This is a genomic window from Pseudomonas sp. SWRI77 (assembly GCF_014269105.1).
Classification (GTDB): Bacteria; Pseudomonadota; Gammaproteobacteria; order Pseudomonadales; family Pseudomonadaceae; genus Aquipseudomonas; species Aquipseudomonas capeferrum.
The window spans coordinates 1-40924 of the sequence record NZ_JABWRV010000036.1; the positions used below are offsets into that span (position 1 = coordinate 1).

The following is a 40924-nucleotide window of genomic DNA, read 5'->3' on the forward strand; positions in this document are numbered from 1 at the left end:
CTGCAAGCGCACCGGCCCTTCCCAATATGCAAACCGTGTCCGCATCCAGGCACGCGGTTCCACGGCATCAGCCCGCACATCAACCCCATACTCCACCACCCGCACCCGCCAACGCGTCGGTACCGCCCTACCGTCTTCCTGCCGATTCCAGGCCAACGCCTCCAACTGAATCTGATCCCCCCGCAGCGCCACCACCTCCCCCTGCGGGCTGACCCACGTCCCCGCCCGGTACGGCAACCCCCCGGTGTCGCGCACCTGGAACAGCATCAGCTTCGCACCACTGTCCAGGTGCAGTGAAAACCAGTCCCACCCCGTCTGCCCGGCAGCCAGCGGCTGGCTGCTCCATTCCCGGTCAAGCCAGGCCTGGCCGGTCACCGCAATGCACTGCCCATCACGCTCTACCTCACCGCTGACCCGATAAAACGGCTGACTGTAGTAATACGAAGCTTGCCCCTTGCCCGACTTTTCGCTGTAGCCCTGGCTGCCGTGCAACACCAGCGGCCTGTCACTGCGCAGGCTCAGGTCGTAGCGAAAGCCTTCACCAACTGCCTTCATCTGCAACCCCGCGATACCCTCACGCCCCTGCAATGACCAGTCATTGATCCAGGCCCGGAACGGCTCTGCCACCACGCCTGCCTGGCCGACACCGCCGCGCGCCAAGGTCTCGCCAGAACGATGCCCGCCTGGCCCGGTCAGGGCCGCGTGCCCCATCCACAGGTTTGGGCTGTTCCAGTCGCGGGTCTCGGCCCCTGGGCGCAGCGCCGAACGGAACAGCGTCCACTGCGCCCCCCAGTCACGGCCCTGGCTATCCTTGAGGTTCGCGGTGACGTACCACCACTCGATGCGAAAACCATCGTGGGCCCCGTGATCACGCGGGAACACCAAGGGGTGATCACGCGTCACCTGGCTGAACCCGCTAACCTGCTGCCCCAGCCCGGCAAAGCTCTCGGGCGCAGGCTCATCACACCCGCACAGCAGCAGGCACAACAGCACAGACGCGCTACGTTTCATCGGCAAACTGCCTCAACAAATCGCTTGGCTGGCGCCGCGCCAGTTGCCACAACGGCCAGGCGCTGGCCAGCAGGCTGGTCAGGATGCCCAGCACGGCCAGTTGCATCAATTGCGCAGGGAAGACATACAACGGCAATCGCCAGCCGAACGCCTGCACGTTCACCACCGCCACCAGGCACCACGCCAGCAAAACCCCTACCGGGATCGCCAGCAGCACGGTGAGGCAGCTCAGCATCAGCGTCTGGCCCAAGCTCAGCCAGACCAATTGCCTGCGGCCCACCCCCAGTGCCCAAAGCGGCGCCAGCTGGCCCAAGCGGCTCTGGCCCAGGGTCAGCAGGTTGATGAACATGGCCACGCCAGCAACACCCAGCGTGAGGCTGTTGAGGGCAGCGGTGGCGGCGAAGGTGCGGTTGAACACGTCAGTCGACCAACCCTTCAAGCGCGACTGCTCGACCACGCGGCTGTCGTCCAGGGCAAAACGCTGCTGCAGCGCGGCCTTGAGGGCCGGCACGTTCGCGGGGGCGCTATCCAGGCTCAGGCCGGTCAGCGTTGCCTGCGGCCAATGCTTGCGCAGCCAGTCGGCATTGACCAGCACATGCCCCTTGGGGTTGCCGTAATCGGCATACACCCCCACCACCGTCATGGGCGGCGCGCCATCGGTTGCCAGTGCCAGGGTATCGCCCACGCCCAGGCCGAGGCGGCGGGCCAACTGCTCGCTGAGCATTACTCCCTTGCCCTGCGCCAATTGCTGCCAGGCCTGCGCGTGCTGCTCCAGCAAGGGCCAGCGGCTGCGGTAGGCCGGGTGGTCGACAACCCCCTGCACCTGCACCGGCCAACCCTGCAGGCGGGTTTCCACACGCCAGCCTGGCAGTACCACCTTGGCCGCAGGTTGCTGCTGGAGCCATTGGTACACCTGCTCACCTTGCGCAGTATCCCGGGGCGTCACGTAGAGATCGGCGGCCAAGCGCAGGTCAAGCCAGCCAACAAAGGTCTTGCGAAAGCCCTCGGTCATGCTGCCCACGCCAACACTGGCGGCCAGCGCAAGCAGCAAGGCCATCAACGCCAGGCTCAACGCAGGCAACTGTTGGCGGCTATCGGCGATGAACCACTGCGACAGGGGCCGACGGCGCCCGCGCGCGGCCCAGGCCAATACACCGTCGAGCAAGGCTGGCAACACCAGTGCCGAAGCCAGCAGCAGTGCCGCCACCGTGACAAATGCACTGACCAGGCCCTGGCCCAGTTGCCAACCGCCCAGCATCACCAGCAGCAAAAATACCGCCAGCCAGCGCTGGCGCCTCAACCAACGGCCTTGTGCCAGCCGCCAGGCCTGGGGTTGCGCAATCGCCAGCAAAGGCAGGCGGGCGGCCTGCAGCACACTGCCGACCCCGGCCAGCAGCGCCCCCAGCACACTCACCAGCACCCCCGCCAACCACCACCACGCCGGCAGGTGCAACGCTGCGCCAACTTGAGCGCCATACAGGCCACGCAAGCTGGCTGCGAAGTCCGGCAGCAGCAGCGCCGCCAGCCCATAGCCGCTGGCCACCCCGGCCAGACCGCCCAACACGGCGAACAGCCCCAGCTCCAAGGCCAACCCAAACAACAGGCTGTGCAAGCTGACGCCACAGGCACGCAGGCTTCTGATCAGCTTGCGGCGTTGCTCCAGTGCCAGGCCAATGGCGGCATGCGCGATAAACAGCCCGACCACGAACGCCAACAGGCCGAGGGCCGTCAGGTTCAGGTGAAAGCTTTCGGTCAGCCGCTGCAAGCCACCGTCGTCACTGGGGGGGTGCATTTCAAGCTGCGCGGCAATATCTGCAGGCAGTGGCTCGACAGGCCCCGTCAGCAACAGCCGCGACAGCCGCCCAGGCGCCTGCAGCAAGGCTTGGGCATGGCCGATGTCGACCACGATCACGCCTGGCGCCAGCTCCGGCTTGAGCACAAAAGGCGGCAGCACCTGCCCCTCACTGTTCACGGCCTGGTCGGTAACGACCTTGCCCAACTGGCGCAACGTATCCTGCCCTACCCAGGCTTGCCCGGGCGTACCAATAAAGGCCTGCAGATCGAAGTCTGCCGCCCGCACACCGGCAACGGCGGTGGTCGATGGCAGGCTCAGCGGCTCGATGCCCAGCAGCCGAACACTCACCGGCTGCTCCCCGGCAAACCGCAACCGCCCTTCCAGCACCGGGGCAACCGGCCAGCCCAGCTGGCGCAATTGCAGGTACAGCGCCTGATCGAACCGCTCCCCCTCACGCGGCACCAACTGCGCTTGCAGCGGCCCCGCCAACACCGCACTGGCGCGCGCATAGTCGCTGCGCGCCTGAGTGTTGAGCGCCTGGACACCGGTCCATAGCGCAGTGGCCAGCCACAAGCCGGTAAAAATGCTGAAGCACTGCACCCGATGACGCTGCCAATGGCTCAACAGCGCCCGCAAGGTGAGCATCAGCGGGTTCATGGGCCGTGCTCGTCGCGCACACGGCCAGCTTGCAAGTAGCAGCAATGCGCCAACCGCGCTGCCAGGCGCTGGCTGTGGGTCACCATCAAGACACTGCTGCCGGCCTCGGCCACCAGTTGCAGGAACAGGCCCAGCACCTCGTCGCTGCTGGCTTCGTCCAGGCTGCCGGTGGGCTCGTCGGCCAACACCCATGCGGGGCGAGCCGCCAGGGCGCGGCCGATGGCAACCCGCTGCTGCTGGCCGCCGGACAACTGCTCGGGGTAACGCGTCAACAGCTCGGCCAGGCCCAGACGCGCAGCCAGGTACGCCAGCCAAGGCCGATCATGCCGGCCGGCAAGCCGTGCTTGAAAAGCAAGGTTCGCCCCCACATCCAGGCTGCTGATCAGGTTGTACTGCTGAAACACCAGGCCGATACCTTCGCGTCGCCAGCGCGCCAGGGACGATTCCGAGCGACTATCGAGCGGTTCACCGTCAATCAGGATGTGCCCACTGTCGGCACGGTCCAGCCCGGCAATCAGGTGCAACAACGTACTCTTGCCACTGCCGGACTCGCCCATCAGCGCCAGGCTGCTGCCGCGCGCCAGGCACAGGTCGATGCCCTGCAGCACCGGCAGCGGACCTTGGGGCGTGATGAACGACTTGTGCAGTTGCTCGACCACCAGCATCGGGAGTGTTCCTCGTGGCGCCACCTCGCAAGCGGTGGCTGAGTGCCCCCTTAGGAATAGCACAGCCAGGCACTACAACCGCCAGGCAACGATTTAATGGATCCATAAAAAACAAGCCAAGCCCATCAGGGTTCGATAATCGCCCATAAATCGGCGAATTACAGGCTTATTAATTTGACCAAACCATCAGGCGCCCTATTTAATGGATCCATTAAATAAAAACAATCGCTACTCCGGAGAGCCCCATGTACCCGAGAAACACTTGGTATGTCGCCTGCACCCCTGACGAAATCGCCGACAAGCCGTTGGGCCGGCAAATCTGCGGGGAAAAGATCGTGTTCTACAGAGGCCACGAGCACCGGGTGGCGGCGGTGGAAGACTTTTGCCCGCACCGCGGCGCGCCCCTGTCGTTGGGCTATGTCGAAAACGGCAACCTGGTGTGTGGCTATCACGGCCTGGTAATGGGCTGCGACGGCAAGACTGTCGAGATGCCAGGCCAACGGGTCAGGGGCTTCCCCTGCAACAAGACTTTCGCCGTGGTCGAGCGCTATGGCTTCATCTGGGTCTGGCCGGGCGACCAGGCACAGGCGGACCCAAGCCTGATCCCCCATCTGGAATGGGCGGTAAACGATGACTGGGCCTATGGCGGCGGGCTGTTCCACATCGGCTGCGACTACCGTCTGATGATCGACAACCTCATGGACCTGACCCATGAAACCTACGTGCACGCCTCCAGCATCGGCCAGAAGGAAATCGATGAAGCACCGCCCGTGACCACCGTCACCGGTGATGAAGTGGTGACTGCACGGCACATGGAAAACATCATGGCACCGCCGTTCTGGCGCATGGCCCTGCGCGGCAACGGCCTGGCCGACGATGTACCGGTGGACCGCTGGCAGATCTGCCGCTTTACCCCGCCCAGCCATGTGCTGATCGAAGTCGGCGTGGCCCACGCGGGCAAAGGTGGCTATCACGCCGACGCGCAGCACAAGGCATCCAGCATCGTGGTCGACTTCATCACCCCCGAAACCGACACCTCGATCTGGTACTTCTGGGGCATGGCCCGCAACTTCGCTGCGCAGGACCAAGCGCTGACCGCAAACATCCGCGAGGGCCAGGGCAAGATCTTCAGTGAAGACCTGGAAATGCTCGAACGCCAGCAGCAGAACCTGCTCGCCTACCCCCAGCGCAACCTGCTCAAGCTCAACATCGATGCCGGTGGCGTGCAGTCGCGCAAAATCCTCGAGCGCCTGATCGCCAACGAGCGCAGGCCCCAAGCCGAACTGATCGCGACCAGCGCAAGCCCAGCCTGACGAGGAACGGACATGATCGATGCCGTAGTGGTTTCCCGAAACGACGAAGCACAAGACATCTGCAGCTTCGAACTGGCCGCCGTCGATGGCAGCCTGCTGCCGCCCTTCAGCGCCGGGGCACACATTGATGTGCACCTGCCCGAAGGGCAAGTTCGCCAGTACTCGCTGTGCAACCACCCCGAAGAACGCCACCGCTACCTGATCGGCGTGCTCAAAGACCCCGCCTCACGCGGCGGTTCGCGCAGCTTGCACGAGCAGATCCACAACGGCGCCCGCCTGCGTATCAGCGCACCGCGCAACCTGTTCCCACTGGCCCAGGGCGCCCGCCGCAGCCTGTTGTTCGCAGGCGGTATCGGCATCACCCCGATCCTGTGCATGGCTGAGCAGCTGGCCGCCAGCGGCGCGGATTTCGAACTGCATTACTGCGCCCGCTCCAGCGATCGCGCAGCCTTCGTCGAGCGTATGCGCGGCGCCGCCTTTGCCGATCGCCTGTTCGTGCATTTCGACGAACAACCCGAGACCGCGCTGGACATCGCCCAGGTGTTGGCCAACCCGCAAGCCGATGTGCACCTGTATGTGTGCGGCCCGGGCGGGTTCATGCAGCACGTGCTGGAAAGCGCCAAGGCGCAGGGCTGGCAGGAGGCGTGCCTGCACCGCGAGTACTTTGCCGCCGCGCCGGTCGATACCCAGGGCGATGGCAGCTTCTCGGTCCAGCTGAACAGCACCGGCCAGGTGTTCGAGGTGCCCGCCGACCAGAGCGTGGTGCACGTGCTTGAACAGCACGGCATCGCGATTGCCATGTCGTGCGAGCAAGGCATCTGTGGCACCTGCCTGACACGCGTCCTGTCCGGCACGCCCGAGCATCGCGACCTGTTCCTCACGGAGCAGGAGCAGGCCCTGAACGATCAGTTCACGCCCTGCTGCTCGCGGTCGAAAACCCCGCTGCTGGTGCTTGACCTCTGAGGGGCCTCACGTCGAGGGCAGGATGACCTTCATGCGCGCGTCTGCCGTTGCCGCGCCGAAGGTCTCGGCATAACGCAAAGTGGCATTGGCGTGCTCGCGCATGATGGCTTCGGCGCGGGCACCCTGCCTGCTGACCAGGGCATCGAACACCGAATGGTGCTGCATGTGCGCGTAGTTGAAGCGCCGGTATTCACGCGCCAGGTCATGGCGGTCCACTGCCAGGGCGGTGACCGAGGCGAACGGCAGGTGGTCATTGCGCGCCAGGGCATCGGCGATCGCCGGGTTGTGGCTGGCTTCGACAATCACCTGGTGGAAGCGCATGTTGAGGTCATGATAGGCCTGCAGGTCCTCTTCGGTGACGAAGCCTTTGCCGAACAGCTGGTCGCCTTCGACCAGGCAGCGCTGCAGCGCCTCTTGTGCTTCGGGCGACAGGCCACGCTCTGCCGCCTGGCGGGCGGCCAGGCCTTCGAGCACACCGCGAACCTCGACTGCGCCGGCGATGTCGTCTGCGCTGACCGAACGCACCTGAAACCCACGCCCGCCAAAGCGCACCAGCAAGCCTTCCTGCTCAAGGGTGCGGAATGCCATGCGCACCGGCATGCGCGAAACACCGAAGCGTTCGGCGGTGGGGATTTCCATCAGACGCTCGCCGGCGGCCAGCTCGCCGGAGGCGATCATCTTGCGTAGCGTAACCAGCACCAATTGACCGGGCTTGCTCATCCAGGCAGTTTCCAGAGACGTGGGCGGCCATCTTAGCGTACTGGGAAAGCTTGTGGATCGCCTGGCGTGTGGCTGAGGGCGCAGAGGTGCTCGCCTTGATGCAGTTGGGGAGTTGAAATCGAGCGCTGCCCGCGCGACGCAGAGTGCCTGTGGTACTGTGCTGCGACACCCTCAAGGAGCCCCCCCACATGGACGTACGCTGCACCTCGATCGAGGACGTTCGCTCGCGCATCGATCACATCGACCAGAACCTGGTCGCACTGCTTGCACAACGTGGCCAATTGGTCGCCCAGGCGGCGACTTTCAAGAAGACCCGCGACGATGTGCGCGCACCGGCGCGGGTCGAGCAGGTAATCGCCAAAGTGCGTGCCATTGCCGGCGATACCGGGGCATCGCCCGAGGTGGTGGAACGGGTGTACCGGGCGATGATTGCGGCGTTCATCGATGAAGAGCTGAGACTGCATGCCGCGTTAGATCGGGAGTGAGTTGGGGCCGCTTTGCGGCCCATCGCGACGCAAGGCCGCTCCTACAGGAATATACGATTTCTTGTAGGAGCGGCCTTGCGTCGCGATGGGCTGCGAAGCAGCCCCAATGTCAAGCCTGGAGGGCATCCCTTGCCCTCACCTTTGCGACTCACCCCGCCAGCACGAAGTCCGCTGCCGTCACAGTCGTGGCATCGGCAACCCCTACCAGGCGAATCGAGTCGGTAGCGCCAATGCTGACCAGCGTATCGGCACCGACATCGGCGATGGTGACGTTGCCCGCGAAGGTCGCCGCAGTGATGTTGAACGCGGAGATATCCAGCAAGTCCTGACCTCCCACCAGGTTGGCATCGAAGTTGATGATCAGGTCGGCTCCAGACCCCGCACCGAACTGGAAGGTATCGTTGCCATCGCTGGCGATCATCGTGTCATCACCCGCGCCGCCGTTGACCGTATCATCGCCAATCGCGCCGTTGATGAAGTCACTGCCGCTACCACCTGACAAGATGTCGTTGCCATCATCACCGAACAGCGTGTCGTTACCCGCCCCACCACTCAGGATGTCATTGCCCAGGCCACCATCGAGGCTGTCGTTGCCAGTGCCCCCGTTGATGGTGTTGGCCAGCGTGTTACCGCTACCGACGAAGTTGCCCACTCCGATATAGGTCAGGTTTTCGACGTTGGCACCCAGGGTGTAACTGTCTAGCGTGGTACGCACGCTATCGGTACCGGCCCCCGCGGCCTCGATTACCAGATCCCCGGTGTTATCCACCACGTAGGTATCGTTGCCAAGGCCACCCACCAGGCGATCAGCACCTGCACCGCCATTGAGCAAGTCGCTGCCAGCGCCTGCGCTGATGATGTTGTCGAGCGCGTTACCGCTAGCAGTGAAGTTGCCCACCCCGGTATAGATCAGGTTCTCGACATTGCTGCTCATGCTGTAGCTGGCTAGCGTGGTACGCACGGTATCCGTACCGGCCCCCGTGGCTTCGATCACCACATCCCCGGCATTATCCACCACGTAGTTATCGTTGCCGAGACCACCCACCAGGCGGTCGGCACCCGCACCGCCATTGAGCAGGTCGTTGCCAATACCGCCGACCATGATGTTGTCCAGCGCGTTACCGCCACCGACGAAGTTGCCTACCCCGGTATAGATCAGGTTCTCAAGATTGCTGGTCATGCCGTAGCTGGCCAGGGTGGTACGTACGGTATCCGTACCTACCCCTATAGCTTCGATCACCACATCTGCGGCGTTATCCACCACGTAGATGTCGTTGCCGAGACCACCCACCAGGCGGTCGGCACCTTCACCACCATTGAGCAGGTCGTTGCCAATACCGCCGACCATGATGTTGTCCAGCGCGTTACCGCCACCGACGAAGTTGCCTACCCCGGTATAAATCAGGTTCTCAAGATTGCTGGTCATGCCGTAGCTGGCCAGGGTGGTACGTACGGTATCCGTACCTGCCCCTGTAGCTTCGATCACCACATCTGCGGCGTTATCCACCACGTAGATGTCGTTGCCGAGACCACCCACCAGGCGGTCGGCACCGGTACCGCCATTGAGCAGGTCGTTACCGACACCGCCGACCATGATGTTGTCCACCGCGTTACCGCCACCGATGAAGTTGCCCACCCCGGTATAGGTCAGGTTCTCGACGTTGGCACCCAGGCTGTAGCTGGCTAACGTGGTACGCACAGTATCCGTACCGCCCGCCGCCGCCTCGATCACCACATCCCCAGCGTTATCCACCACATAGGTATCGTTGCCATCACCGCCGGTCATGGTATCCGCGCCAAGCCCGCCGTCGAGGCTGTCGTTGCCAAGCCCACCGTTGAGGATGTCGTTGCCAAGCCCGCCAAACAGCAGGTCGGCGCCGTCCAGGCCGGAGATCACGTCATCGCCCGTACTGCCGATCAGGATGTCGTTACCGTTGGTGCCGACCAGCGTCAACCCTGGCACTGCATCAGTCGCCGCCGAGGTGAGTGTCTCCAGGGTGCCGAAGCCGTCGGTATAGCGCACGATCACCCGCAGTTGCTGGTTCCCATGGTTGAGGCCCGGGGTAAAGGTGGCCGCAGTGGCGCCGATGATGTCGCTGAAGACGCCGCCAGTACCTTGCTGCCACTGGAAGCTGAACGCCCCCAGCCCGTCCAGGTCGGCAATGCTGCCGGTTAGGGCCGTCAGCGTCTGCCCTTGGACTGGCGTAGTGTCACTGATCAGGACCGCACCGGTCGGTGCATCATTGGCGTTGGCCACCGGGTCGAGGATGTCGGAGGCAATGCTTTCTTGCACGCCGAAGTCATCCACGTAGCTGACCACCACCCGCATGTTCTGCCCCACCTGCGCCTGGGTCAGGACGAAGGTGCTGCCGATGGCGCCCGCGATGTTGACCCAACCGACACCGCGGTTCGACTGCCACTGGAAGCTGAACTGCGGATTGCTCAGGCCGTCGGCGTCGACGATGGTCGCCGGGTCGGCCGTCAGTGTCTGGTTCTGCACCAGCAGCCCGGTCACGGCCGGCCCGGCGCTCGGCGCGCTGTTCGGCGCGGAGTCGACGATCTCCAGGGTGCCCTTGGCATCCTGATACACCGCCCGCACCCGAATGCTCAACCCCGCCACATCATCCGTCACCCGATAGGTACTGCCGATCGCCCGCGATGCTTCGCCTGCGGCGACGAAGGTGATGTCCTCATAGACACCCGAGCCCGGCAGTTGCTCGACCTGCCAGTAGTAGGCCACAGGCCCGTTGACCGCACCCGTCGGGTTGGCCGCACTGACGTTGTCGGCATCGTGCACCGCCAGGTCAGAGACACGCAGCAACTGGCCGGCAACCGGTGTGTCCTCACGCCCGCCCGTGGCATCGTCAAGGATCGCCAGGTGGCCCGATGGGTCGGCGTTGACGGCCGTGCCGACGCCAGAGGCAATGGCACGGTCAGAGAACTGCAGCCGCTCGATGCCGGTCAGCCGATCGACACCATCACGCCCCGCCACCAGGTCGGTGACGATGACCGCATTGCCATCGACCACGACGCTGTAGTCGGTCGCAACCCCCGAGAACAAGGCGGTGTCATAGTTGTCGGTACCGCTGACAATCTCCCGGGTGATCACCAGCTGGCCCGGGTTGTAAGTACCGTTGAGCATCAGCGGTACCATCGGCTCCATGCTGTCGAACGTGGCAATTTCCGGGCCGGTGCCATCACTGTTGGCGCGCACGCTGATGCGCACGTTGAGCCACTTGTCACCGTCGAGGATGTCATCGCCGCCGCGGCCTTCGAGCAGGTCGCTGCCGCTGCCGCCAAGGATGATGTTGCCGCCGTCGTAGAACGTCGCACCGGCAGCCAACAGGTCGGCCAGGCCATTGATCAGGCTGATATTGGTCAGCACGCTGCCGTTGGCACCTGAGGTGGGCAGCGAGGCGGCATCCTCATTGTCACCACGCAGGAAGTCACCGTGCGCCGAACCCGACAGGCCTTCCATGATGTCGAAGCGTACCTGCGCCGAAGCGCCCGAGCCCGGCACCGGCGGCACATCGAAGAAGCGGTCGGTGAAATCGATGCTCACGCCTTGGGCGAGGCCCTTGAAGGTCGCCCAGTCGTAGCCCGAGCCGCCGATATAGCGGTCACCGAAGCCGAGGCTGCCGACCATGATGTCGTCGCCCCCTTCGCCGTTGAACTTGTCGTTCTCGTTGCCGCCGACGAACACATCATTGCCGATCACCGGGTCGTTGCCGAGCGGGTCGAAGTTGTCGCCAGGCGCACCGTCCGAGGTGCCCTTCTCGATCCAGTCGTCGCCTTCGTTGCCCATGTCCTGTTCGTTGGCCTTGCTGCCCAGGATGAAGTCGTTGCCCTGGCCGCCAATGGCTTCGGAGGCGTCTTCACCAGTGACGATGAAGTCGTTGCCAAAACCACCGATGATCAGGTTGACGCCATTACCGCCGTGCAGCACGTCGTTGCCGTCGCCGCCCTGGATATTGTCGTCGCCGCCCACGTCGCTGATGATGTCGTCGCCGGCACCGCCGCGCAGCTGGTCGTTGCCGTTGCCGCCTTCGATGCGATCATTGCCGGCATCGCCCCAGACCGTGTCGTCGCCACCGCCAGAGACGAGTATGTCATCGCCGTTGCTGCCGCCCAGCACGATGTGCTCTTCACCGGCGTAGCGGATGTAGTTGGTGTCGGGCCCGGCAGTCAGCGGGTTGTCGCGGAACACCACCTGCTGGCCGTTATCGCCCAGCGGGTCGGCATTGCCCAGGCCATCGTTGTACTGCTTGCTGCGGTCCACTTCGAGGTAGAACGCCGGGTCCGAGAACACCAGGCCTGGCAAGTGGGTGGCCGACGTGTTGGCCATGATCAGCTTGGCGAACGAGTTGCTTTCCAGCTCGGCATTCATCGACAGGCCAGAGGTGCGCTCCAGGTAGTAGAAGCGGTCGCCGTCCTGGAGTTTTTCCATCTGGTTCTCGAACACGAAGTTGAAGGTCGAGCCGAGCATGCCACCGAAGGGTGCTTTCGCTTCGGCCAGGCCACCGATCCACAGGTCGATGGCATCGACCCCGGTCACTGTCACTGCCCTCAGGTCATCGGCGGTGCCCAGCACACCATCCTTGCCGGGCTGTGTCACGTTGGCCCAGGCTCCGGTGCCATTGAGGAAGTCCAGGCGGTCCGCCGGCGAACCGTCGCCACCGAACACCAGCGCCATGGCCGCCGCGCGCTTGTCCACCAGAGTGGTAGCACCGGTGATGGTGCTGTGTGTGCCGTAGGCGGCAATGAAGTTGATCAACGACTCCGCATGCTTGAGGTGTTGCACCAAATCGACCCAACTGGTGTACGGCTTGAGTTGGATATCGCCGGTTTGCTCGTAGATATCGCGGCGCACGGCGTTGAGCGAAGGAATACCCACATCGCGGCCACGGGCGATGTTGATCGCCGGCAGGTCGAGCGGCAGGCCCAGCAGGTTATTGCGCAGCGCCTCGGTGACGAACTCGTCGATTTCGTTACCCGCCTGGCGCGTCACCCCGCGCACGATGGCGCTGGTCGCGTCCTCTGGTGTGACCCCACTGGCGGCGTACGCCAGCGGGTTGAGGAACGCGGCGATCAGGCCGAGTTGCTGCTCGGGGTTGGCGCTGGCCGGGTCCTTGACCACGTTGAAGTCGATGTCGAAGCGGTCGACGGTCTCGGTCAGCATCGAGTGGCCGAAGCGGTACACGGTGTGCGCGAACTCGGCGACGATCGAGGCGTCGAGGTCGACGTCATACACCTGGGTCGGGGCGAAGAACAGGTCGACGCGCGGCTGGATGGTGCGTGCGAACTCCTCGAACACCAGGTGCTGATACTGCATCTCGGTGCCGAACTTGGCCGCCTGGAACAACCGCTCGCCATTCCACACCAGCGCATCGATCTCGGCCTGGCTGGCAGGCAGTGCGGTGACCGGGTTGAGCAGCCACTCGTTGAGGAAGGCCACGTCGCCGGCATCGAGCACGGTGTCCATGGTTTGCGCCACCAGCCGGTTGTGCTCGGCGTGGAAGATCGCGTGCACGGCGGTCAGGCCGATGTTTTCGTTGACCCGGCCATCGCCCGCGATGTAATGCGCATCCAGCAGCTCGTTGTCGTACGCCAGGTTGGCGCCTGTCTGCGGGTTGACCGGCACGGCGTTGCCCACCAGGGCATCGCCATCGGGCGCCAGCACGCCGGCATTGAACACCGGTACGGCATTGTGGGCGATGTCGGCGAGGAACTCGTGGCCCGTGCGCACGGCATTGGTCAAGTCGATCGGCGCCAGCGGGTTGCCTTCGACCAGCACGTCATCCGCCGTGCCGCCCAGCCCATCGGCGCCCTTCATCACCACCATCGGGTAGCCATTGGGCCCTTTGACGAAGTTGCCATAGGCATCAGTGGCCAACAGCGGAACATTCCCGACGTCGGCATCGGTGAGGTGAATGCCGAGCAGGTCGTTAGCCTGCGCCTTGACCACCTTCCAGGTCGCCATGCCGCCAATTTCGCTGTCGTCCGCACTGCCGAACTTGCCATCGGTACCGAGGTCACGGTTGGTGATCAGCCGGCCAGTGGCGACGGGGCCCTGGTCGGTCATCTGGTAGCCGCGCAGGAATACCTGATGCGAGGGATGCGAGCTGTAGGTCTGGTTCTGGTCAACGAACGGCGTGGTGGTGTTGGTGTGCTCGCGGATATCGTCGGCGGTGCCGAGAAGACCATCTGGCCCTGGCTGGTTGGTGGCGCGGGTCAGCACCATGAAATTGGTGTTGCCACCAGGCACGTAGAGCGGGTCATCCGGTTGCAATGGAATAAACACCGTGCCTGATCCCCCCTTGGTTAGCAGGTCCAGACCGTGGTCGAAGAACTGCCCGAAGAACGTCATCCAGGCATTGAACGGTGCAGACAGCCCAGCATCCGCCGTGGTGTTTTCGAACAGGTAGACATCGCGATCGTCAGTGGTACCGAACTGGCCATCCATGCCAGGGCTGGCGACCACCCGTACGCCATCCTTGAGCACGTCGTCGTTACCCGGCGTGCCGAAGTTGAGCACACCGTCCGCGCCTGGGTCGTAGGCCGTGGCATAAGCTGCCGGGTTGTTCGAGGTCTGGTCGACGATCAGGTTGCTGATGGTACGCGGCTGCGAGTCGAATACCGCTCCGCTGGTCTGCTGATAGGAAGACCCGGGAATGGCCGGCGAGCCGGGGCCGAAGAAGCCGGCCGGCGCACCTTCGGCCGGGTTGAACACCGGGTCTGTCAGCCGTGGGAAGACGTTGTCGGCAGCACCGAACTGGGTGTTGTTGATACCGTTGAGGTTCATCAGGTTGTTGTTCGAGCCGTCGACCGTCCGCAGACCCATGGCCGCCCGGATGTTAGGTATCAGCGAAAGGATATCCTGCCCGGCAGCATCGGCCTCGGCAATCTTGATCTGGGCCAGGATGAAGTTCAGGTCGGAGCGGACCATGTGCAGGCCCTCTCCCCCTTCGCTGGCATCGACCACCGGCGTTGGTGCAGTTGGTACCACGGGCGCGCCCGCTTCGACCACGGCAGTGGGCTGCGAGAACAGCACTTCGGTGGTGCCGTGGGCATCCTGGTAGATCGCCTTGACCCGCAGCGACAACCCGGCCAGGTCCGGCGAGACCTTGAACGCGGTGCCATCGGCGCTCTGGAACGCCAGGTCGCCGGCCGGCAACAGGATGATGTCTTCGAACACACCGCTGCCCGGCTCGGCCTCGAACTGCCAGTAGTAGGACACCGACGTATTGTCGAGCAGCCCTTGTGGGTTGGTCGGCGAAATGTTGTCGCCATCCAGCACCCCGGCCATACTCACGGTCAGCATGTCGCCGACGGTAATCGCGCCAGCGTTGCTGTCAGTGATGCTCGGGCTGCCGGTCGGCTGGGCGTTCACGCCCGCCACCAGCACGCGCTGGCCGTCGGAGAATTGCAGGCGCTCAATATGCAGCAGAGTGTCGGTGCCGTCATTGCCGACGGTATCGGTTACCGTCCACACATCGTCCGCCACATCGGCCGTGCCGCGGGTGTTCTGGGTGACCACGTAGTCGGCCTGAAGCCCGGAAAACACCGCGGTATCGAAGGCTGCACCACCGGTCGAACTGCCTGGCAGGATTTCCCGCACGGCCTTGAGCTGGCCGGGGTTGTAGGTGCGGTCGAGCATGAACGGGATCATGTCGACCATGCTGTCGAAGCTGGCGACTTCCGGCCCGGTATGGTTGACGTCGTCGGCGGCGTACACCGCAATCCGCACGTTGATCCACTTGTCACCGTCGATCAGGTCATCGCCTCCACGGCCCTCGATCAGGTCGCTGCCGTTGCCGCCCAGGATGATGTTGCCGGTGGCAAAGCCGGTGGTGGGTAAACCTGCATCGGCAAGGAACTGCTCCAGCCCGTGGATCAACGCCACGTTGGTCAGCGCACTGCCTGTGGTGCCGCCGTGATTGAGGATGGTGACCGCATCGACGTCGTCACCCCTGAGTACATCGCCGAACCTGGAACCGGACAACCCTTCGACTTCGGCAAAGCGGTCGAGAATCGAGGCCGGTGAAGCACCGACCGGGCTGAACACGCCATTGTTCTGGTTTGGCGCATTACCATGCGGCTGCGCCAATGCGGCCAGGCTCAGATCGACAGTCACACCGACCTTGTCATTCTTGTGGGTCACCCAGTCGAAGCCAGACATGCCTTCCATCTTGTCCTGGGCATCGCTGCCGACAAAGATGTCATCGCCACCTTCACCGATCATTTCGTCGAAGCCAGGGCCACCGACGAAGATGTCGTTGCCGATCACTTCGTCACCCAGCAGGGGCGCCAAGTTGTCGCCGGGCGCACCGTCCTGGGTACCCATCTCGATCCAATCATCACCCTCGTTGCCGGTCGGTGGCAGGTTGGTCTTGGCGCCTAGGATGAAGTCGTCGCCCTGGCCGCCGAAGGTGGTGCTGATGTCTTCAGTGGTGATGATGAAGTCCTGGCCATCGCCACCCAGTATCAGGTTGCCGGCTGCCCCCATGCTGCCGGCGACGATCACGTCGTTACCGGCGTTGCCTTCCAGGCGATTGTCGCCAAACGCATCGGTGATGATGTCATCGCCCGCGCCGCCCAGCACCGCATCGTTGCCCGCGCCGCCTTCGAGGCGGTCATTGCCGCCGTCGCCGTAGAGCGTGTCATCACCTTCGCTGGAAATGATGATGTCATTGCCTGCAGTCCCCCCCAGCACCACATGATCCAGGCCGGTGTAGTGCAGGTAGTTGCTGTCGGCGCCCACGGTATCGGGGTTGTCGCGGATCACCAGGGGCACGATTTCCTCGCCGTAGATCATGATGCCGCCAGTCGGGTCGGCCTTGCCGTCGGCACCCAGCCCGGTGAACTGGTTGGCCTGGTTCACTTCGAGGGTGAAGGTGGGCGTCAGGAACACGGTGTTGGACAGGTGGGTGACATCGGAGTTGAGCATGATCAGCTTGGCGAAGGAGTTGTTTTCAAGCTCCGTGCCGAAGTTGGTGCCCGCCATGCGCGACAGGTAGTAGAACCGGTCGCCGTTCTGCAGCGCCTCCATCTGGGTTTCGAAGATGAAGTTGAAGCTCGACCCGAGCATGCCGCCGAACGGCATCTTCTGCTCAGCCAGGCCACCGACCCAGAAGTCGATGGTGTCAACGCCGGTAACAGTCACCCCGGTCACGTCGTCTGCAGTGCCCAGCACCCCGTCCTTGCCGGCCAGGGTCACGTTGGCCCAGGCACCGGTGCCGTTGAGGAAGTCGAGGCGGTCGGCCGGCGCACCCTCGCCCCCGAACACCAGGGCCATGGCGGCGGCGCGTTTGTCTTCCATTGTGGTCGCCCCGGTGATCGAGGCATGGGTACCGTAGGCGGCGATGAAGTTGACCAGCGATGCGGGGTGCTTGAGGTGGTCGGCAAAGTCGACCCAGCTGATGTAGGCCTTGAGCTGGCTGTCGCCGGTCGCGGCCCAGAACTCACGGCGGGCCTCGTTCAGGGTGGGGATGCCGGTATCGCGCCCGCGTGCCAGGTTCAGCGCCGGCAGGTCGAGCGGCAGGCCCAGCAGGTTGTTGCGCAGCGCTTCGGTGACGAACTCGTCGATCTCGTTGCCGACTTGGCGCGTCACGCCACGAATTATCGCCCCTGCCGCTTCATCCGCAGTCGCCCCGCTGCCGGCGAACGCCAATGGGTTGAGGAAGGCGGCGATCAGGCCAAGCTGCTGATCGGGGTTGTTGGGGTCGGTGAGGATCGGGTTGAACTCAGGGTCCAGGCGGTCGACGGTTTCGGTCAGCATCGAGTGGCCGAACCGGTACACCACGTGGGCGAACTCGGCGAAGATGGCCGGGTTGATCGAGGTGTCATAGCCGTTGGGCGCCAGAAATTCGTCGATCTGCGGCTGAATGGTGCGTGCGAACTCCTCGAACACCAGGTGTTGGTACTGCATCTCGGTACCGACCTTGGCAGCCTGGAACAGGCGTTCGCCATCCCACACCAAGGCCGCGATAGCGCCGGGTGTGGTCGGTATCGCGGCAACGTCATCCACCAGCCACTCGTTGAGGAAGGCCAGGTCGCCTGCGGCAAGGATGGTGTCCTTGGACTGCTGGACCAGGCGGTTGTGCTCGGCGTGGAACACGTGGTGCACGGCGGTCAGGCCGATGTTCTCGTTCACCCGGCCGTCGCCGGCGATGTAGTGGGCGTCGAGCAGTTCGTTGTCATAGGTCAGGTTGTTGCCACCTGCGCCCACCGGCTGCGCATTGCCCACGTCGCTGTCGGCGTCGGCCTGCAGCACGCCGCCGACCACCACCGGCGCAGCGTTGTGGGCGATGTCGTCGAGGAAGGCATGCCCGGTGCTCACGGCGTTGGCCAGGCTGATGGGCGCGGCGCGATTGCCTTCGACCAGCTGGGTCACGTCATCGGCAGTCCCGGCAATACCGTCGGCGCCGTTGCTGATGCGCATCACCACCTGCGGCATGCCGTTGGGCCCCCGCAGGAAGTTGCCATAGGCATCGGTCGCCAGCAGCGGCACGTTATGCACGTCGGCGTCGGTCAGGTTGATACCGAGCACGTCGCGGGCCTGGGCCTTGACCACGGCCCAGGTGGCCATGCCGCCACTCTCGCCATTGCCATCATCGGCCGTGCCGAATGTGCCGTCGGCACCCAGGTCACGGTTGGTGATCAGGCGCCCGGTGGCAATCGGGTCGCCGGCGGCGTTGAGCATGTACTCGCGCAGGAACACCTGGTGCGAGGGGTGCGAGCTGTAGGTCTGGCTCTGGTCGACGAAGGGCGAGGTGGTATTGGGCTGGCTGTCGTCGGCCGTGCCGACCACGCCATCGGCGCCGGCCGTGCGTACGGCACGTGACAGCACCATGAAGTTGGTCGGGCTGTTGGGCACGAACAACGGGTCATCGGGCTGCAGCGGGATGAACACGATGTCGGTGGCGCTTTTGGTCACCAGGTCCAGGCCATGATCGAAGAACTGGCCAAAGAAGGTCATCCAGGCGTTGAAGCCCGCGGTCAGGCCCGCATCTGCCGACTGGTTGGGGATGAAGAACACAGGCTTGTCGTCGGCGGTGCCGAACACGCCATCCAGGCCGGGGCTGATCACCGGCGCGGCGCCACCGTTGGCCTCGACCGCTGCGGGGTTGTTCGCGGTCTGGTCGACGATCAGGTTGCTGATGGTGCGGGGCTGGCTGTCGACCACCGTGCCGGTGCCGGCGTAGGCCGCACGGTAGGCGGGGTCGAGCAGGCGCAGGAAGGCATTGTCGGCGGCACCGAACTCGCTTTGCCCGGTCACCAGGTTGTTGAAGCTGCCGTCCACGGTGCGCAAGCCGAACGGCACCTGGCTGTTGGGCAGCAGATCGATGAGGTTGGCGCCCTTGGCGTGGGCTTCGGCGATGAAGATCTGCTTGAGGATGAACTCCAGGTCCGACTTGCTGAAATTGGCCATTTCAATTGCCCTCGATGTATCGAAGAAACAAGCGGGGCAACAGGGTCCTTCCCGCGCCCAGTCGTTTGACGTGCGCAGCGCGTGGTTCGGTTTTCCGGGGATGTACAGGCGATGACTTCTGGTCAAACGCGATCCCTGTAGGTACGGCCTTGCCGGTAACCATTCAGGGCCCGAATAACCAAGACTAAAGTCGTAGAGTCAAACCTTGTCAATAAGCCGCCGTAAAAATGACTCTCGATGATAATGCGTTGCAACTCGCTGTTTTTACGTGACTTATGAAAAGTTCAATGCATTTATAGAGCAAAATGATATTACAAGACATTTCTCTGCAACCTACGCTGCTGCTTGTGGGAGCAACGCAGCGTTTTCGGACAACACGCCTATAGAGCGACCCGCCTGCGAGCCGATCAGAAGCCACAGCTAGAGCTGTCCGGGACGCCGCAACGGCCTCCGGTTTTGTGAAGAGGGAGGCCCCAGATGCACAAGCAGCCGCGCACCCGTTCCGAATTGGCCGAGGCGCTTTTTCGCCTGCGCCGCAGCTTCTACGCCCTGGCAGGCTTCAGCGGCGTAATAAACGTCATGATGTTGACGCCAGCGGTGTACATGCTCCAGGTCTATGACCGCGCCCTGGTCAGCCGCAATATCACCACGTTAACGATGCTGACCCTGCTGGTGGTGGGGCTGTTCCTGCTGATGTCCGCCCTGGAAATGATCCGCACCCGGGTGTTGATCCGGGTCGGCAATTGCCTGGACATGGACCTCAACCAACGCATCTTCAGCGCCGCCTTCGAGCGCAACCTGAACCGCGCCGGGGGCAATCCGGCCCAGGCCCTGCAAGACCTCGCGCAGGTCCGCCAGTTTCTGACCGGCAATGGCCTGTTCGCCTTCTTCGATGCACCGTGGACACCGATCTACCTGCTGGTCTGCTACCTGATCCACCCGCTGCTCGGGCTGATCACAATGATCGGCTCGATGATCCTCGCGGGCCTGGCGTACCTCACCGAAAAGGCCACGCACAAACCGCTGGCCGAGGCTAACCACGCGGCACTGTCCTCCGCCAACTACGCCAACAACAACCTGCGCAACGCCGAAGTCATCGAGGCCATGGGCATGCTGCCGTCGATCAGCAAGCGCTGGTACCAGAGCCACCTGCGCATCCTGCAGATGCAGACCCTGGCCTCCGACCGTGCAGCCCTGATCAGCAGTACCGGGCGCTTTGTGCGCATTACCCTGCAATCGCTGATTCTCGGCACCGGCGCGCTGTTGGCAATCGAAGGCAAGATCACCCCGGGCATGATGATCGCCTGTTCGATCCTCACCGGCCGCGCGCTGGGGCCGGTTGAACAGGTGATCGCCTCCTGGAAGCAATTGCTCGGCTGCCGCACGGCCTGGAACCGGCTCAACGAGTTGCTACAGGACTACCCACGCCGGCCACCGAGCATGTCGCTGCAACGGCCGGTGGGCATGCTCGCCGTAGAGAATGTGTTCGCCGGCGCCCCCGGCACCAACACCACCATTCTGCGTGGGGTCAGTTTCAGCCTGGCGCCGGGCGAAAGCCTGGGCGTCATCGGCCCCTCCGCTTCGGGCAAGTCCACCCTCGCCCGCCTGCTGGTTGGCGTCTGGCCGACCCAGGCCGGCAAGGTGCGCCTGGACGGCGCCGACATTTTCAACTGGAACAAAAGCGAACTCGGCCCCTGGCTCGGCTACCTGCCGCAGGACGTGGAGCTGTTCGAAGGCACCATCGCCGACAACATCGCGCGGTTTGCCGAGGTGGACAGCGAGGCGGCCATCCGCGCTGCCAAGAGCACCGGTGTGCACGAAATGATCCTGCGTTTCCCGCAGGGTTACGACACCCGCCTGAGTACCGATGGCAGCCCACTGTCCGGTGGCCAGAAGCAGCGTATTGCTTTGGCCCGTGCGTTGTACGGCGAACCCAACCTGGTGGTGCTGGATGAACCCAACGCCAACCTCGACGACGTCGGTGAAAAGGCCCTGGTCGATGCCCTGGCTGAACTCAAGGCGCGTGGCGCCACGGTGATACTGGTTTCCCATCGGCCCAACGTGCTGTGCGCCGTCGACAAAGTGCTGATGCTGCGTGACGGCGGCGTGCAGATGCTGGGCACGCGCGACGAAGTCTTCGCAGCGCTGCGTAAAGCCAGCGTGATACCGGCGGGCACAGCGGCGCCACTGGCGTCGGTAAAAGTACGGGAGTGACCGATCATGCACATGAGCCAACCTACCGAGTTGATCCCCGCCGAGGCGAAAAACCTGATCGACCTGGATGCCGGCAAACCGGCGCGCTGGGGCGTATGGCTGGTCGTTGCCGGCTTCGGCGGCTTCCTGCTGTGGTCGTGCCTGGCGCCGCTGGATGCCGGCGTGGTCGCCACCGGCACGGTCAAGGTCACCAGCAACCGCAAGGCGGTGCAGCACTTGAGTGGCGGCACCGTGGAGGCGATCCTGGTGCGCGAAGGCGACGTGGTGAAAAAGGGCCAGGAACTGGTGCGCCTCGATGCCCTGCGCGCCGTGGCCGAACAAGGCGCGGTCAGCGCCCAGTACATTGTCAGCAAGACCGTGGAAAACCGCCTGGAAGCCGAGCGCGACAGCCGCGACACGGTCAACTTCGACCCGGCCTTGCTCACGCGTTTCGGCACTGACCCGCGCCTGCTGGCCGCCATGGACTTGCAGCAACGCTTGCTCGATACCCGCCGCGCCGGCCTGGCTGGCGAGATCAGCATCCTCGAAGAGAACCTGGCGGCATCGGCCGTGCAGCTCAAGGGCCTGCAGCAGGTGTATGGCGCCCGCGCCTCGCAGATCAACTTCCTCGGCCAGGAACTGCAAGGCACCCGCGTGCTGGCGGCCGAAGGGTATGTGCCACGCAACCGCCTGCTGGAACTTGAACGCAGCAACGCCGACCTGTCCGCCGGCCAGGCCGAGAACCTCAACAATATCGCCCGGGTGCGCAGCCAGACCACCGAGATCAAGCTGCGCATTCTGCAGCGCCAGCACGATTACCTGAAAGAGGTCGAATCGCAACTGACCGACACCGCCAAGGAAAACACTACCCTGGCCGACCGCCTGCGGGCGCTGGACTACGAAGTGACCCACACGGTGATCCGCTCGCCCATCGACGGCATGGTCCAGGCGCTGGGCATCGCCACGGTCGGCGGGGTGATCCAGCCCGGCGCCAAGCTGATGGAAGTGGTCCCGCTGGACGAGCCGTTGCAGGTCGACGCGATGATCCCGGTACAGGCCATCGACAAGATGGTCCCAGGCCTTGCCGTGGACATCGCCTTCCCGGCCTTCAACCACGCCCAGACACCGAACATTCCTGGCCGGGTGAAGACCATCTCTGCCGACCGCCTGCTTGATGAAGAGAGCAAGCAACCCTTCTACCTGGCCCAGGTGGACGTCTCGCCCGCCGGCATGAGCCTGTTGGGCAGCAACCACATACGGCCCGGCATGCCCGCCACCGTCACCATCAAGACCGGTGAGCGCAACCTGCTCAGTTACCTGCTCAAGCCAATGCTCGAACGCGTGGACAGTGCTTTCAAGGAGCAATGAAATGAACCGACACTGCCTGTTGTTGTGCCTGTTGGGGTTGTCCTTGCCGGCCAGTGCCATGGACCTGAAACAAGCCTGGGACCTGTTGCAATACCAAGGCCCTGTCTACCGCGCCGCCGAGCATGAAAAACAAGCCGGCATGGAGAACCGGGCCATTGGCCAGGCCGGCCTGCTGCCGCAGATCAATGCCACGGCCTACTACAACAAGGTCAATGGCACCCAGCACCAGAACAGCCTCGAGAACGATCTGGACTACGACTCCAAGGGCGCCAGCGTGCGCCTGCGCCAGCCGCTGTTCAACAAGCAGAAAATGGCTGAGTACCGCCAGGGCGAGCAGCGTGCCGACTACAGCGTCGCGGTGTTCGACGCCAAGAGCCAGGATGCTGCGGTGCGCCTGGCCGACAGCTACTTCGATGTACTCCTGGCCAGCGAAACCATCACCCTGGCCAAGGCCAAGCTGAACGCCTTCGAAGAGCAACTTGCCTCGGCCAAGCGGCGGATGGAGCTGGGCGCCGGCACGGTGACCGACATCGACGAATCGGTCGCCCGTCGCGACCTGGCCGAGGCCGACCTGATCGAGGCGCAAGACAACCTGGTCAACGCCCGCCGCACGCTTGAGGAATACATCGGTGAAACCCCGGCATCGCTGACCACCCTGCAGCCGGGCTTCAGCACCCCGCCACTGCTACCGGGCAACCTGCAGGACTGGCTGGTCAAGGCCCAGGCCGACAGCCCGCTGATTCACGCACGCCGGCACAGCTATGAGCTTGCCGAAGAAGAGGTCAACCGGGCCAGGGCCGGGCATTGGCCGACGCTGGACTTTGTGGCGGGCTACACCGCAGGTAGCAGCCAGTCGATTTCAGAGCTGAATCAGCGCAACCAGTACAACTCGATCGGGCTGGAACTGAACATCCCGCTGTACAGCGGCGGCAGCACCAGCGCGCTGACCCGTCAGGCCAGCGCCAACAGTTCGAAAGCACTGGACGAACTCGACGCCACCCGTCAGGAAGTCATCTCGGGCACCACCCGTGAGTACCGCGGCGTGCAGAGTGGGGCCATGCGTATCCAGGCGCTGGAAAAGGCCGTGGCGTCCAACGAACGCTCGCTGATCTCGACGCGCAAAGGGTTCAAGGAGGGTGGTACCAGCACCAATTCGGATGTGCTCAACGCTGAAGAACTGCTGTTCGACGCGCGCCATGACCTGTTCGAGGCCAAGCTGAACTACCTGATGTCGCGCCTGCGCCTGGCGTCATCGGTGGGCAGCCTGGGGGATGATGATATCGAGCTGGTCAACGACTACCTGGGGCCGGAGCTGATGGTCAGTAAGTGATGGCGGCTAGGTGCCTGTCTTGGGTTTGGAGTTGGGGCGGAGATCGAGCGCCGCCCGCGCGGCGCATCGCGACGCAAGGCCGCTCCTACATTTGTTTCGGGCCAATTATTCCTGTGGCATTGGCGCGCGGCCCCTTGGTGCCCCCCTCAATATCGCGTCGTACAAACAAGGCGGTCGCGCGCAAATGCCACTGGCCTCACTGGCCCGAAACAAATGTAGGAGCGGCCTTGCGTCGCGATGCGCCGCGCGGGCGGCGCTCGATCTGATAGGCGCTAAAAATGCCAAGCCAGGCACCTGGTGGCCCCCAAGGGGCCGCGATGGCGGCCTATGCTTGAACCAACCCACTGCCGCGGACACCTCATGCCCAACCCCGAAGACACCGTGCTGCACAGCTGGCAGCACAACGCCCAAGCCTGGATCGACGCGGTGCGCAGCGGCGCCATCGAGAGCCGCCGCCAGGTTACCGACCAGGCCATCCTGCTGGCCATTCTGGGCCGCCAACCCGAGCGCGTGCTGGACCTTGGCTGTGGTGAAGGCTGGTTGCTGCGGGCACTTGCCGACCGCGGCATCGAGGCGGCCGGGGTGGATGGCGATCAGACCCTGGTGGCTGCGGCACGTGCGGCTGGGTCCGCGCAGGTTCACCTTGCCAGCTACGCCCAGCTAGCCGAGGGCGACGTCAACGTTGGCCGTGACTATGACCTGATCTGTGCCAATTTCGCGCTGCTGCACCAAGACATCATTGCGCTGCTGGCAGCACTGAAGGGCTTGCTGGCACCCGGTGGTGCACTGGTGATCCAGACATTGCACCCCTGGAGCGTGGCAGCGGGCGATTATCAGGATGGCTGGCGGGAAGAGTCGTTCGCAGGGTTTGCCGGGGCCTGGCGGCCGATGCCGTGGTATTTCCGCACGCTGGCCAGTTGGCTCAATGCATTGGACATGGCCGGGCTGCGCCTGGTCAGCCTGCAGGAGCCGCAGCACCCGCAAAGTGCGGTGCCGCAGGCGCTGCTGATGGTGGCCGAGGGGCGATGAGCCTACGCCGAAGGATCTTCGACGAGTGCAGCCACACGCCCCTGCTGACTCAATGAAACATGAGTTCTGCGGCAGTTACAGGACCGGCTTGCGCGCCACCCCGCTGCGGGCCTTGGCCATCGCCGCCAGGCGCACCGCGACGTTGGCCGCGCCATACCCGGCATAGCCACCCTTGCGCTGGATGATCTCGAAGAAGAAACGCTCCTCGAACGGTTCGGTGTAGACGTGGAACAGCTCGCCACCCTGGGCATCACGGTCGTACAGCACGTTGTAGTACGCCAATTCGCTGAGGAACTCGTCGTCGAAGTCGAAACGCGCTGCCAGGTCGTCGTAGTAATTGAGCGGAATCTCCAACAGCGGTACACCGGCCAGCTTGGCGCGCGCTACTTCACGGAAGATGTCGTCACAATCGAAGGCGATGTGATGCACACCCGAGCCGCGATAGCTGGACAGTGCATGGGCAATGGCCGTGTTGCGGTTCTCGGAGATGTTCAGTGGCAGGCGCAGGGTGCCGCACTGGCTGCGCAGGGCACGGCTCTTGACCAGGCCGTAAGGGTCCGGCAGCACCACTTCGTCGTCGGCAGCGAAATCGAACAGGCTCTTGTAGAACAGCACCCAGCTGTCCAGCGACTCGGCCGGCAGCGCCAGCGCCATGTGGTCGATACGGCGCAGGCCACCGCTGGCATTGGCGGTTTGGTCCAGGCTGAAGTCGGTGTCGTACAGCGTCTGGCCAGCACTGCCCGGCTCTACCAGGTACAACAGGCTGCCATCGGGTGCCCGCACGGCAGGCACTTCACATTCATTGGGGCCGACCAGGCCGCGGAACGGCTGGCCGCGGAAGGCGGTGGCGCGCTTCAGCGCAGCCTGCTGGTCCTTGACCCGCAACGCCGTGGCGCACAACGAAGGCCCGTGCGCCTCGAAGAAGTTGTGGCCGAACGAGTAGGGTTCGGCATTGAGGACGATGTTGATGTCGCCCTGGCGCAGCAGCTGCACGGCCTTGCTGCGGTGTTTGCCGGCATCGGCAAAGCCCAGGCGTTTCAGCCAGCTGCTCAGGCGTGCGCCCACCGCCTCGTCGACGGCGAACTCGAGGAATTCCACGCCGTCGTAGGCGCTGGCCGCAGGCGGGGTGAACAGCACGCCCGGCTCCACCGCCACGGCCTCCTGCTCCAGGCGCAGGCGGGTCTGCTCTTCGAGGTACAGCAGCGAGCGCAAGCCGTCGGCGGCGTTTTGCCGAGGCGGCGCGGCGCGGAAGCCGTCGTTGAAGATTTCCAGTGACAGCGGGCCGCGATAGCCGGTGGCAAGGATTGGGGCGAGGAAGCCCGCCAGGTCCATTTCGCCCTGCCCTGGGAAGCAGCGGAAATGCCGGCTCCACTCCAGCACATCCATGGCCAGGATCGGGGCGTCGGCCATCTGCACGAAGAAGATCTTGTCGCCAGGGATGTCGCGGATCGCGCTGGGGTCGCCCTTGAGCGACAAGGTATGGAAGCTGTCGAGAATCACCCCGAGGGCCGGGTGGTCGGCTTGGCGCACCAGGTTCCAGACCTGCTGGTAGGTCTTGACGTGGCGGCCCCAGGCCAAGGCTTCATAACCGATGCGCAGGCCTCGCTGGCCGGCATGCTCGGCCAACAGGCGCAGGTCGTCCACCAACAGCTGTTCGTCGCCCAGGGCATCGGCCTGAACGTTGCTGCACACCAGCACCAGGTCGGTGCCCAGTTCCTGCATCAGGTCGAACTTGCGCTCGGCGCGGTCGACGTTCTTCTGCAGGCGCTCGCGGCGGCAGCCTTCAAAATCACGGAACGGCTGGAACAAGGTGATGGCGATGCCCAGGTCGGCGCACATCTGGCGAACCTGGCGCGGGCTGCCAGCGTAGTAAAGCAGGTCGTTCTCGAAGATCTCGACGCCGTCGAAGCCGGCGGCGGCGATGGCTTCGAGCTTTTCCGGCAGGGTGCCGCTCAAGGACACGGTGGCAATCGAACGCTGCATGGCGGGATTTCCTTGTTGTTAGGGGACGACGGCGCAGGAAACCTACTGTGACAGTACCTGGCACGATCGATTATTCGCAGGTAAAGTCGCCTCATCAATCCCTTTGTACGGAATGGTTAGTTTTGTGTTCGATTACCGAACAAAACCCGATTTCGCGAATTGCTACACCGCCAACCCGTGGTCAACATGAAACCAGACGCAGGCACACCGACCGATGCCCTTTGCCAAGACGGTCGTTCGGCAGAACCTGCGCTGACAAGCCCAACGTCACAACATAATAAGTTCAATAAAACCGGGTACCGACCTATGAACACTGCTCTGGCCTTGCGTTCCGCACCTGTCTCCTGGCTGTCTGTCACGGCCTTGGCGCGGAATACTCCCGCACTTCACGTTTGACCCCACTCCCGAGATAACCCCCACGTTTGCCACGCGCCGTGCGGGAACCAACAAGAACAACGGAGACAACGATGGCTCACTCCAGCTCTCAAGCCAAGAAAGCGACCGCCAGTGGATGGATAGGCTCGGCACTCGAGTACTACGACTTCTTCATCTATGCCCAGGCTGCGGCCCTGATCTTCCCGCAGATCTTCTTCCCCAATACCGACCCCAAGATGGCGATCATCGCCTCGCTGGCTACCTACGGTGTCGGCTACCTGGCCCGCCCGGTCGGGGCCTTTGTGCTCGGCCACTGGGGTGATACCCGCGGGCGCAAGAACGTACTGCTGCTGTGCATGTTCCTGATGGGCCTGTCGACCATGGCCGTGGGCCTGCTGCCCACCTACCACGACATCGGCATCCTCGCCCCCGTCTTGCTGGTGGTGCTGCGCCTGATCCAGGGCTTTGCCGTGGCCGGCGAGATTTCCGGGGCCAGTTCGATGATCATGGAGCATGCGCCGTTCGGCCGACGTGGCTACTACGCCAGTTTCACCCTGCAAGGCGTGCAGGCCGGCCAGGTTCTGGCGGCGGCGGTATTCCTGCCACTGGCCTACTTCATGCCCAGCGAAGCCTTCAATGACTGGGGCTGGCGCATTCCGTTCCTGATGAGCGCCGTGGTGCTGATCGCCGGCTTCATCATCCGTAAGGAAGTGCACGAGACGCCTGCGTTCGTGAAGGAAGAGAAGCAGGACAAAGTCGCCAAGTCGCCGGTCAGCGAGGCCTTCCGCCATAGCTGGAAACACATGGTGCTGGTGATGTTCATGGCACTGATGAACGTGATTCCGGTGGTCGCCACCATCTTCGGCGCGGCCTACGCGGTGCAGCCGGCCTATGGCATCGGCTTCGACAAGAGCGTGTACCTGTGGATCCCGGTGGTCGGCAATATCGTTGCGGTGCTGGTGATTCCCTTTGTCGGCAACCTGTCCGACAAGATCGGCCGTCGCCCGACCATGATCGCCGGGTGCCTGGGCTCAGGCCTGCTGGCCTTCGTCTACCTGTATGCGATCAGCATCCAGAACGTGCCGCTGGCCTTCGCCGCCTCGATCGTGATGTGGGGCATGGTCTACCAGGGCTACAACGCGGTGTTCCCAAGCTTCTACCCAGAGCTGTTCCACACCCGTTACCGTGTTTCGGCCATGGCCATCGCGCAGAACATCGGCACCATGCTGACCGCCATGTTGCCCGCACTGTTCGCCATCGTGGCACCGCCAGGCTCGGACAACATTCCGCTGGTGGTCGGTAGCATGGCGTTCTTCATCACCTGCATCTGCGCCCTGGCGGCGTACATTGCACCGGAAACCCACCGCATGGCGATGGAGGACCTGGGCAATCCGCAGGCCAAGCCGATGGACAAAGAAGCGTATGAGGCCAGCCGTAAAGGTAGCCTCCAGACCGTAAGCCACTGATAGACCGTAGGGGGCCGCTTTTGCGGCCCCCTGCATTTTCAGCCCTTGACCACTGCCTGCAGCCCCCGCCACAGTTTCTCGACATGCTCACGCTCGGTAGGCAGCGCCCCCACCGACACCCGCACCATCCACCGGCCATTCAAGGTTGCCGGCGTCACATAGGCATCCCCAGACGTATTGAGCCGCTCGGCCCAGCCGCGGGTATGCGCATCCAACGCCTCCCCTTCCAGCCCCGCCGGCCGATGCTGGATGCACAACGTCTGCAATTGCACCGGCGCCAGCAGTTCCCAGCCCGGCGTCGCCTCGATCTGCTCGGCAAGCCACTGGGCATTCTCCAAATCACGCCGCAAGCGTGCCTGCAGCGCTTCGACACCCTCACTGCGCAACATGAACCACAGTTTCAGCGCACGGAAGCGGCGCCCCAGCGGGATGCCCCAGTCGCGCAGGTTCTTCACCTCGTCATCCACCGCCGACTGCAAATAGCTGGGGTTGGTGCTCATCACGCGGATCAGGTGCTGCGGGTCGCGCACGTAGTAGATCGAACAGTCGAAGGCCACGCCCAGCCACTTGTGCGCATTGACCACCACCGAGTCGGCCAGCTCGATGCCATCCCACATCCAGCGGCACTCCGGCAGGATCATCGCCGAGCCGGCCATGGCCGAGTCGACATGCAGCCACAGGCCATGGGCCTGGGTGATTTCACCGATCAGGCGAAGCGGGTCGAGTGCCGTGGTGGTAGTGGTGCCGGTGGTCGCAACCACCGCACACGGCTGGTTACCCGCCGCCAGGTCCTGCTCGATGGCTGCTTGCAGGGCAGCCGGCTGCAGGGCGAAGCGCTCGTCGGTGGGGATCAGGCGAATGTTGTCACGGCCAAAACCTGCCAGCAGTGCGGCCTTGTCCACCGAACTGTGGGCGTGAGCGCTGACGTACACGATCAGCGGCTTGGCCTGGGCCTGCAGGCCGCCACGCACCAACGCGTAACCGCTGGCACGTTCGCGGGCGCAGATCAGCGCCACCAGGGTACTGGTCGAGGCGGTGTCCTGGATCACCCCGCTCCATTGCCCTGACAGGCCCAGCAGCTGGCGCAGCCAGTCAAGGGTGGTTTCTTCCAGTTCGCTCAAGGCCGGGCTGGACTGCCAGGACAGGCCAAGTACGCCCAGGCCGGTGCTGAGAAAATCACCCAGCACCGACGACAACGTGCCGTTGGAGGGGAAGTAGCCGTAGAAATCCGGGTGCTGCCAATGGGACAGGCCTGGCATGACCAGTTTGTTGACGTCGTCGAGAATCGCCTCGAACGGTTCGCCCTGCTGCGGGGCACATGCTGGCAGGGCTGCCTTCAGGTAGCCGGGCTCGACCTGGGCCATCACCGGGCGGTCGCCCACGGTTTGGCGGTAGTCGGCGATCAGGTCGATCAGTTGGTGGCCGTACAGGCGGAATTGTTCGGGGGTCACGGGCGGTCTCCTTTGGGCAGTTTGCTGCCTTTCAGTCTAAGTGCCGCCTGCCCCCCAATGAACCCCGCTTCGCGCATACCTCCTATGGCGTTGGCGCATGCCCACCGTGCACGCCGAACTGCGACTGGCGCCACAATTCGAACACCCGGTTGCGCAACCAGCGGTGCTCGGCCGAGGCCTGCAGGCGCTGGTGCCAGACCACCCAGTAGCGCTGGCTGTGGTCGATAAAGCCCAAGGGCCGCCAGGCCAGGTCATGCAGGCGGCACAGTTGCCGGGCAATGTGCTCGGGCACCGTCGCCACCGCCTGGCTGTTGCCAATCACCTGCACCGTGGCGGAGAAAAACGGCACTTCCAGGCTGACCCGCCGCTGCAGGCCCTGGGCGCGCAAGTGGCGGTCGATGAAGCTGTCCTTGTCGCCACCACCGGAGATGCGCACATGCTTGTGTGCCAGGTAGTCCGCCTGGCTGAGCGTGTGATGGGCTGTCAGCGGGTGATCGCGGCGCATCAGGCAGACGGCGCGATCCTCACCGAGCAAGCGCCCATGCAGGTTGGCGGGCGACTCGTCGAACAAGGTGGTGGCCAGGTCGATTTCGCCGCTGGCCAGCAAGGCATACTGGCCGGCTTGCCAGGTGCGGTATTCGAGGCTGACGCCGGGGGCTTCGTGCTCCAGTGCCGCCACCAGCAACGGCAACATGTGCTCGGCGACGTAGTCGGAGGCCGCCAGGCAGAAGCGCCGTTCGCAACGGGCCGGGTCGAACACGGCCGGTTGGCGCAGGGCCTGAAGCTCTTCGAGTACCTGGCGCAGGGGTTCGACCAACGCTTCGGCATATTCGCTGAGCACGTAGCCACGGCCTTGGCGCACCAGCAGCGGGTCGTCGAACGCTTCGCGCAGGTGGGCCAGTTGGCGGCTCAGGGCCGATTGGCTGACGCCCAGGCGCTCGGCGGCGTGGCTGAGGTTTTTCAGCTGCAGCAGGTGGTCGAGGGTACGCAGGTGGGCGAGGCTGAGGGAGGCGAAAGTTGGGTTCATGGGTGTTCGTCTCCGGGCCGCAGGCGAGGGCTGCGCCCTCGTTTCGCGACACAAGGCCGCTCCTACAGGTACAGCGCTGTACCTGTAGGAGCGGCCTTGCGTCGCGAAAGGGCCGCCAAGCGGCCCCAGAGGCACAAATCAGTCAGTCAGGCCGACATAGACGTTCTGCACGTCATCGTTCTCGTCGATCGCCTCGAGAAACGCCTCGACCTCGGCCAACGCCTCAGCGCTCAGGCTGGCAGCACTCACTGGGTTCTTCGGCGTGTAGCCGATCTTTGCCGAGACCACGGTAAAGCCATGCTCCGGCAGGGCCTTCTGCACAGCGTCCAGGTCGGTGGTGTCGGTGATGAACAGGGTCGAACCCTCTTCTTCGCCTTCCTCGAAGTCCTGGGCACCGGCTTCGATGGCGGCCATTTCCGGGTCGGCATCGCCGTTCGGGGTGGCTTCGATCAGGCCGACGTGGTTGAAGTCCCAGGCCACCGAGCCGCTTGCACCCAGCTGGCCCTTGCGGAACAGCACACGCACCTGCGCGACGGTACGGTTGATGTTGTCGGTCAGGCACTCGACGATCAGCGGCACCTGGTGCGGTGCGAAGCCTTCGTAGCTCACCGCATGGTACTGCACGGCATCACCGTCCAGGCCAGCACCTTTGCGGATTGCCCGATCCAGAGTCTCGCGGGTCATCGAGGCCTTCTTGGCCTGCACGATGGCCAGGCGCAGGCGCGGGTTCATGTCGGGATCGGCGCCCGATTTGGCAGCGATCTGAATCTCTTTTGACAGCTTGCCCATGACCTTGCCTTTGGCATTGGCCGCTGTTTCTCTATGTTTGGCTTTCCACTGTGCGCCCATGTCGACTCTCTTGTTTCAACGGCCAGTTCAGGAAGCGACCGGCCAAAAAGTGGGTGCAGTTTATACGCCCTCGGGCCTGTGATCGACAAGAAATCTCATGCTTTGTCGGCCTTGCCGGCCGCCGCCGCGAAACGCGCCAGGCGCACATCCAGGTGCCGTGGCCGTAGCCCGCGGTCCTCGGCGCGCTCTTTGCGACGGATGGCATTGCGCACCATCAGCGAGCCCAGGTAGCGAATCGGTTCGGGCGGGAACAACCCCAGCGGGCCGTTGACCAGCGGCGAGCGGGACCACGGGTTGTCCAGCCCCAACGCCAGCGACGAGAGGATCTGCCCGCCCATGTGGCACGGCCCGACGCCGCTGCCGGAATAACCAAAGCCGTAGAACACATTGCCCTGCCCGTCCAGCCGGCCGAAGAACGGCAGCCCGGTCACCGAGCGGTCCGACGGGCCGTTCCAACTGGCCGCCAGCGGCACCTCGGCCAGGGCCGGGAAGAACGCGCCCAGGCTTTCGCGCAGCAGCGGCCGGTACGGCGAAGGCTGGTCGAACACCGGCAGCATGCGCCCGCCATAGGCGAAAGTATTGCCGCCCTTGCCGAGCATCAGCCGGCCATCCGAGGTGTTGTGGTAGTAATGCACGAAGATCCGCGAGTCGAGCACGCTGACGCCGTTGTTCAAGCCAATTTCGCGCAGCAGGTCGGGGCACGGCTCGGTGATCACCATGTCGCTGGAGACAATGGCCACGCTGCGCTCGAACTGCGGGAAGGCCCGCGCCATCCAGGCATTGAGGCCCAGCACCACGCGGTCGGCGCGCACCGTCCCGTGGGCGGTACGCACCTGCACTGGCGCGCCGTGTTCCAGGCTGGCCATGGCCGTGCCTTCATGGATGCGCACCCCGCGCTGCAAGGCCACACGGCGCAGGCCACGCACCAGCCGCCCAGGCTGCACGGTGGCGGCCGCCGGGGAGAACCAGCCTTCCAGGTGCCGCGCCGAGCCGGCCAGGCGCTGCACAGCCTCCAGCGGCAGGCGTTCGAATGAGTTGATGCCCTGCTGCGCCAGCGCCGCGATCACCGCATCGGTCGCGCCCACCTGGGCCTGGTTGGTGGCGGTGTACAAGGTGCCGTCGAGGCGGTAGTCGCAGTCGATGCCGTTGGCCGCGCAGAACGCACCAATGGCCGCAATGCTGCGCTCCGACTCGCGCACCAGGCGCACCGCCTCGGCCGTGCCGAACAAGCGTTCGAGGGTGAAGTACTTGGCCGACCAGGAAAGCGCGCAACCGCCATTGCGCCCACTGGCACCTGCGCCGCAGATGTCTGCTTCGATCAGCATCACGTCCAGCGCCGGCGCCGCCTCCTTGAGCATCAGTGCAGTCCAGAGGCCGGTGTAGCCCCCGCCAACGATGCATACGTCGCAACGCGCGTCGCCTTGCAGCGGCGGGCATAGCGCATCCTGCTCCGAATCCAGGGCCTGTTGCAGCCAGAAGGGTCTCATTCGCTCGCTTTCCTTTAGGTACGCAGTGGCTTGATCGCCATGCTGGTGTTGGGTGCCACGTCATTGGCTTCGGCCAGGGTGGCCGGGCGGCTGTTCCAGTGCGGCAACAGCACCAGGGCCGAGAACAGTGCGCAACCGGCGAACACGATGAACACCGTCACGCTGTCGAAGTAACCGGGCAGCAGGCCGCCAAGCACCGCCCCCACCGAGCCGCAGCCATTGACGAAGCCGGCTGCCGTGGCACCGGCCTTGGCCGTGCCGAAGTCGATGGCAGCCGCACCGCTGATCATCGAGTCCGGCCCGTACAGGGTCAGGCCCATGACAAACAGCAGGCCCACCACCATGACGACGCTGCCGCTGTGCATGGCTGCCATGAACGCCGCCAGGGTCACCGTCAACAGCAGCAAGCTGATCACGCAGGCCGGCATGCGCCGCGCGCCGAACAGTTTGTCGGAGGCCAGGCCAATCATGATCGGCCCCAACAGCCCAGCCAGCTCGAAGGCGGTCGGGATGATCGCCGCGCCGACCTTGCCCACCGATGGCATCTGCTCGAAGACGATTACCGGCCCCCACAGCAAGATGGCGTAGCGCGCCGGCTTGAGCAGAAAGTAGGCCAGGCCCAGGGTCAGTACCGTGCGGTTGCGCATGATCTCGCGCAGGGGCGCCCAGACGCTGCACAGGTTGGCGCCCGGCGCCATGCTTTGCGGCTCGGGCTCGACGGCGGGCAAGCCGACGTCTTCAGGTTTGTTGCGCTGCAGGAAGAAGAACAGCACGGCCACCAGCGCGACCACGGCGGCACTGGAGTAAAACGCTGCGTGCCAGGTACCGACCAGGGTGTAGGCCCACCAGCCAGCAAACGGCGAGGCCACCAGGCCGCCGAAGGCATAGCACGAGCTCCACAGGCCCAGCACCCGGCCGCGCTGCGCGGCGGGGAAGAAACTGCCGATGTTCTTGCACAAGCCGGCCCAGCCGGTGGACTGCGCCAAGCCCTGGATCAGCATGCAGGTGGCGAAGATCGGGAAGGTCGCGTAGCTGCCCATCACCACGGCCGCCGCCGCCGAAATCAGTAAACCGCCGAGCACCACCACGCGAGGGCCGAAGCGGTCGGCAAGCATGCCCCAGGTGAACTGGCCCACCGCATAGGCAGCCAGGTAGATGGCATCGAGGTTGGCCATGGCGGCCTTGTCGAGCATGAAGCTTGGGTCTTCGGCGATACCCAGCTTGGCCACCGAGAAGGCCTTGCGGGTGAAGTAGAAGGCGGCATAAGCCAGCCAGGTAATTGCGAAAATCTGCATACGCCAGCGTTTGAACGTGGCTAGGGAATGGTTCATGTGAGTCTGACCTCTTGCTCAAGTGTGCCGGCAGAATGTGAAGAAACGCCTGTCTTGTTCTTGTGTTGCGCACAGCGATGACGGTGGCCCGTCATCGGGTCAGATGGCGCTGCAAGAGCACCATGGCCCGGCTGGCGCTTGTGGCACCAGCGTTGGGCTGAGAGCTATGGAAACAGCTGGTGACTGATAAATAAAATCGATTTATCGTATTTCACACATAAGCTCAGCTTGTTACTGGAGTCGTCATGTCGGTCTCACACGCTCAACTCAAGGCCTTCCACGCCGTGGCGGTGCACGGCAGCTTCACCCGGGCGGCGCAAAAGCTGTTTCTTACCCAGCCGGCAGTCTCCGACCAGGTGCGCAAGCTCGAAGAGCGCTTCGGCGTGCTGCTGTTCCACCGCAACAAACGCTCGGTGCAACTGACCGACCTGGGCGAGCGCCTGCTGGGCATCAGCCAGCGCCTGTTCGCCTGCGAAGCCGAAGCCCTTGAGCTGCTGCAGGACTCGCGCGCCCTGCACACCGGCAGCCTGGTGCTGGCGGTGGATGCACCGGTGCATGTGCTGCCGCAGATCGCCCGGTTCTGCCAGCGCTACCCGGGTATCCAGGTGAAGATCGAGACCGGCAACACCGATGAGTCGCTGGCCCGGCTGTTCAGCTACCAGGCCGACCTGGCACTGCTGGGGCGGGATGTGGACGATGAGCGCCTGCATTGCCTGCCACTGCGCCGCGACCCGATGGTGGCGTTCGTTTCCCATCATCACCCGTGGGCCAGCCGCGGCTCGATCAGCCTGGCGGACCTGGATGACACACCGCTGGTGCTGCGCGAGCCTGGGTCGGTAACGCGACAGACGCTGGAGGAAGAGATGCAGCGGGCCGGCTTGCGGATTCGGCCGGCGATCCAGGTAGAGGGCCGCGAAGCGGCACGTGAAGCGGTGGTGGTGGGGATTGGCGTGGGGGTGGTGTCGGCGGCGGAGTTTGGCGCCGATGCGCGGGTGTGTGCGTTGCCGATCGTCGATTGCCAGCGGCACTTGACCGAGACGCTGGTGTGCCTAAGCGAGCAGCGTACACGGCGGGTGGTGGCGACGTTCTTGCAAATGGTGCAGGAAGGGTTGTAAATCCGCCCCATAGCTTCCCGCTAACGCAAAGCTCGCGTCACCCTACCGCCTGGATAACTGCCAATGCTCTTTCGCCTGACCGCCGACACGCTGGTGCTGCTGCACCTGGCCTTCATCCTGCTGGTGCTGTTCGGCGGCCTGCTGGTGCTGCGTTGGCGCCCTGCCCTGCTGGTGCACCTTCCAGCCCTGGCCTGGGGCCTGGCGGTGGAATACCTGCACCTGGGTTGCCCGCTGACCAGCTGGGAAAACCGCATGCGCAGCGCCGCTGGCGATGCGGGCTACCAGGGCGGCTTCGTCGAGCATTACGTCTGGCCGCTCATCTACCCCGCCGGCCTGACACCACAGACCCAGGTGCTGCTGGGCACCGTGGTGTTGCTGCTCAATGTCGGCATTTACGGTTACGTGCTTTGGCGCTGGCGCCGCCCTACCGGGTAGCGATCACGAACAACCGCGGGAACGGCAGCAATACCTTGCCGTCGGTGGACGGCGGGTAGTCGCGCTGCATCGCCTGCAGGTACATCTGCAGAAAGCCTGCCTGCTCGTGCTCGTCCAGCCTGGCCAGGTAAGGCCGCAACGCCGAGCCCTTGAACCACTCCACCACGGCTTCGGCGCCACCCTCCAAGGGGTGATGGTAAGTGGTACGCCACACATCCACCCGCGTGCACAGTGGGCTGAGCAAGTCGTAATAGAACGCCGCATTGTGCCTGGGCGGCAACTGGAAGTCGGCAAACTTGGCGGCCCACGGGCCTTGGCTGGCGATCTCGCGCAATTGCCGGTGCGCCGGCTCGTCGAGGTTGTCTGGGGTCTGCACCGCCAGGCTGCCGCCCTCGCTCAACTGGCTGATCAGGTGCGGGTACAGCGAAGCATGGTTGGGCACCCATTGCAGCGAGGCATTGGCCAGGATCAGGTCCTGTGCTTGCGGCGCGGTCCATTTGCCAATGTCGGCAATGGCGCAGCGTACCCGGGGCACACACAACCGTTTGCGCTCACGGGCCTTGTCGATCATGTCGGGGTCGCTGTCCAGCGCCATTACCTGGGCATCGGGGTAACGCTGCAGCAGCACTTCGGTGGAGTTGCCCGGGCCGCAGCCCAGGTCCGTGGCATGACGCACCGGGCGTTGCGGCACGGCGGTCAGCAGGTCGCGTACGGCGCGGGTGCGCTCATTTTCGAAGAGGGAATACTGGGTGGCGGACCAGGCCATGTGCGGCTCCTTTGGGCGGGCAATGCGCTGAGCATAAGCCATGTGCTGCCTGTTAGGGGTTCCTCGCAGGCCGGAACTGACTGCCTATGCTTGAAGTCAGTCCTTACATGCGCATGCCTATGAAAACATACCTGGCCCTGGCCATCCTGACCCTGATCGCTGCCGCCGCCCTGCTCGGCTCACCCTGGATGAACCAGCGCTTCCACATGCCTGACCGGCATGCGAGTGAAAAAAGCCAGGCCCTGAACGCAAAAACGGCCGGGTCCCCAAGGGAGCCGGCCGTTTCGAACAGCGACTAAGGCTTAGTGGCGCTTGGCGCTGCGGATCTGATGCACGACGCCCATGGCCACCACGACCGCCGCAGCGATGCCGGTGGAGATCACCAGGATCTGGTAGTCAGGCATGAACGCCATGGTCACCAGGGCGGCCACGATGAACGCGATCACCAGGTAGGTCAGCCACGGGAACAGCCACATCTTCAGGCGAACTTCCTTGCCTTCGGCGATCAGCTTGCGGCGCATGCGCAGTTGCGAGAAGGCGATCACCAGGTACACCAGCAACGCGATCATGCCGGTGGTGTTCATCAGGGTGTCCAGCACGTCTTTCGGGCGCAGGGTCTCGCTGAAGTTGATCAGCGCACACACTACCGCCACGGCGCACGAACCCATGATCGCGTACACCGGTACGCCGGTGCCGGCGCGGGTGATCTTGAAGAACGACGGCGCATCGCCACGCTGGGACAGCGAGAACAGCATGCGCGAGGCGGTGTAGTGACCGGAGATCAGGCAGCTGCTGACCGAGGTCAGGACCACGAAGTTCATCAGCAACTCGGCATACGGCACGCCCAGCAGCTCCAGGGTACGGCGGTAGGCGCCATAGCCCGAGACGCCCAGGTGCGGGTCGTTCCACGGTACCAGGCAGACGATCAGGAAGATCGAGCCGACGTAGAACAGGCACACACGCCATACCACCGAGTTGGTGGCCTTGACGATCTGTGCGGCCGGGTCCTTGGCTTCGGATGCCGCAATGGTCACGATCTCGGCGCCGAGGAAGGCGAACATCACCCCAAGCAAGGCACCAATCACCGTGGTGATGCCGTTGGGCATGAAGCCTTCTGCGGTCAGATGGCTGATGCCGCGCACTTCGCCGAACTGCCAGACGTTCATCACGGCGGCGGTGCACACCACCAGGAAGCAGACGATGGCAATCACCTTGATCAAGGCGAACCAGAACTCGAACTCACCGTAGTGCTTGACGTTGAAGAAGTTGACGGTGATCAGCAGCAGGGTCGTGGCCAGCACGAACACGTTGACACTGACGTCAGGGAAGAAGCCGTGCAGGATCTTGCCCGCCACGTAGGCTTCCCACGCCATGAGGATTACCCAGTACCACCAGTACAGCCAACCGATGGTGAAACCGGCCCAGCGGCCAATGGCGCGGTCGGCGTAGGTGGAGAACGAGCCGGTGTCAGGCGAGGACGTCGCCATTTCGCCGAGCATGCGCATGATCAGCACCACTAGGATGCCGCCTGCCAGGTAGGCCAGGACAGCGGCCGGGCCGGCGCTGTGGATCACGCTGCCGGAACCGACGAACAAGGCGCCGCCGATAACCCCGGCGATCGACATCATCGTCAGGTGGCGCGACTTGAGGGAGGCACTGAGCTTGCTCTCGTGCCCGCCTTTCGCGGTGGTGGTTGTGGATGTTGCGTCCATCAGTTGTGTACCCCGTGCTTCTTTTTATCCAAGGAAAACTGTGAGGCCCCGATGGCTAGCGGCCTCACCTGTACATCAGTGCTAATGCGGGCAGGATGGTGTGAACAAACACACGCAGGCCATCCATGGCGGCCTGCTGACGCGCCCGAAGGTTTGCCCTTCGAGCGAACTGAACATGCTTTATGTGGCGATATCCGACACCTAATGTAAAAATGTCCGACGCAGAGAGCCATGCACAGTGGCATGAATCTCGCACTGCACTGTACAGGCCGCCCATGCAATACACCTTGCAGGCGCCTGGCGCCAAGCACCCTGAAGGCCCCCGAATGTTCGAATTACACCCAGACTCCCCAACCCCGCTGGTCAATCAGATCATCGATGGACTGCGCGAGCTGATCGACAACCAGACGCTCAAGCCTGGGGCCAAGGTCCCGTCTATCCGCGCCTTTGCCGCGACTTACTCGGTGAGTACCTTTACCGTGGTCGAGGCTTATGATCGTCTGGTCGCTCAGGGCCTGCTGGTAAGCCGGGGCAACGCGGGTTTTTTCATCAATCGCGCGGCCGGCGAGTTGCTGGAAAAACACAATGCCGAGGCCGACACCAGTCGACCAACGTTCAACTCTGAATGGTACCTGCAGCAGATCTTCGAGATCCGCCAACTGCCGTTCAAGCCCGGCTGCGGCTGGTTGCCCAATGACTGGATGTACGAAGACGGCCTGCGCCGCGGTTTGCGCCAGGTCGCCGGGAGCCCGCTGGAGCTGTCTGGCTATGGCGACCCCATGGGCCTGGCGGAACTGCGTGCGCTGACCGCGCAGAACCTGCAGCAGGAGCTGTCGATTGTCGCCAACCCGGCGCAACTGATGCTCACCCACGGCGCCAGCCAAGCCCTGGACCTGGCCGCGCGCACCCTGGTACGCCCAGGTGACGTGGTGCTGGTGGACGACCCCGGCTACCCCAACCTGATGAGCATCCTGCGCACCCAGGGCGCGACGCTGGTCGGCGTACCGCGCACACCCAACGGCTACGACCTCAACCAGCTGGAGCAACTGCTGGCGCACCACCGCCCGACGGCCTTCTTCACCCAGCCGCACCTGCACAGCCCGACCTGCTCACGCACCCCGCTGCCGCAGCTGCACCGTTTGCTGCAACTGGCCAGCCAGCATGGCTTCCGCCTGGTGGAGAACAACCTGTACGCCGACATGGTCACCGAGCCGCAGCCATGCCTGGCCAGCCTCGACCACCTGCAGCAGGTGGTGTACGTGGGCAGTTACTCGAAGAGCATTTCGCCCAACGTGCGGGTTGGCTACATGATGGCCAACCCGGAGCTGATGCAGAAACTGGTACACCTGAAAATGCGCTCGGGCCTCACCACCTCGCAGGTGATGGAGCGCGTGGTGTATGCCGCGATCATCGACGGGCGCTGGCGCAAGCACCTCAAACGCCTGCGCCAGCGTTTGGCCGAGGCGCACCAGGAAGTGGGCCGGCACTTGCATCGGCTGGGTTTCGAGTTGTTCACCGAGTCGGACGAAGGGATGTACATCTGGACCCGGCATCCGGCGATTCCGGATAGCGCGGCGTTGCTGGACGATGCGCTGGAGCAAGGGATCATGCTTGGGCCTGGGCAGTTGTTCATGGTGGATGCCAAGGCGACGGGGTGGATGCGGTTCAATGTGGCGTTCAGTACCGACCCTGCGATGTGGGAGCTGTTGGAGAAGGTGCTGGTGAAGCATGTGCGGCGGGGTGGGGTTTAGTGGGTTTAGGGCTTGCATGGCATTTGCAGCGCCTGGAAGATCGAGCGTCGCGCGGGCGGCGCTCGATCTCACAGGCGCTGAATTTGCCGTGGCGAACACCGGGGGACTAGTGTGGTGTTTCACAAATACCGCTGAAAATCTGAGCTAGGCTCTGTGGAAGCCAACTCTCCAAGGGCATCGACATGGGCCGACCAGCAACCGTCATTACCCTTTCCG

The 40924-nt window shown here is 64.1% G+C and carries 25 protein-coding genes; 12 read left to right on the forward strand and 13 right to left on the reverse strand.

Going from position 1 to position 40924, the window contains the following annotated elements:
• From HU766_RS24460 to HU766_RS24470, 3 genes are all read right to left on the reverse strand, one after another.
• Positions 1–1011: lipocalin-like domain-containing protein (locus tag HU766_RS24460; RefSeq protein ID WP_186661308.1), on the reverse strand; the 1011-nt coding region annotated here is incomplete at its 3' end.
• The gene (locus HU766_RS24465; protein ID WP_186661310.1) at positions 1001–3463 is read right to left on the reverse strand and encodes an ABC transporter permease; all 2463 of its coding nucleotides are present in this window, start codon (positions 3461–3463) and stop codon (positions 1001–1003) included. The genes HU766_RS24465 and HU766_RS24460, both read right to left, overlap by 11 nt.
• On the reverse strand, positions 3460–4128 hold the full coding sequence (locus tag HU766_RS24470; protein ID WP_186661312.1) for an ABC transporter ATP-binding protein: 669 nt from the start codon (positions 4126–4128) through the stop codon (positions 3460–3462). Before HU766_RS24470 ends, HU766_RS24465 begins: the two co-directional genes overlap by 4 nt.
• A gap of 245 nt (positions 4129–4373) precedes the next feature.
• Here HU766_RS24470 and HU766_RS24475 point away from each other — a divergent pair, with 245 nt between their 5' ends.
• Positions 4374–5441, forward strand: a complete 1068-nt coding sequence (locus HU766_RS24475; protein ID WP_186661314.1) for an aromatic ring-hydroxylating dioxygenase subunit alpha — start codon at positions 4374–4376, stop codon at positions 5439–5441.
• 12 nt (positions 5442–5453) lie between these two features.
• The gene (locus tag HU766_RS24480; protein ID WP_186661316.1) at positions 5454–6404 is read left to right on the forward strand and encodes a PDR/VanB family oxidoreductase; all 951 of its coding nucleotides are present in this window, start codon (positions 5454–5456) and stop codon (positions 6402–6404) included.
• Between the two features lie 6 nt (positions 6405–6410).
• Here HU766_RS24480 and HU766_RS24485 read toward each other — a convergent pair whose 3' ends face one another.
• Positions 6411–7124: a GntR family transcriptional regulator gene (locus HU766_RS24485; protein ID WP_186661318.1), complete on the reverse strand. Its 714-nt coding sequence runs from the start codon at positions 7122–7124 to the stop codon at positions 6411–6413.
• A 188-nt stretch (positions 7125–7312) separates the two neighbouring features.
• Here HU766_RS24485 and HU766_RS24490 point away from each other — a divergent pair, with 188 nt between their 5' ends.
• Positions 7313–7609: a chorismate mutase gene (locus HU766_RS24490; protein ID WP_186661321.1), complete on the forward strand. Its 297-nt coding sequence runs from the start codon at positions 7313–7315 to the stop codon at positions 7607–7609.
• 148 nt (positions 7610–7757) lie between these two features.
• On the opposite strand, the gene HU766_RS24495 is transcribed toward HU766_RS24490, so the two are convergent.
• Positions 7758–19040 (reverse strand): peroxidase family protein, encoded by an 11283-nt coding sequence (locus tag HU766_RS24495; protein WP_186661323.1) that lies wholly within the window; start codon positions 19038–19040, stop codon positions 7758–7760.
• Positions 19041–19517: 477 nt separating this feature from the next.
• Between HU766_RS24495 and HU766_RS24500 the strand changes: the two genes are divergently transcribed.
• The 4 genes from HU766_RS24500 (at position 19518) to HU766_RS24515 (ending at position 24960) form a co-directional block, all read left to right on the forward strand.
• Positions 19518–21254 (forward strand): type I secretion system permease/ATPase, encoded by a 1737-nt coding sequence (locus HU766_RS24500; protein ID WP_186661326.1) that lies wholly within the window; start codon positions 19518–19520, stop codon positions 21252–21254.
• 6 nt (positions 21255–21260) lie between these two features.
• Positions 21261–22601, forward strand: coding sequence for an HlyD family type I secretion periplasmic adaptor subunit (locus tag HU766_RS24505; RefSeq protein WP_186661328.1), 1341 nt, complete (start codon positions 21261–21263; stop codon positions 22599–22601).
• A 1-nt stretch (position 22602) separates the two neighbouring features.
• On the forward strand, positions 22603–23931 hold the full coding sequence (locus tag HU766_RS24510) for a TolC family outer membrane protein (RefSeq protein WP_186661330.1): 1329 nt from the start codon (positions 22603–22605) through the stop codon (positions 23929–23931).
• A 360-nt stretch (positions 23932–24291) separates the two neighbouring features.
• Entirely contained in the window at positions 24292–24960 is a 669-nt protein-coding gene (locus HU766_RS24515; protein ID WP_033697127.1) for a methyltransferase domain-containing protein, read from the forward strand.
• Between the two features lie 75 nt (positions 24961–25035).
• On the opposite strand, the gene quiC is transcribed toward HU766_RS24515, so the two are convergent.
• Positions 25036–26943: a 3-dehydroshikimate dehydratase QuiC gene (quiC, locus tag HU766_RS24520; RefSeq protein WP_186661332.1), complete on the reverse strand. Its 1908-nt coding sequence runs from the start codon at positions 26941–26943 to the stop codon at positions 25036–25038.
• A gap of 467 nt (positions 26944–27410) precedes the next feature.
• Between quiC and HU766_RS24525 the strand changes: the two genes are divergently transcribed.
• Positions 27411–28784: an MFS transporter gene (locus HU766_RS24525; RefSeq protein WP_033697123.1), complete on the forward strand. Its 1374-nt coding sequence runs from the start codon at positions 27411–27413 to the stop codon at positions 28782–28784.
• Positions 28785–28822: 38 nt separating this feature from the next.
• Here HU766_RS24525 and HU766_RS24530 read toward each other — a convergent pair whose 3' ends face one another.
• The 5 genes from HU766_RS24530 to HU766_RS24550 all read right to left on the reverse strand — a co-directional run bounded on the left by HU766_RS24530 (position 28823) and on the right by HU766_RS24550 (position 34929).
• Positions 28823–30235 (reverse strand): DOPA decarboxylase, encoded by a 1413-nt coding sequence (locus HU766_RS24530; RefSeq protein WP_186661334.1) that lies wholly within the window; start codon positions 30233–30235, stop codon positions 28823–28825.
• Between the two features lie 82 nt (positions 30236–30317).
• Positions 30318–31262 carry a LysR family transcriptional regulator gene (locus tag HU766_RS24535; RefSeq protein ID WP_033697119.1) on the reverse strand — a complete coding sequence of 315 codons (945 nt, stop codon included), beginning with the start codon at positions 31260–31262 and terminating at the stop codon, positions 30318–30320.
• A gap of 138 nt (positions 31263–31400) precedes the next feature.
• Positions 31401–32111, reverse strand: a complete 711-nt coding sequence (locus tag HU766_RS24540; RefSeq protein WP_033697117.1) for a YebC/PmpR family DNA-binding transcriptional regulator — start codon at positions 32109–32111, stop codon at positions 31401–31403.
• Positions 32112–32206: 95 nt separating this feature from the next.
• Positions 32207–33598, reverse strand: a complete 1392-nt coding sequence (locus tag HU766_RS24545; protein ID WP_186661336.1) for an FAD-dependent oxidoreductase — start codon at positions 33596–33598, stop codon at positions 32207–32209.
• A gap of 14 nt (positions 33599–33612) precedes the next feature.
• The gene (locus tag HU766_RS24550) at positions 33613–34929 is read right to left on the reverse strand and encodes an MFS transporter (RefSeq protein WP_156310120.1); all 1317 of its coding nucleotides are present in this window, start codon (positions 34927–34929) and stop codon (positions 33613–33615) included.
• Between the two features lie 245 nt (positions 34930–35174).
• On the opposite strand from HU766_RS24550, the gene HU766_RS24555 reads away from it, so the two are divergent.
• The gene (locus HU766_RS24555) at positions 35175–36044 is read left to right on the forward strand and encodes a LysR substrate-binding domain-containing protein (RefSeq protein WP_033697112.1); all 870 of its coding nucleotides are present in this window, start codon (positions 35175–35177) and stop codon (positions 36042–36044) included.
• A 63-nt stretch (positions 36045–36107) separates the two neighbouring features.
• Positions 36108–36479: a DUF2784 domain-containing protein gene (locus HU766_RS24560; RefSeq protein WP_186661338.1), complete on the forward strand. Its 372-nt coding sequence runs from the start codon at positions 36108–36110 to the stop codon at positions 36477–36479.
• Here the strand turns inward: HU766_RS24560 and tam are convergent.
• Positions 36469–37245, reverse strand: a complete 777-nt coding sequence (gene tam / locus HU766_RS24565) for a trans-aconitate 2-methyltransferase (protein WP_186661340.1) — start codon at positions 37243–37245, stop codon at positions 36469–36471. The two genes, HU766_RS24560 and tam, sit on opposite strands and share 11 nt — an antisense overlap.
• A gap of 107 nt (positions 37246–37352) precedes the next feature.
• On the opposite strand from tam, the gene HU766_RS24570 reads away from it, so the two are divergent.
• Positions 37353–37544 carry a hypothetical protein gene (locus HU766_RS24570; RefSeq protein ID WP_033699973.1) on the forward strand — a complete coding sequence of 64 codons (192 nt, stop codon included), beginning with the start codon at positions 37353–37355 and terminating at the stop codon, positions 37542–37544.
• Positions 37545–37547: 3 nt separating this feature from the next.
• On the opposite strand, the gene HU766_RS24575 is transcribed toward HU766_RS24570, so the two are convergent.
• Entirely contained in the window at positions 37548–38957 is a 1410-nt protein-coding gene (locus tag HU766_RS24575; RefSeq protein ID WP_027593792.1) for an amino acid permease, read from the reverse strand.
• 326 nt (positions 38958–39283) lie between these two features.
• On the opposite strand from HU766_RS24575, the gene HU766_RS24580 reads away from it, so the two are divergent.
• A complete protein-coding gene (locus HU766_RS24580; RefSeq protein ID WP_186661342.1) occupies positions 39284–40708 on the forward strand; it encodes a PLP-dependent aminotransferase family protein in 1425 nt (474 codons plus the stop codon).
• Positions 40709–40924 lie beyond the last annotated feature (216 nt).

Excerpts from the sequence above, each read along its gene's own strand:
- HU766_RS24480 (WP_186661316.1), top strand. The coding sequence starts at position 5,454 with ATGATCGATGCCGTAGTGGTTTCCCGAAACGACGAAGCACAAGACATC.
- HU766_RS24500 (WP_186661326.1), top strand. The coding sequence starts at position 19,518 with ATGCACAAGCAGCCGCGCACCCGTTCCGAATTGGCCGAGGCGCTTTTT.
- HU766_RS24540 (WP_033697117.1), bottom strand. The coding sequence starts at position 32,111 with ATGGGCGCACAGTGGAAAGCCAAACATAGAGAAACAGCGGCCAATGCC.
- HU766_RS24535 (WP_033697119.1), bottom strand. The coding sequence starts at position 31,262 with ATGAACCCAACTTTCGCCTCCCTCAGCCTCGCCCACCTGCGTACCCTC.
- HU766_RS24470 (WP_186661312.1), bottom strand. The coding sequence starts at position 4,128 with ATGCTGGTGGTCGAGCAACTGCACAAGTCGTTCATCACGCCCCAAGGT.
- HU766_RS24570 (WP_033699973.1), top strand. The coding sequence starts at position 37,353 with ATGCGCATGCCTATGAAAACATACCTGGCCCTGGCCATCCTGACCCTG.
- HU766_RS24580 (WP_186661342.1), top strand. The coding sequence starts at position 39,284 with ATGTTCGAATTACACCCAGACTCCCCAACCCCGCTGGTCAATCAGATC.
- HU766_RS24475 (WP_186661314.1), top strand. The coding sequence starts at position 4,374 with ATGTACCCGAGAAACACTTGGTATGTCGCCTGCACCCCTGACGAAATC.
- HU766_RS24555 (WP_033697112.1), top strand. The coding sequence starts at position 35,175 with ATGTCGGTCTCACACGCTCAACTCAAGGCCTTCCACGCCGTGGCGGTG.
- HU766_RS24560 (WP_186661338.1), top strand. The coding sequence starts at position 36,108 with ATGCTCTTTCGCCTGACCGCCGACACGCTGGTGCTGCTGCACCTGGCC.
- HU766_RS24510 (WP_186661330.1), top strand. The coding sequence starts at position 22,603 with ATGAACCGACACTGCCTGTTGTTGTGCCTGTTGGGGTTGTCCTTGCCG.
- HU766_RS24575 (WP_027593792.1), bottom strand. The coding sequence starts at position 38,957 with ATGGACGCAACATCCACAACCACCACCGCGAAAGGCGGGCACGAGAGC.
- HU766_RS24465 (WP_186661310.1), bottom strand. The coding sequence starts at position 3,463 with ATGAACCCGCTGATGCTCACCTTGCGGGCGCTGTTGAGCCATTGGCAG.
- HU766_RS24495 (WP_186661323.1), bottom strand. The coding sequence starts at position 19,040 with ATGGCCAATTTCAGCAAGTCGGACCTGGAGTTCATCCTCAAGCAGATC.
- HU766_RS24545 (WP_186661336.1), bottom strand. The coding sequence starts at position 33,598 with ATGAGACCCTTCTGGCTGCAACAGGCCCTGGATTCGGAGCAGGATGCG.
- quiC (WP_186661332.1), bottom strand. The coding sequence starts at position 26,943 with ATGCAGCGTTCGATTGCCACCGTGTCCTTGAGCGGCACCCTGCCGGAA.
- tam (WP_186661340.1), bottom strand. The coding sequence starts at position 37,245 with ATGGCCTGGTCCGCCACCCAGTATTCCCTCTTCGAAAATGAGCGCACC.
- HU766_RS24515 (WP_033697127.1), top strand. The coding sequence starts at position 24,292 with ATGCCCAACCCCGAAGACACCGTGCTGCACAGCTGGCAGCACAACGCC.
- HU766_RS24485 (WP_186661318.1), bottom strand. The coding sequence starts at position 7,124 with ATGAGCAAGCCCGGTCAATTGGTGCTGGTTACGCTACGCAAGATGATC.
- HU766_RS24525 (WP_033697123.1), top strand. The coding sequence starts at position 27,411 with ATGGCTCACTCCAGCTCTCAAGCCAAGAAAGCGACCGCCAGTGGATGG.
- HU766_RS24490 (WP_186661321.1), top strand. The coding sequence starts at position 7,313 with ATGGACGTACGCTGCACCTCGATCGAGGACGTTCGCTCGCGCATCGAT.
- HU766_RS24505 (WP_186661328.1), top strand. The coding sequence starts at position 21,261 with ATGCACATGAGCCAACCTACCGAGTTGATCCCCGCCGAGGCGAAAAAC.
- HU766_RS24550 (WP_156310120.1), bottom strand. The coding sequence starts at position 34,929 with ATGAACCATTCCCTAGCCACGTTCAAACGCTGGCGTATGCAGATTTTC.